This window comes from Thermanaerothrix sp., assembly GCA_026417795.1.
In the GTDB taxonomy this organism is placed as follows: Bacteria; Synergistota; Synergistia; order Synergistales; family Synergistaceae; genus Thermanaerovibrio.
The window spans coordinates 1-55,664 of the sequence record JAOACP010000012.1 but is presented as its reverse complement, the minus strand read 5'-3'; the positions used below and the strand labels follow the sequence as shown (position 1 = coordinate 55,664).

Sequence of the window (55,664 nt, the reverse complement as noted above, 5' to 3'; positions counted from 1 at the left end):
AGATGTGTATAAGCGACAGGGATGGAACCCTGCAGTGTCTGTTGGAGGCCCATGGGATACCTCACACCGGCCCTAGGTGGGGGGCTTGCTGGGCTTGCATGGACAAGGACGTGACAAGGGCGGTCCTTGAGTCCCGGGGGGTTTTGATACCGCCGGGAGTCGTGGTTGATGAGGGCGGATCCCCCATGGACCTTCTCGCCGGGGCCCTTGATAGGTGGGGCAAGATGGTGGTCAAACCTTGCCGGTGCGGAAGCACCGTGGGAATAGGCATTGTGGACGATCACCGTCAGATTGAAGGGGCTCTGGTGGAGGCCAGGCGCTACGACCCTAAGGTGGTGGCGGAGAGGTTCATAGCTGGCAGGGAGCTCACCGTGGCGGTCTTCGACGGCGAGGACGGGGCCATGCCGCTTCCGCCGGTGGAGATAAGGCCCCTTGGGGGCTTCTACGATTACGACAGCAAGTACACCCCCGGCATGACCGAGTACCTTTGTCCCGCACCACTGACGGAAGAGGAGCTTCGGGAAGTGTCCCAAGCGGCGGTGAAGGCCTACAACGCCATGGGCTGTTCGGTGTACTCCCGGGTGGATCTGCGGTTGGAGGAGGGTACCGGCAGGGCCTACGTGTTGGAGGTGAACACCGCGCCGGGCATGACCGCCACAAGCTTGGTGCCTAAGTCCGCCAAGGCCTTCGGATGGTCCTTTGAGGAGATGCTTCGCCGCATATGCGAGGCATCCATCGGGCCTTAAGATCCCTGCCGGGGATAAAACGAGCGGGCGGAAGGCCGTGGACGGCTCCGCCCGCTTTTGTTCTGTTTGGGGGCCGGCGCGGTGCTTTCCGCTACCAGTAATATCGGATTAGCACGTAAGCGGAGGAGATCAAAAGGGTCGATACGGATACCGGAATTCCGGCTTTGAGAAAGCCCTTGAACGTGATGTTGCATCCGCTTCTCTCCGCGATCCTGGCGGTCACTATGTTGGCGGAGGCCCCCACCAGGGTGCTGTTGCCTCCAAGGCACGATCCCAGCGCCAGGGACCACCAAAGGGGGGTTACGTTGGCCCCGGTCAAATGGGCTAGGTCCCTGACCATGGGTATCATGGCGGCGGCGTAGGGCACGTTGTCCACCACTCCTGATATGATGCCGGATCCCCAGACGATGACCATTGCCATGACCTTGGGGTTTTCCCCCACCTGGCTCACCATGAGCTTCGCCCCCTTTGATATTATGCCCAGGTGGTCCACCGTTCCCACCAGCATGAAGAGGGCGGAGAAGAAGACCAGTGTCACCCAGTCAACCTCGTGCATTATAACCTCCTCCACGTCCACCTTGCAGGTTATGAGGGCCGCCGCCGCCCCGGTAAGGGCGATGGTGGCAGCTTCCAGGTGCAAAAGGTGGTGAAGCAGGAAGGCCCCCATGACCAGCCCCAGGATCACCAGCACCCGGGGGGTTATGACCGGATCCAGGCGCTGGCGCTCCTGTTGGAAGCTCACGGAGCTCCTTGGGGGCTCCGAAAGGTCCTTGCGGTAGATGATTATCACCGTGATGATGGATGCCACAAGGGAGATGGCGCTTGGTAGCGCCATGTTGGCTATGAAGTCGTTGAAGCTGAGCTTTGCGGCGGAACCTATGAGGATGTTAGGTGGATCCCCTATGAGGGTGGCGGTGCCCCCTATGTTGGAGGAGAAGATCATGGAAAGGGCGAAGGGCATTGGGTTTAGGTCCAAAACGTCGCACACCGCCATCACGATCGGGCCGGTTATGAGGACCGTCGTAACGTTGTCCAGGAACGCGGACACCACCGCTGTGAGCACCGAGAGCAGTACTATGAGCCTCAAGGGGCTGCCGGAACTCATGGCGATGGCCTTCACCGCCGCCAGCTCTATGAGCCCCGTCTTCTTCACCACCCCCACCAGGATCATCATCCCCATGAGGAGTCCTATGGTGTTGAAGTCTATGAACGAAAAGGCCCGCTCCTGATCGACCAGGCGAAGCAGCAGGACCGCGCATATGCCGCCCATGGCGGCCGCAACCCTGTCAACCTTCTCCGATACTATGAGCGCGTAGGTGGCTGCAAACACCGCCAGCCCCATCCACTGTGGATTTGCCATCTCCATCCGAAAATTTCACCCCTTGGCAGATATTGTTTAAGACGACGGGATCACCGTTTTTAGGATGACCTGATGCTGTCCGCAAAGTCCACAAGGGCCGATGAGGCGGAGTGAGCGGCGGCGTTTTAGGATGAAGGTTAAGCAAAAAAGGACCCCTTGGGGGCCCTTCATCGGTCCTTCGCCGGGGCGCTTAAGGCCCCTTAGTCTATGGATATGGCCTCTATCTTGAGATGTCTGGTTCCCTTGGGCACCCGGACCAGCACGTCCTCGCCGGCGGACTTGCCTATTATGGCCTTCCCCACAGGACTCTGGGCGGATATCCTGTTGGCCTTTGGATCCGCCTCTTCGGAGCCGACCAAAACGTAGGTGAAGGTTTGGTTTGTATCAAGGTCCCTTAAAACCACCTTGGTGCCCAGGCTCACTATGCTGGCGTCTATGTCCGAGGCCTCCACCACCTTGGCCTTGCTGAGCTGGTACTCGAGCCACATGATGCGGCTCTCCAGCTTCTCCTGCTCTTCCTTGGCGGCGTGGTACTCCGCGTTTTCGCTCAAATCCCCGAAGGCCCTGGCCTCCTCCAGCTTGGAGGCTATCTCGGACCTGCCGTCCCCCCGAAGGGAGGCCAACTCCTGCTTTAGCTTCTCGTAACCCTCACGGGTCATTATCACCTGATCCTCGCCGGAACGCTGAATGGCCATCAACCATACCTCCGAAGACTCTTATGTGTTTTTTGCCTTGGAGGAAGGGGCCGCCCCTGCCCTCAAGGCGATTTAGGATCCATCAGACGCTGAAATATACCATAAGCAGGTTCCTTTTAAAAGCCCTCCGGCGGTAAATACCCCTTCCAGCGGTAAGCTTTTTGTGTTTAACGGCCCCATGAAGCCTAGATCCCAGGGCTTCCTCCCCAAGCCCCCGCCCTGTCCAGACGGCCTTGGGTATAGGGGCCTCAAGCTTCCGCCGACGGGTAACCCGGGTTTCTTTGGCTGCTGTCAGCTTACCCTTTTCTCCAAAAGCAAGCACCGCGCCATAAAATATACCCGCCTTGATCCCTTTTCACTCAAGAAAACGTCATCCCTTCTCATGGTGACATTTTCTCCGCCCCCTTATAGGGTGACAGTATCTCTGGCCGGTTACAAAGTTATGAGGCATGGTTGACAAGGAAGGCGGCATATTGTATAAAACCTCCCAATTTAAGGTCCTTTGGCGACCTTGGGTCTACAGATGAATAGTTAACGCCATGAAGGGAAGAGTACCGGCGTTTCACCGCCCCAGAGAGGGGGCCCCGAAGGCTGAGAGGGCTCCCGCGGTCCCGCCGGGAAGACCGTCCCGGAGCGGGCGCCGAAAAAACTCCATGGGTTCCGGTGTTGAACTTGTGAGTCTAAGGACCCATGGGGGCAAGGCGCACGGGTGCCCCCCGACAGAGGGCTTTGAGGGCCTGGGCCGACCCTTGATAACCGTTGAGGGGGCCTGGGAACTGGAGTGGAACCGCGGCGGCCCCGTCTCCTGACGACGGGGCCGCCTTGCTCATATACGGAGGGGGTGGCTTCTTTGGGCATTCTTGGTCGCTACGGAAGGTTTTTCCCCATTTCGTCAAGGACTCCGTGCCTTGACCTGGGGGAGGGGAACACGCCGCTGGTGAGGTTGGAGCGGTTGGAGGAGGCGCTGGAAGTTCAGCTGTGGGCAAAGGTGGAGGGGGCGAACCCCACGGGCTCCTTCAAGGATCGGGGCATGGTGCTGGCGGTGTCCAAGGCCATGGAGGAGGGGGCCCGGGGCGTCATCTGCGCCTCCACGGGGAACACCTCCGCATCCGCCGCCGCTTACGCCTCCGCGGGGGGGCTTTCCTGTTCTGTGCTGCTCCCCAGCGGCAAGGTCGCCAAGGGCAAGGTGGCCCAGGCGCTCATCTACGGCGCCAAGGTGGTGGCGGTCAGGGGAAGCTTCGACGATGCCCTGAAGCTGGTGCGGGAGATAGCCCCTGAGCTTGGGCTGAAGGTGGTCAACTCCGTGAACCCCATGAGGCTTAAGGGACAGATGTCCGGCGCCTTCGAGATATGCGATCAGCTGAAGGGAGCCCCCGACTGGCTGGCCATCCCGGTGGGGAACGCGGGCAACATAACCGCCTATTGGGCGGGGTTTGTTCGTTACCGGCGGGAGGGGCTCATCCCCAAGGTGCCGGTGATGGCGGGCTTCCAGGCGGAAGGGGCGTCCCCCATGGTGCGGGGGGAGTTCGTGGAAAACCCCAGCACCGTGGCCACCGCCATAAGGATAGGCAAGCCCGTCAACGCCCCAAAGGCCCGCTGGGCGGTCAAGATGAGCGGCGGTTTTTTCGAGTCGGTTTCGGATCAGGAGATACTGGAAGCCCAGATGAAGCTCGCCCGGTGCGGCATCTTCGCGGAGCCCGCATCCTGTGTGCCCCTGGCGGGGCTCTTCAAGCTCAAGTCCCTTGGAAGGCTTCCCAAGGGGATAAAGGTGGTCATGGTCCTCACCGGCAACGGCCTTAAAGACCTGGAGACGCCCCTTGGGATGGCGGCAGATCCCGTGGAGGTGGACGCCTCCTGGCATGCCATAAGGGAGGTGCTGGCATGAGGCGCCCCATGCTCTCCGTGAAGGCCCCCGCCACCAGCGCAAACCTGGGTTCCGGCTTCGACGCCATGGGTATGGCCCTTTCCCTGTACAACGTGTTCGACCTCATGGAGCTGCTCCCGGAAGGGGAGTTCAAGGTGGAGGTCATAGGAGAGGGGGTAGGGTCCATGGATCCCGCCTCTTTGGAGGAGAACGGGGTGGTGAAAAGCTACCTGGCGGCCTGTGACGCCATGGGAGTTAAAAGCCACGGCCTTTGGCTTAGGTGCCACAACGCCATACCCTTGAGCCGGGGACTTGGCAGCTCCGCCACGGCGGTGGTGGCGGGGGTGCTCCTGGCGGCGGAGGTGTCGGGGATGAAGGTGTCCCAGGAGGAACTGCTTCGGTTGATGGTCTTGCTGGAGGGGCACCCGGACAACGTGGTCCCCTGCCTTCTCGGCGGGGTGGTGGTAAGCTGCATGGGCGAGCAGGGGCTTAAGTTCCTGAAGCTGCCGCAGCCGCCTAAGGACCTCATGGCGGTGGTGGCGGTCCCTGATGTAATGGTCAACACCCACGAGGCCCGAAGCGCCCTGCCCAAGATGGTCAGCTTCGAGGACGCGGTGTTCAACCTGGGCAGGGCGGCGCTTCTGGCCGCCGCCTGGTCCATGGGAAGGTTCGACCTCTTGGCCTTTGGCATGGATGACCGGCTGCATCAACCCTACAGGTCCAAGCTGTTCCCCGGCGGAGAGGTGATAATGGAGCGGGTGAAGTCCGTGCCGGGCTGTCTTGGGGTGGCCATAAGCGGATCTGGGCCCAGCGTGATAGCCCTTGTGAAGGGCTCCCCCAGCCTGGTGGCCCAGGCCATGTGTGGCACCTTCATGGAGCATGGGGTGAGGTCCCGGTTCTTCGTCCTCCACTGTCCGGCCTCAGGCGCCGAGGTAAGACGCCTTGCGGGGGGGTGATTTAATTGGCTGAGAGGATGACGGATCTGCCCTTGACGGTTCTCAAGTTCGGTGGAAGCTCCGTGGCGGACCCCGAGAGGATGAGGGCGGTGGCCCGCCGTATAAAGTCCGTCAAGGATCAGGGGTTCCGGGTGGCGGTGGTGGTGTCCGCCATGGGAAGCACCACCGACAGGCTTCTGTCCTTGGCCCGGGACGTCTCCCTTAGGTGTGACGGCCGGGAGCTGGATCAGCTCTTGGCCACCGGCGAACAGCAGAGCGTGGCGCTGCTCGCCCTGGCCCTTCAGGGGGAGGGGGTGGGGGCTGTGTCCTTCACCGCCGCCCAGGCGGGGTTCAAGGCGGTGGGGTTCCCCACCGAGGGCCGCATATACCGGGTGGAGGCCTCAGCGGTGGAGGAGGCCCTGGACAGAGGCCTTGTGCCGGTGGTTACCGGCTTCCAGGCGGTGACCGACTCTGGGGACGTGATAACCCTTGGGAGGGGAGGGTCGGATCTCTCAGCCGTGGCCCTGGCCGCCGCCCTTAAGGCCCATAGCTGCCAGATATTGAAGGACGTGGCGGGCATCATGTCCGCGGATCCAAAGGTGGTGAAGGGGGCGGTGAAGCTCAAGGGCATAAGCTACGAGGAGTGCATGGAGATGTCCGCCCTGGGGGCCAAGATGCTTCAGGCCTGGAGCGTCGAGATGGCCATGAGGTACCAGGTGCCCCTTTATGTGGGCTCCAGCTTCACCGAAGAGGAGGGAACTTGGGTGATGACTAACCCGGTGAGCGAAGGTCTTGTCATAAAGGCGGTGGTCCACGACACCAAGGTGGCCAAGATAACCGTCATAGGGGTGCCGGACATGCCCGGCGTGGCGCTTAGGCTCTTCCGGAGCCTGGCGGAAAGGGGCATCGGCGCGGAGATGATAATCCAGAACACCATGAGGGGAGGCCTTAACGACATAACCTTCCTGGTGAAGAAGACCTGTCTGGACGAGGCCATAGACATAACCAGGGACTTCTGCCAGGAGGTGGAGGCCCAGGGGGTGGGGTTTGACTCCGAGATAGCCCGGGTGTCCGTGGTTGGGGCGGGGATAGCGAACCACCCGGAGCTGCCGGTCCGCATGTTCCAGGCCCTGGCGGAGGAGGGCATAAACATAGACATGATATCCTCCAACTCCCTGTCGCTCACCTGCGTGGTGCCCGCCAATCGGTGTGATGAGGCCGTAAGGGCCCTTCACGAGGTCTTTATAGAGGAGGCGTCTTTCTGATGAAGGTAGCGGTTCTGGGGACCACCGGGCTGGTGGGTGGCCGCATGCTTGAGTGCCTTGAGAGAAGTTCCCTCCCGGTGGATCAGGTGGTGCCCTTGGGCTCCGAGAGGTCCAAGGGCAGGACCGTCACGTTCCGGGGGGAGGAGCTGGAGGTGCTGCCGGTGGAGGAGCGCCACTTCGACGGCGTGTCCCTTGCCCTCTTCTCCGCCGGATCCGGCCCTTCCAGGACCTGGGCCCCGGTGGCGGTTTCCAAGGGGGCGGTGGTGGTGGACAACAGCTCCGCCTGGAGGATGGATCCTGACGTGCCGCTGGTGGTTCCGGAGATAAACGCCGAAGACCTGGCCTGGCATAGGGGCATAGTGGCCAACCCAAACTGCGCCACCATAGGGGCCCTCATGGCCCTTTACCCCCTCCACAGGCGTTACGGCCTTGTGTACTTCTCCGCGGTTACCTACCAGTCCGTTTCGGGAACGGGCTGGAAGGCGGTGGAGGAGCTCAAAGGGGCATCGAAGGCCTTTCTCTCCGGCGAGACCTGGAGGAACTCCGTTTATCCACGGGACATCGCCTTCAACCTGCTGCCCCACATAGGGGACTTCGATGACCAGGGCATATCCGATGAGGAGTGGAAGATGGTTCGGGAGTCCCGGAAGATACTGGGTATGCCGAACCTTAAGGTGAGCTCCGCCACCGTTAGGGTTCCCACCTTCAACTGCCACGGGGAGGCCATATCCGCCTCCTTTAAGGAGAGGCCCGATGCCAACGAGGCCCGTAGGATCCTCGCGGATTTTAAGGGGGTGGTGGTGATGGACGACCCCAAGGGGGCCCTTTATCCCACCCCTCACGACGGGGCGGGCCGTGGAGAGGTGCTGGTGGGGCGCATAAGGCCTGACACGGGCCTTGAGAACGGCCTTGCCATGTGGTTGGTGTCGGACAACCTACTTAAGGGGGCGGCGCTTAACGCGGTGCAGATAGGGGAGGCCCTGTTCCGCGGCGGTCGATGATCCCTGCCCACCCTCCGGGCGGCGATGATGGTAGAATATGGGGCGTTCCTTTGGGGACGCCCTTTTCATTTTTTAGATCCTCCGTGGGGGGTATGGGTTAATGAGACGTTTTTTTGCTTTTGCCGCCGGGCTGGCGCTCTTGTCGGTTGCCGCCGCCTCCAGCGCCCAGGGCGGGGTTGCCAGGCTTACCGCCCAGCGGCTGGTATATGACGGCGCCACCGAGCGTTTCAGGGCCGAGGGCAACGTCAAGGTGCAACGGGATCAGCTGGAGGCCCTGGGCGACGTTGGGGAGGGCAGCGTGTCCGGGGAGACCTTCTCCCTTAGCGGGAACGTGGAGGCCTTCTTTAGGAAGGAAGGGGTTAAGGTGTTCTCCAAGACCCTGGACGTTAAGTCCCAGGGGGGCGACGTCTACGAGGCCGTGGCCAGGGGAGGGGTTAGGGCGGTTAGGGGAGGCGATAACCTCACCTGTTCCGTGGCCCGATGGACCTCCGACGGCCTTAGGTACACCCTGGAGGGGGCCGTAAGGGGGACCTTCATGGGGAAGATGATCGACGCGGACCGGGTGGAGCGGAACCGCTTCGAGTTCAGCGGTCTAAACGTTCGAAGGTACCGGGATCTCAAGGAGGGATTTGAACTTAGAGCCCCTTCGGTGAAGGGACGTCTTAAGCGCTCCGGGGAGGTTGAATCCGCGGAGGCCTCAGGAGGCGTCACCTGCATAGCCAAGGACAAGAGCGGGTCCGACATAGTCATGACCGGCGATAGGGCCTCTTACGACGGCGTATCGGGGGTGCTGGAGGTCACCGGTTCCGCCAAGGCGGTGCAGCGGGGGGGAAGGACCTTGACTGCGGACAGGATAGTTTACAAGACCAACTTAAGGCGCCTTGAGGCCTATGGCTCCACCCAGGTGACGTTCCCCGTGAAGGGTCCCAAGGGCGGGGAGGAGGAAAAGAGGTGACCGCCGTTCAGTCCGGGTCCCTTGAGGTGGTGAATGTGGCCAAGAGCTACCGGGGCCGAAGGGTGGTGGACGGCGTTTCCTTCACGGTCCGCCGAGGCTGCGTTACCGGTCTTTTGGGCCCCAACGGCGCGGGAAAGAGCACCACGTTCTACATGACCGTGGGGCGCATAAGGCCCGACGAGGGGTCGGTGATACTTAACGGCGAGGACGTGACTGGCCTTCCAATGTACCTCAGGGCCCGGCGGGGGCTTGGCTACCTCCCCCAGGAGGCCTCCATATTCAGGAACCTTACGGTGAGGGAGAACCTGGAGCTTGTCTATCAGGAGCTTGGATGGCACGAGAGGGATTACGGGCCTCAGGTGGACAGGCTCATAGAGGAGTTCAACATAGGCGTCATAAGGGACACCAAGGGTTATGCGCTGAGCGGAGGGGAGAGGCGCAGGGTGGAGATAGCCCGGTGCGTGGCGCTAAAGCCGTCGTTTCTGCTTCTGGACGAGCCCTTCAGCGGCATAGACCCCATAGCGGTCTACGACATACAGCAGATGATAAGAAGCCTCAAGGAAAAGGGGTTTGGGATACTCCTTACGGACCACAACGTGAGGGAGACCTTGTCCATAACCGACGTGACCTACCTGATCCACCAGGGCCGGGTGGTGGTCCAGGGTGCCCCTGAGGAAGTGGCGGAGAGCGAAGAGGCCCGCAAGTTCTACCTGGGGGAGGAGTTTAGGTGGTAAGCCTTAATAGGGCCTCCGGTGGAGGCGGTTCCGCCATGTCCTCCATGGTGCGCAACGCCTTGAGGATGACCGTAGGGACCCTAGCGAGCCGGGTTTTGGGGCTGGTGCGGGAGATGATAACCGCCGCGGTTTTCGGGGCCACCAGGCAGCTGGACGCCTTTTACGTGGCCTACACGCTGGCAAACCTGGCAAGACAGCTTCTGGCGGAGGGGGCCCTCTCCGCCGCCTTCGTGCCGGTCTTCAGCCGGGTGCTGAAGGACCGGGGCCCTAAGGAGGCGGAGCGGCTTGCAAGGCAGGCCTCGGCGGTGCTCCTGTTGGGAACCCTTTTGGTGGTGTTGTTGGGGATGGCGGGGGCCGGATGGCTAGTGAGGATTATGGCCCCGGGCTTTTCCCCTGAGGACCGATTGATCGCCTCAAGGCTCACCGCCGCCCTGTTCCCGTTCCTCATGTTCATGTCCATGGGGGCCCTCGCCATGGGGGTGCTCAACAGCCTGGATCGGTTCTTCGTGCCAGCGGTGGCGCCGGCGTTGAGCAACCTGGTGTTCATCCTCTTGGTGTGGTCCTTTTACCCGAAGGTGACGGTGTGGCACGTGGTGGCGGCGGTGTTCATGGGCGGTTTTTCCCAGATGCTCCTCCAGTGGGTGTGGTGTTACCGCTGCGGGGTCCCCTTGAGCCCCTCAAGGCCCGACCGGGCGGATCCGGAGTTAAGGAGGATGATGAGGCTATTCCTTCCCTACGCGGCGGGGCTGTCGCTGAACCAGCTTAACCCGGTGATAAGCCGGTTTCTCGCGTCGTACCTGGAGGGAGGGGCCATATCGGCCCTCAACTACGCGGATCGGGTGCTCCAGCTGCCGTTGGGGTTGTTCGTGGTGGCCATAGCCCAGGCGGTACTACCCGCCCTGTCCCGCCTGGAACCTTGGGACAGGGAGGGATTCAGCGTCTTCCTCCGGGATTCCTTGAGGTTCAACCTCTTTGCGGTGCTGCCCGTTTCGCTGGGGCTTGTGATGTTTGCAAGGCCCGTTACGCACCTAATATTCTTCCGCGGCGCCTTCGGCCAGTGGGCCCTCTCGGCCACCTCCGGGGCCCTTCGGATGTACGGGGTGGGCCTTGCCTTCATGAGCTGCAACGCCATAGTCATGAGGGCCCTCTACGCCAGGGGCATGGCCAAGGGGGCCATGTGGGTGACCGCCGTTACTGTGCTGTGCAACCTGTTGTTCGGGTATCTTCTCATGGCCCGGTTCTCTTACTCCGGCCTTGCCCTTGGGACGTCCCTGGCGTTTTTAGTCGCCTCTTTAACCGGCGTGGCCATGGTGTCCAGGGATCTTGGAATTTCCCTTGGGCTTTTTGAGGTCCGGTGGGCCGTAAGGCAGGGTATTCCCTTGGCGGCCATGGGCGCGGCCCTGGCGGGATACTCCAGCGTATGGGGTTATCCTTACCACGGCGCCTTGGTGGGGCGGCTTTGTTGGTTTACCCTTTGCGGCCTTTTGGCCCTTGGGGTTTACCTGGGTGTGGCGGCGGCGATGGGTATGGAGGAGCTTAAGTGGCTTAAGGTTAGGGGAAGGAGGGTGAGGGGCGGTGTTTAAGTCCTTGAAAGCCTGCTTTTCATCGGTCATCCGGGGTGTGGCGGCGGCGGTGATATTGGCCCTTTTGCCGGGTGTTTCTTTGGGTATGGACGAGAAGCTGGCAAAGGTCATAGAGGGACAGAGCGCCAAGTGCTATGTTGAGGGCCAGGTCCTGGGGGATTTGGTGATCGGCGCCCGCTGCACCGTTGAGTTCGTGTTGGTGGATCAGAGGCTTGCGGATGCGTTGAGGTCCGCCCAGTTCCCGCCACAGTGGCTTGTGGAGCAGGCCCATAAGCTGGACTCGGTGCCCAAGGGGCACAGCCTCGTGGCGGTGGCGGTGAGGGCCCATAAGCCCTTTGACCTGGAGGTGGACAAGCTTGTGGTGGGGGAGAGGTTGAGCGAGGGCCTGCTTATGACCCCAAAGGACCGGATGCTGTTCCAGCTCTCTTCTGGGGATGAGAGCTTTTTTGGGGTGATTTCCCCGGCTAGGATAAGCAGAGGCTCTGTGGTTAAGGTGGGTTACGGCGATGACCTGGTGGATATGAAGGTTGCCAAGTGACGTTGGATGGAGGTTGGAGGCTTTGGTCGCGGATTGCAATTGCAAAGGCGGCGAGGAGGTGTTGGGGTTGCACGTTTACCGTTGCGTGGAGTGCGGCAGGAGGATTGAGACCGAGGGGCACATAGCTTCCTGCCCTCACTGCCGGTGTAAGGTGTTGATACATGAGAAGGGGGAGCGGCGCAAGTCCTGCTCCTGCGGCGGTTCCAAGTGCGGTACCTGCGGGAGTTGCACCTGCCGATGAGCGCTGTCCCAAGGGGCCTTGTGCTTGGCATAGAGAGCAGCTGTGACGACACGGGGGTTGCGGTCCTGGAGGCCCCTCGTCGTATAAAAGCTTCGCTGGTGATGAGCCAGGTGGAGGAGCATGCCCCCCACGGCGGCGTGGTGCCGGAGCTTGCCAGCCGAAGGCATCAGGAGGCTGTGGTTGGGCTGGTGAGGCGCTGCCTTGCTGATGCGGGGGTTTTTAATCCCATGAGGGAGCTGTCCCTGATAGCGGTCACCGCGGGCCCGGGGCTTATGGGATCCCTCTTGGTGGGCCTCATGGCCGCCAAGGGGCTGTCCCATGGTTGGGATGTACCCATAATAGGGGTGAACCACATGGAGGGTCACGTGTTCGCAAACGTGATAGCCCACCATGACCTGGAGCCTCCGTTTCTATGCCTTATAGTCTCCGGGGGGCACACGGAGATCCAACTGGTGCGCTCCTTTGGGGACTACCGTTTTCTTGGGGGCACCAGGGACGACGCTGTTGGGGAGGCCTACGACAAGGTGGCGAAGCTGTTGGGTTTGGGCTACCCCGGCGGCCCCGTGATAGACCGCCTTGCCTTGCAGGGGGATCCCGCGAGGTATCAGCTGCCGGTGCCATTGCGGGGGGCGGACCAGGTGGAGTTCAGCTTCAGCGGCCTTAAGACCGCGGTGTTGTGGCTTGTCCGAAAGGAAGGAGAGTCCCTGTCGGTGCCGGACCTTTGCGCTTCATTCCAGAGGGCGGCGGTGGACTCGCTGCTTGAGAAGCTGGAGCTGGCGGTGCGTCTTACGGGGGTGAGGACCGTGGCGGCCTCCGGCGGCGTGGCGGCGAACTCGGAGCTCAGGAGGCGTCTTATGGGCCTCACGAACAGGGGGATCCGGGTTTTCCTGCCCCCTAAGGATCTTTGTACCGACAACGGGGCCATGATAGCCGCCGCTGGGTGGTGGGCCTTTATGAGGGGCATCCGGGACGACCTTACCCTAAGGGCGGATCCTTCTTGGGAGATGGCCCGGTAAGTCAAAAAACATCAAAAAAAGCGGTTTTGACCGGATAGAGCGGGTTTATTCGCCTCTATCCGGTTTTATTTGGCGATAACGGTTCTTGAGGAAAACGGGGACTTTGAATAGACTTTCAGCCGTGAGGTTAGCACTCGGCTCCTAGGAGTGCTAACACGGAATCCGGGTAACAAACTCCAAGGAGGAGGGATTTAGATGCAGCTTAGGCCTCTAGGCGACCGTCTCGTGGTGAAGGCGGTGGAGAAGGAGGAGATGACCAAGGGTGGCATAGTGCTTCCCGACACCGTCAAGGAGAAGCCCGTGGAGGGCGAGGTTGTGGCGGTGGGCACCGGCAGGGTGCTTGACAACGGTCAGCGGCTTCCCATGGAGGTTAAGGTGGGCAACCGGGTGATCTACAGCAAGTACTCCGGAACCGAGGTCAAGTTCGACGGCCAGGAGTACCTCATCCTCAGCGAGCGGGACGTGCTCGCCATAGTGGAGAAGTAAACCAGGCAACATAGCACACCCTACTACAAGGAGGGCAAAACACGATGCCGAAGATCCTGCTTTTCAAGGAAGAGGCCAGAAGGGCCCTTGAGCGCGGTGTTAACAAGGTGGCGGACACGGTTGGCGTGACCCTGGGCCCCAAGGGGCGCAACGTGGTGTTGGAGAAGAAGTTCGGCTCCCCCACCATAACCAACGACGGCGTCACCATAGCCAAGGAGATCGAGTTGGAGGATCCCTTTGAGAACATGGGGGCCCAGCTCCTCAAGGAGGTGGCCTCCAAGACCAACGACGTGGCCGGTGATGGTACCACCACCGCTACGGTGCTGGCCCGGGCCATGATCCGGGAGGGCCTCAAGAACGTGGCCGCCGGCGCCAACGGCATGTTGCTCCGCCGGGGCATCGAGAAGGCCGTCGACGTGGTGGTTGAGGAGCTCAAGAAGCAGGCCATCCCCGTGAAGGAGCACGCCAAGATCGCCCAGGTGGCCTCCATCTCCGCCAACGACAAGAGGATCGGCGAGCTCATCGCCGAGGCCATGGACAAGGTGACCGAGGACGGGGTCATCACCGTGGAGGACAGCCAGACCGTGGGCACCACCCTCGAGATGGTGGAGGGTCTGCAGTTCGACAAGGGTTACGTGAGCCCCTACATGATCACCAACCCCGAGAGGATGGAGGCGGTCCTCGAGGACGCCTACATCATGGTCCACGACGGCAAGATCAGCAACGTGAAGGACCTGCTCCCGGTGCTTGAGAAGGTGGTCCAGACCGGCAAGCCCCTGCTCATAATCGCCGAGGACGTGGAGGGCGAGGCCCTGGCCACCCTGGTGGTCAACAAGCTGCGTGGCATCCTGCAGGTGGTGGCCGTTAAGGCTCCGGGCTTCGGCGAGCGGCGCAAGGCCATGCTTCAGGACATCGCGGTGGTCACCGGCGCCAAGGTGATCAGCGAGGAAGTGGGCATAAAGCTGGAGAACGCCGACATCTCCATGCTCGGTAGGGCCAAGAAGGTCCGGGTGGCCAAGGAGGAGACCACCATCGTGGAGGGCGCCGGGGATCCCAAGGCCATAAAGGACAGGGCCGCCCAGATCCGCAAGGAGCTCGAGGACTCCACCTCCGAGTACGACAAGGAGAAGCTCCAGGAGCGGCTTGCCAAGCTGGTGGGCGGCGTGGCGGTCATCCAGGTGGGCGCTGCCACCGAGACCGAGCAGAAGGAGCTCAAGCACCGCATCGAGGACGCCCTCAACGCCACCAGGGCGGCGGTGGAGGAGGGCATCGTTCCTGGAGGCGGCGTGGCCCTCGTGTCCTGCGCCAACGCCTTGGACGAGTTCATATCCAAGCTGGAGGGTGACGAGAAGACCGGCGCTTCCATCGTTCGTAAGGCCCTCACGGAGCCTCTGCACCTCATCTCCACCAACGCTGGCCTGCAGGGCGACGTGGTGGTGGAGAAGGTCCGGGGCCTCAAGAAGGGCCAGGGCCTGGACGCCTCCACCGGCGAGTACGTGGACATGATCGAGTCCGGCATCATCGACCCGGTTAAGGTCACCAGGAGCGCCGTCCAGAACGCCGGCTCCATCGCTGCCATGCTGCTCACCACCGAGGTGCTGGTGGCGGACAAGCCGGAGAAGAAGGACATGCCCAAGATGCCCGGCGGCATGGAGGACTACGACTAGGTCGACCCATTAGATCTGCAGGGGGGGCTTTCGCCCCTCCTTTTTTTATGCCTTGGCCTGATCCCAAAGGTGTGGCATACTCTTCGGTGTTTACTTTACCGACCACGAGGAGTTTTTAGTTAAGCCCCAAAGGAAGGACGTGTTTTCGATGGAAGTCAAGGACATGGTGGTGGTGCTGGACTGCGGATCCCAGTATACCCAGTTGATAGCCCGCCGGGTCAGGGAGCTTGAGGTTTACAGCGAGATACTCCCTTGGGACGCGGAGCCAGAGGAGATCCTGTCCAGATCCCCCAAGGGGATCATAGTCTCCGGGGGTCCTAGGAGCTGCGTGGAAGAGGGAGCCCCAAAGCTTCCCGAAAGGCTCCTCAAGTCGGGCATCCCCATTTTGGGCATATGCTACGGCATGCAGATGCTGGCCCATCAGATGGGAGGGCAGGTGGTCAAGGCCCCAAGCGCGGAGTACGGCCGCTGCAAGGTCCGGGTGGAGTGCCAGGGCACGCTGCTCGGCGGCTTCCCACAGGAGTTCACCGTTTGGATGAGCCACTGGGACCAGGTGGAGCAGGTGCCGCCGGGCGCCAAGGTCTTAGCCAGGAGCGAGTCCGGCGCCGTGGCGGCCTTTGAGCTGGAGGGGGGCAGGATTTCCGCCCTTCAGTTCCATCCGGAGGTGGCCCACACGGAGAACGGCACCCTGGCGCTTTCCAACTTCCTGTTCCAGGTATGCCGCTGCGAGAGGAGCTGGGTGCTCACCGATTGGGTGGAACAGATGGTCCAGAGCATCCGACGGCAGGTTGGGGAGGACCGGGTTATCTGCGGCCTTTCCGGCGGGGTGGACTCCACGGTGGCGGCGGTGCTGACCTCCAGGGCCATAGGGGATAGGCTCCGCTGCATATTCGTGGACAACGGGCTTCTTCGAAAGGACGAGGCCCGGCAGGTGATGGACACCTACGCCAAACTGGATCTTAACGTGAAGATGGTGGACGCGTCGGACCGCTTCCTTGGGGCCCTCAAGGGGGTGGAGGAGCCGGAGGCCAAGAGGAAGGTAATAGGAGAGGTGTTCGTTAGGGTCTTCGAGGAGGAGTCCGCCCTGGTGGAGGGGGCCAAGTGGCTTCTTCAGGGAACTCTGTATCCCGACGTGATCGAGAGCGGGCACCAGGGCAAGGGGGCGGCGGTGATAAAGTCCCACCACAACGTGGGGGGGCTTCCGGACTTCATGAAGCTCAAGGTGCTGGAGCCCCTGAGGGACCTCTTCAAGGACGAGGTGAGGAGGATAGGAGCCATACTTGGGGTCCCCGACGGGTTCCTCAAGCGGCATCCCTTCCCGGGACCCGGCCTTGCGGTTAGGTGCCTTGGGGAGGTAGCCAAGGAGCGGCTTGACGTGCTTAGGGAGGCGGATCACATACTGCAGGAGGAGATCTCCAACTTCCGCCTGTACGACTCCCTTTGGCAGTGTTTCTGCGTGCTGCTGCCGGTCAGGTCCGTGGGGGTGATGGGGGATGTGAGAACCTACGCGGAGACCGCGGTTATAAGGGCGGTGGAGTCCCAGGACGGCATGACCGCCGACTGGGCGAGGCTTCCCTACGAGCTCCTGGACCGGGTGAGCCGCCGCATATGCAACGAGGTGCGTGGTATAAACCGGGTGGTCCTTGACATAACCGGCAAGCCGCCGGCCACCATCGAGTGGGAGTAGGCCCGGTCGTGATCTATAGGGGGCCCCTTACAGGGCCCTCTTCCCCTCCCATCCCAGGTACCGCCGTATCCTAAGGTCCGACCGCTTAAGGTCCATTAGGTGCAGGGATTCGTTGAGGCTACCGTCGGGGTTTACCTTGATCATGACCACCGGCCGCAGCAGGTCTTCCCCCCCCGACGAGACCACCACCCCTATGGACTTGTCCGACAGCTCCACCACCGATCCCGGGGGGTACATGCCGAAGGAGGTGAGCAGGAGCCTGCTCACCTTGGGGTCGAAATGGGTGCCCCCGTCCAGGATGATGGTGTTCACCGCCTCCCTGAATGGGACCGCTTGTTTGTAGCTCCGCTCGGATGTCATGGCGTCGAAGGCGTCCGCCACCGCCACGATGCGGGACAGGAAGTTTATGTCCTCCCCGCGCTTGCCGTCCGGGTAGCCCGCGCCGGACCAGCGTTCGTGGTGGCTCCTTATTATCGCCAGGATGTGGGGGTTGTCTATGCCAAGCTCCCTGGCCAGCTGTTCCCCCAGGAGGGGATGGGTTTTCATGAGGTTGAACTCCTCTTCCGTCAAGGGGCCTGGCTTGTTGAGGATCTCAAGGGGTATCCGGGCCTTCCCAAGGTCGTGCAAAAGCCCCCCAAGCACCGCGATCTCCGCGAACTCCGAAGCCATCCGGTGGGCAAGGAAGCCCGATATGGCGGCGGTGTTGAAGGAGTGCACGAAGGTGTACTCGTCCCAATGGCGCACCTTGGCCACGGAGAACAATATCTTGGGCTTCGTAAGTATCTGCTCCAACAGCTCCTTCGCCACCTCTGAGATGGGGCCCATAAGCTCCGGGGTTATCCGCTGGGTTCTTATGGACTCGAACAGGCTCTTAACCTCCGTTATGGACCTGTTGGCCACCTCCGGGTCTATTATCACGTTGGAGCTCATCACCTGGTCTATGAAGGAGTCCAGGGCGTCCTGCTCCACGTGGTCCTCCCGGCGGACGTGGATGTAGCAGATGCCCTCGTCCAGAAGCCGCCTCATCAGCACCAGCATGGAGTCCCCCAGCATGGCAAGCCTAGTTCCCTTGGGGATGATGACGGAACCCCTCACGGACATGACGTCCTCGGCCACGATGCCGCCGAAGCTTATGAGGTCCTGCACCGGCACTTTGAAGATATCCCCGCTCAGATCCGCCACCTCCCCCGTTTTCAATTAACAGCATGTGGTTAATTATATCATTTTGACGGAAACATTGTGGATTTTTGGATATCAACCCGGTTGATGTATCATTCTTGAAGGTGACCCAAGCTGCGGAGGTGTTTTGATGTTGCCCATAGTGTGTGTCTGCGGACTCAAGGACAGCGGCAAGACCACCCTTTGCGTCAAGATATTGGATATGTTGACCCAGAGGGGGTGTCACGTGGGTTTTATAAAGAGGACCAGCGAAGAGGTCCTCTCGCCGGCTTCCACCGATACCGGCAAGGCCCTTGGGGCGGTGGGATCCGCAGTGCTTTTAGGTCCCGACGGAGCCAGGTTTGACATGGTGGGTCAATGGGAGGTTGGGGAGCTTGCCATGCGCCTTTTCCCCACCAAGGACCTGGTTTTGGTGGAGGGGGGCAAGTCCCTGCGGTTCCCGAAGGTTTGGGTGGGCAAGGACGCTCCTAAGGGTGTGGATGGAGTCTTCTTCACCTACTGGGGTGGAGAGGAGGAGCTCGAGGAGCTGTGTGAGAAGCTCCTTGACATGGCAAGAAGGGGGCATAAAAGGAGCCGGGTCTTCACCCCCGCCGGGGAGGTTCCCATGAAGGACTTCGTGGCGGACTTCGTCCGTGGAGGGCTTCTGGGCATGGTCAGAGAGCTCAAGGGGGTTCGTTTTAAGAGGGGATGGGTCAGGGCCTATGTATGGGACGAAGGGGAGGGAGAGGATTCCTAATAGATTTTTCGGAATTTGTCAATTCCGGGGCTCCCTTGTCTTGGGGGTTAAGGATGGATATAATCAACGTCGGCTTTGGTACCCCCCTCATGAGGGGGGTAGTGTTTCTATTTCACTTTTTTGTTCGAGGAGGTCTGGGTCATGGGTTACTCGTGGTTAGGAGTGGTGGGCGGAACCGGCGTTCTGGCCATCCTGTTCGCGTTGGTGGCCACGGGGCGCATCAACGCCTTCAAGGTGGAAAACGAGAACGTGGTTCGCCTCTCCGGCATCATCCAGAGGGGCGCTATGGCGTTTCTCTACAGGGAGTACAAGGCGCTCATCCCCTTTGTGGCGGTGGTTGGAGCCCTTTTGGCTTACAAGATAGGGGTGCCCAGCGCGGTGTGCTTCGTGATAGGCGCCGTATGCAGCGCCTCCACGGGCTACGCGGGCATGAAGGTGGCCACCAAGTCCAACGGTAAGACCGCCTTCGCCGCCACCATGGGCATGAACTCCGCCCTGAAGCTGGCCTTCCAGGGCGGCAGCGTCATGGGCATGACCGTGGTGGGTGTGGGCGTGATCGGCATCGTGGCCATGTACGTGCTCTTTGGCGACCCCAACGTGATAGCCAGCTTCGGATTCGGCGCCAGCTCCATAGCCCTGTTCGCCAGGGTGGGGGGCGGCATTTACACCAAGGCCGCCGACGTGGGCGCCGACCTGGTGGGCAAGGTGGAGGCGGGCATACCGGAGGACGACCCCAGGAACCCGGCGGTCATCGCGGACAACGTGGGTGACAACGTGGGCGACATCGCCGGCATGGGCGCCGACCTCTTCGAGTCCTACGTCAACTCCATCATAGCCGCCATGTCCGTGGGGGCCATGGTCTTCGGCACCGCCGGGGTGGCTTATCCGCTGTTCCTCGCCGCGGTTGGCATAGTGGCCTCCATACTCGGCACCTTCTTCGTGAGGGTCAAGGAGGGTGGAGATCCGCAGCTTGCCCTTCGGATGGGGCTTATCTCCACCGGGGTGTTCATGATCCTAGGCACCTTCTTCGTCACCCGTTGGATCTTCCAGGATCTTACCCTCTTCTGGGCGGTGGTGGCCGGCGTGGCCGCCGGCGTGGCCATCGGCTACGTGACCGAGATATACACCTCCGCCAGCTACAAGCCCGTCCAGGAGATAGCTGACGCCTCCAACACGGGCTACGCCACCAACGTGCTGGCGGGCATCGGAGTGGGCATGAAGTCCACCGGATGGCCGGTGGTCTTCATCTGCGCCGCCACCCTGGCGGGCGTCAAGTTCGGCGGACTCTATGGGATCGCCTGTTCCGCGGTGGGCATGCTGGCCATAACCGGCATGGCCCTGTCGGTGGACGCCTACGGCCCCATCGCCGACAACGCGGGTGGAATCGCCGAGATGAGCGGGCTCCCCAAGGAAGTAAGGAACATCACCGACAAGCTGGACGCCGTGGGCAACACCACCGCCGCCATAGGCAAGGGGCTTGCCATCGGTTCCGCCGCCCTTACCGCCCTGGCGCTCTTCGTGACCTATGGCCAGGCGGTCAAGCTCTCCGCCATAGACCTTAAGGACCCCAAGGTGATGGTGGGGCTCTTCATCGGCGGTCTTCTGCCCTTCATCTTCAGCGCCCTCTCCATCCAGGCGGTGGGCCGGGCGGCTCAGAGGATGATAGACGAGGTGCGCCGCCAGTTCCGGGAGATCCCGGGCATAATGGAGGGCACCGCGGAGCCCCAGTACGAGAGGTGCGTGGACATATCCACCGCCGCAGCCCTTCGGGAGATGGTGGTGCCCGGCCTCATGGCGGTGGCGGTGCCGGTGCTGGTGGGTTACTTCCTGGGAGTTCAGGCCCTTGGCGGGCTCCTTGGCGGATCCATAGTCACCGGCGTCATGATGGCCATCTTCATGTCCAACGCCGGCGGCGCTTGGGACAACGCCAAGAAGTACATCGAAGAGGGGCACCATGGCGGCAAGGGCACCCCTGCCCACGCCGCGGCGGTGGTGGGGGACACCGTCGGAGACCCCTTCAAGGATACCGCCGGTCCGAGCCTCAACATACTAATCAAGCTCATGTCCGTGGTGGCCCTGGTCTTGGCTCCCCTCTTCCTCTAAGCTTGAACCGTTGAGCGAGAAATGCGCGGCCCCCTGGGATTCTCCCAGGGGGCTTTTGGGCCCTTTGGGACGTTTCAGCGTAAAAAGATCCGCAGGGGCGGTGGGAAACCCCCTGCGGATCCTTGGTTTGCCGGGGGTGTGGCTTTGAACGACCACGTGCGCCTCATAAAGGAAAGACTGGATATCGTGGACGTGGTGTCCGCCTATTTGCCCCTGCGCAAGAGGGGTAAACACTACGTGGCCCTGTGTCCCTTCCACTCCGAGAAGACACCCTCGTTTACGGTATCCCAGGAACGCCAAACATATCACTGCTTCGGATGCGGCAAGGGGGGAGACATATTCTCCTTCGTCATGGCCATGGAGAACCTGTCCTTCCCGGAGGCGCTGGAGAAGCTGGCCCAGATGGCGGGGGTGCAGGTAGATAAGAGGGTTTCCTCCCGCCTTCCTATCCTGGAGGAGGCGCTGCGGTTCTTCCGTGACAGGCTTAACTCTAAGGAGGGTGCCGCGGCCCAGGGATACCTCAGCCGAAGGGGTCTGGACCCACGGGCCTTTGAGCTCTTTGAGCTGGGCTGGGCCCCCATGTCCTGGGGGGCCCTAAGGGATCATCTGGCCTCCAGGGGGTTCAGCGTGAAAGACGCTCTTGACGCGGGGCTTTTGGTGGAGGGACAGCGGGGGCCCTATGACAGGTTCCGGGGAAGGGTTATATTCCCCTTGAGGAACGAGACCGGACGGCTTGTGGGGTTTGGAGGCCGTTTGGTGGACGGTGAAGGGGCCAAGTACGTCAACAGCCCCGAGGGCCCCCTGTTCGAGAAGAGGAAGTTCCTGTATCTTTTGAACATGGCCAAACAGGCCATAAGGGAGCGGGGAAGGGTGATACTGGTGGAGGGCTACATGGACGCCATCCGCTGCCATCTCAAGGGGTTCAACGAGACGGTGGCGTGCCTTGGCACGTCCCTCACGGAGGAGCAGTGCGCCATGATAGCCCGGCACTCGGACCGCTGCGCCGTGTGTTTCGACTCGGACCTGGCGGGTCAGGAGGCGGCGGTACGGGGGATGTACATGCTGCATCGAATGGGCGTTGAGGTGGCGGTGGTGCGGATCCCTTCCGGGAAGGATCCAGACGAGTTGCTGTCCGCCCCCGATGGGGTATCGAAGTTCAAGGCAGCCCTGGAATCCGCGTTGCCCCTGCCGGTCTTTCACGCCGCCTCCAGGGTGGGGTCCGGCGCCTTGGGGATGGATCTTAAGGGGCAGCGGGAGCTCTTGGAGGGTCTTGCGAGCCTTTCGCCCCTGTATCTTAAGGAACACATACCGAAGGTGGCGGAGGTGCTTGGGGTGTTGCCCCACCAGTTGGAAAGGGAGTTGGATCGAGTTGGCCGGGGCAGGGGTGGGTCCCTAGGACCTGCCGCTGTAGGAGAGCCGCCCGGCAGGGCGTCGGGCAATGGGTCTTCTGCGGGTGTTCCGGGGGACTCTCCCCAGGAGGACAAGGATGACCTTTGGGAGTGGGGGCTGTGCGCCGCCCTTTGGTACCGCCGGGAGCTTCGTGGGGTTCTGCCTCCGGAGCGGGTGATACCCCTGCTCAGGAGGGATGAGGCCAGGACCTTGGCCTTTGCGCTCCTTTGCGGGGAGGACCCGGGGGAGATGGAGTCCCGGTGGGCCGTGATGGGGGACAGGGTTTATCCCGCCATAATAGCCAAGGGGGGGGCGTTTTTAGACCAGCTGATGGTGGACGACCCGGTGGGGGAGATCCTGGCGGGGCTAGAGAGGAATCACCAGATGAGACGTTACAGATATCTTAAGGAACGCATGGCCAGGGGAGAGTCCTTGGAAAACCATGAGATGGAGGAGTTCTTCAACCTGGCAAGGAAGATAAAGGGAAGGGGGTAGGGGCGTCCGACATGGTGGAAAAGCTTGAAGGCAACGGGGACGTCAGAGACGATGGTGAGGTCATGGTGACCGAGGACTCCGCAGCCTCGGAGAACATGATGGACTACATAGAGAACGTGAGGGACCTTCTTCACGACGCCAGGGAGAAGGGGTCCGTCACCTACGATGACATAGAGAAGCACCTGCCCAAGGAGCTCCTGTCAGCAGACGTGCTGGACAACCTTTACTTTACCCTTATGGAGCTTGGGATAGACGTGGTGGACGAGAGCAAGTCCAGGGCGCAGGAGGGGTTGGCGGAGGACGTGCTGCCCCAGATGACCCTGGCCTCCGACGACCTGGGGGACCTTGAGGATCTGCCCCTGTCCGACCCCGTCAGGATGTACCTTAGGGAGATAGGCAGGATACCCCTATTGTCCCCGGAGGAGGAGGTTGAGCTTGCCAAGGGTGTCGAGGCGGGGGACGAGGCGGCCAAGAGCAAGCTTGTGGAGGCCAACCTTCGCCTGGTGGTGAGCATAGCCAAGAAGTACATAGGCCGGGGCATGCTCTTTCTGGACCTGATCCAGGAGGGCAACATGGGGCTTATACGGGCGGTGGAGAAGTTCGACTACCGGAAGGGCTATAAGTTCAGCACCTACGCCACCTGGTGGATAAGGCAGGCCATAACCAGGGCCATAGCGGACCAGGCCCGCACCATAAGGATACCGGTGCACATGGTGGAGACCATAAACAAGCTCATAAGGGTATCCCGTTCATTGGTGATGCGGCTTGGCCGGGAGCCATCGGTGGAGGAGATAGCCGCGGAGATGGGGGTTACCGCCGACCGGGTGGAGGAGATCCAGAAGATAGCTCAGGAGCCCGTGTCCTTGGAGACCCCCATAGGGGAGGAGGAGGACAGCCAGCTGGGGGACTTCCTGGAGGACAAGGACCTTCCAAGCCCCGATGAGGCGGCGGCGAACCAGATACTGCGGGAGCAACTGGAGGAGATGCTTGAGGATCTCACGGACAGGGAGAGGGAGGTCTTAAGGCTTCGGTTCGGCCTTGAGGACGGCCATTCCCATACCCTTGAGGAGGTGGGGAAGCGCTTCGGGGTTACCAGGGAGAGGATAAGGCAGATAGAGGCCAAGGCGTTGAGGAAGCTGAGGCACCCCAGCAGGAGCAAGCGGCTGAGGGACTTTCTGGACTAACCAAGTCTCAGGGGTGCCCCGCTAAAGTCAGAGGTCGAGAAGGAGGGATCCCCATGACCCGGACAGCGTTGAAGATCCTTGAGGACTTTGATGGGGAGGACCGGGTGCTTTCCCTTTACATGTCCTTCCAGGGGATGAGCGCCAAGCAGGCCTCCATAGAGCTCAAGAATCGGTCCCGCGGCGTGGACCGGGAGTTCCAGCAGGGACTTTCGAGGGCTCTGGATGAGTTCAGCGACAGGTTTGGGACCTTTAAGGACCCGAGGGCCCCTAGGGGGGTGGCCCTCTTCACCGCCCGGGATGGGGCTTTCGCGGCTTTGGAGCTGCCCAACCCCGTCAATGGGGAGTACGTCATGGATGCCCCGGCCATCCTGCCCGCCGTGAAGGCCTTCTCGCCCTTCCGGGATGCCTGGATGGTGCTCCTCCGCAGGGGGGATGCCAGGATATTCCGCTTTGGACATCGCCTTTCCGAGGCCGATAGGATTTCGGAGGAGATAGTAAGGCCCGTGAGGGACGCGGGGTTCAGGGGAGGTGAGGAGCGTCGGATAGAGCGCAGGTCCGAGACGTCGCTGGGGCGGTTCCTCAAGGACCTCAAGTGGCGGATAAAGGAGCTGGACATGGAGTTTCCCAGCCGGGAGGTTTGGCTTTCCGCCTCAGAGGAGCTTCTGCCCGAGGCTTTGGCTGCACTTCAGGAGACGGGACTTCCGGTGCGTCCCATAAAGCTCAGGGGGGACGACGACCTTCACCGCCTGGAAGAAGACCTCCGGGAGGCCATGGAGAGACGGTTCTTCCAGGAGTCCGAGGAACTGGTGGAGAGGATATTGGAGGGGCCCATCCGTTCCGCCCTGGGGCTTAGGCAGGTCATAGACGCCGTGAACCGCCGGGAGCTCATGAAGCTGGTGATAGAGGACCTGGAGGACCTAAGGGGTGTGAGGTGCGGCTCCTGCGGGGCCTTGGGGATTGACGAGCCCCAATGCCCCCTCTGCGGCGGGGCCATGGGGGAGGAGGAGAACCTGCAGGAGGCCATAGCCCGACGGGCCATCCGGGGAGGCGTCAACGTGGTGGTGCTTGGAAGGCCGTCGGCCATCCGGGAACACCAGGGGATAGGTGGACTGCTCAGAAACCCCCGTTGAGGAGTTGGGGAAGTTTGTAAAGTTGTAAAGCCTCCGCGGATTTGATATACTCCATCGAAGATTGTTAGTGGAGGTACAAGCCTTGCGGGTCGATAAGTTCCTGAAGCTGTCCAGGATAGTTAAGAGAAGGACCGTGGCCCAGGAGATGGCGGAGGCCGGCGCGGTTCGGGTTGCCGGCAGGGTTGCCAAGCCCTCCACGGAGGTTAAGGATGGAGACCTGTTGGAGGTGGATTTCCCCTCCCGTTTCCTCAAGGTCAGGGTGTTGACCGCCGATGAGGCCCAGCTTAAGAGGAAGGCGGCGCCCTTTGAGGTCTTGGAGGACAGGAAGGTTGCCAGGGAGGAGCCCTGGTGACCTTCCTTTTAGCTGTCCGTAAAAAACAAATACTTGTACTTGGAGGTGCTTTTAGTTGAAGAAGATAATCAACACCGACAAGGCTCCCGGTGCCATAGGTCCCTACAGCCAGGGCATCTGCGCCGGCCAGTTTTTCTTCTTCTCCGGTCAGATCCCTTTGGATCCCGTAACCGGCGAGATGGTGGGTTCCGATGCGGCCTCTCAGGCGGAGAGGGTGCTTGAGAACGTGAAGGCCCTTTTGGAGTCCCAGGGGCTGAGCTTCAAGGACGTGGTGAAGAGCACCGTTTTCATCACCGACATGGCCAACTTCGCGGCGGTCAACGAGGTCTACTCCCGTTACTTCACCGAGGACCATCCTGCCAGGTCTTGCGTGGCGGTGGCTGCGCTGCCCAAGGGTGCGCTGGTGGAGATCGAGGTGATAGCCTACAAGGGCTGATCGGTCCATGAGGGTTGCGGAGCCTACGGTAGAAAGGCTTGTCCAATATTACCGCCTCCTGGGGCAGCTCAGGGAGGAGGGGCGGTTGGTGGTGTCTTCCCAGCAGATGGGTGAGATGCTGGGGATAAAGGCCAGCCAGGTTAGAAAGGACCTGTCCTACTTCGGCGAGATAGGCAAGCGGGGGGTGGGTTACCACGTGGATCGTCTCTACGACCACGTGAGCGGCATCCTTTCGTCCCCCGGGGTTTGGCGTATAGGCCTTGTGGGGGTGGGGCACCTGGGCTACGCCCTTCTGGGGCATTCCGCCTTCCGGAGCGAGAAGTTCAGGATAGAGGCCCTTTTTGACGTTGACCCCTCCAAGGTGGGGCAGGTGATAAACGGGGTTGAGTGCTATCACCTGAATGAGATGCCTCAGGTGGCCCGGGATAAGGACATCAAGGTCCTCATCCTCACGGTGCCCGGCTCCTCCGCCCAGGCCTGCGTCGACATGGCGGTGAACAGCGGCGTCATAAGGGGGATACTCTCCTTTGCCCCCACCGCCCTGGTGGCCCCGGACCACATCCTGGTCTACCGGGTGGACATATCGGTGGAGTTGGAGAAGCTGCTGTTCTTCCTTAAGGGCGGCGGTGTTTGAGGCCGAACCCGGTCGTGGTAAAATCTTTCGCGTGCGCTCCAGCGCGGGGCGCACGCAAAATTTTTTGACTTTGGGAGGGGTATCCTTTGGGTAACCAGCAGCAGGGTCTTTTGGGTATGTTGATGCCTTTGGCGCTATTTGTGGTGATATTTTATTTCCTCATCATCCGTCCCCAGAAGAAGAAGCAGAAGGCCCACGAGGAGATGCTGGCCTCCATAAGCCGGGGCGATAAGGTTGTAACCGCCGGCGGTTTCTTCGGAACCGTGAGGGACATCCTGGACGACAGCTTCATAATAGAGGTGGCCGACGGGGTTAAGATGAGGATCCTCAAGGGATCCATATCCTACAAGAGGACCCCCGAAGGGGAGAAGCCCAAGAAGCAGGACGCCGCTTCCCAGGCGGAGCAGAAGGACAAGGACTGATCCCCGGCCTTTTAAAAGCAAGGGGCCGAGAGCTTTAAGGAGGACGAGGGAAGATGATGAAGAGGGACTTCTGGCGGTTGGGCCTGGTGGTGCTGGTGGCCGTGGCTGCCGCGCTGGTGGCCTTTCCGCTGGATGGAAGGATACGGCTGGGGTTGGACCTGAAGGGCGGGTCTCAGATACTGCTGAGGGCAAAGGGAACCCCAGATAACCCCCTTACGGAGGACGGGGTCCAGCGGCTTCTGGCTGTGCTTAGGAACCGTATAGACCAGTACGGGGTGGTGGAACCTCAGATACAGCGGCAGGGCAGCGACAGGATACTGGTGCTCCTGCCCGGCGTGGAGGATCCGGAGGCGGCGTTGGACCTGATAGGCAAGACCGCCCTCTTGGAGTTCCGGCCGGTGCTTGGGGCGTCGGAGGAGCTTCCCCCTGGGCCGGAGCGTAAGAACTACGAGAGCGACGAGGCCTACAACGCCGCCAAGGCCAGATGGGAGGCCATAAAGGCCCAGGCGGATAAGGCGGCGGAGGAGCTCAAGAAGTCCGCTCCCGAGGGCAGCCTGGTGGCCAGGGGCGAGGACGGCAGGGTGTACCTGTTGGGAAGGCCCTATCTAACCGGCAAGGAGCTCAAGGACTCCCGAACCAACTTCGACCAGTTTGGAAGGCCCGTGGTGTCGCTGAAGTTCAACGACCGGGGCACCAAGCTCTTCGACGAGGCCACCGCCCAGAACGTTGGCAAGCAGATAGCCATAGTGCTGGACGGCGTGGTGGTTTCCGCCCCGGTGGTCCAGGAGCGGATCCGCGGCGGGGAGGCCCAGATATCTGGCCGATTCACCGAGGCGGAGGCCAAGAGGCTGGCCATAATGCTAAGGGCAGGAGCCCTTCCGGTTGGGGTTGAGGTCATGGAGAACCGCTCTGTGGGTCCCACCCTGGGGGCCGACTCCATAAGACAGGGTATAAGGGCGGGGCTCATAGGGGCCGGTTTGGTGGCGGCCTTCATGCTGGTCTACTACGGTCTTTTGGGCTTAGCCGCCGATGTGGCCCTTGGGGTTGCCATAACGATGCTGCTTGCCGCCATGGTGCTTCTCAAGTCCACCCTGACCCTTCCCGGAATCGGAGGCATCATCCTGACCATAGGCATGGCGGTGGACGGCAACATCCTCATATACGAGAGGATAAAGGAGGAGCAGAGGTCCGGTAAGACCCTGATGGCCTCCTTGGACGCGGGGTTCCGGAAGGCCCTTACGGTCATCCTGGACTCCAACATAACCACCCTGATAGCAGCGGCGGTGCTGTTCTACTTCGGCACCGGACCCATACGGGGATTTGCTGTGACCCTCAGCATCGGCGTTGTGTCGTCGGTGTTCTGCAACGTGGTGGTCACAAGGGCCATCCTGCAGTTCATGATGGGCCGGCGAAGGGCCGCCGCGTAAGGGAACGGAGGTTTCTTCCATGACTATCAAGACCCACGATTTAAAGATACCCTTCATGGGGCTAAGGCGCGTGGCCCTTGGCGTGAGCCTCATCGCGGTCCTGCTGAGCCTCTTCCTGGTGGCCATCAAGGGGCTTAACCTTGGGGTGGACTACACCGGCGGCGTGCTGATGCAGGTTGAGACCCCGAAACCCGCGGAAGTCGGGGAGATAAGGTCCGCGGTTTCCTCCAAGGTGAGCGGGGAGCCCATAATCCAGGCCTTCGGCCCTAAGGACTTCCTCATCCGACTTAAGAGCGTCTCCGATTCGGAGAGGAGGGCGGCACTGGAGGTTATGAGGGATAGGTTCGGAGAAGTGAAGGTTCTCAAGCTTGAGACTGTGGGCCCCGTGGTGGGCTCCGAGCTCAAAGGACAGGCCATTATAGCCCTGGCCCTGGCGCTTGGGGGCATTCTGCTTTACATGGCCTTCCGCTTCAAGTTCCGCTTCGGCGTGGCGGCGGTGCTGTCGCTGGTGCACGATGTGGCCATAATGCTCGGAGTGTACAGCCTGACGGGCCGTGAGGTGTCGGTTTCCTTCATAGCCGCGGTGCTGACCGTGGTTGGTTACTCCCTTAACGACTCCATAGTGGTCCTCGACCGGGTGAGGGAGAACTGGAAGGACGTCTCCCGCAGGGGAGTACTCCAGGTCATAGATGACTCCATAAACCAGACCCTGTCTCGCACCATAAACACGTCGCTTACCACCCTTTTGCCGGTGCTAGCCATGTTCTTCCTGGGAGGAGACGTGATCTCCAACTTCGCCTTTGCCTTCCTGGTGGGCATCGGAGTGGGTACCTACAGCTCCATCTACATAGCCGGCGCCATACTGGCGGAGTGGTATCTCAAGTCCCCCGCCAAGGACTAAGCGTGGCGGTTTAAAGCGTTCATTGGGGGTCCGGAAAACCGTTTGGGGTCCGGACCCCTTGCGTTTTATCCTTGAATGTTTCCTTACCCCCGAAGTTGGTTTATCATAGGATCCCAAAGGATTATGGGATTACCATGTTTCATGGGGAGGGGTTTTATGAAGAGCTACACCTTGGCCATAGCGATTTCAATGCTCCTTTCGGCGGTATATGCATTCCAGAACGCTTCGTCCGTCACGGTCAGGTTCCTGTTCTTGGAGAGATCGCTCCCCCAGGGCATATGGGAGGTCCTTCTGTTCTCCGCCGGGGTGGTGCTCATGTGGGTGTTCTCCCTTGTGGCGATGCTGGAGATGAGGGGAAAGCTGAAGGGCAGGATAAAGGACCTGGAGGATAAGGTCCGGGGGCTTGAGGAGGAGAAGAGGTCTCTTCTGGAGGCCCTGGGAAGGTCCGGCGGGGCCAACAGGCCCTCCGCCCAGGCATTGGACGAGGCCCCTTACGGCCAAAGAGACGGGGAAGAAGGGAAGACAGAGATAGAATAATGGTTCTGTGTGGAATGGATAAGATAAAGCTGGTTCCCCGAAGCGGAGATCGGGCCCCATCGGGGAACCTTGGTCCTTTGTTGGGCTCCATAGCTGCCATGCGTGGCGTAGATGAGGAGGGGTTTCTTCGATGGCTGTGCTCCGACCTGGAGGACCAGCTTAAGGGGATTCCCCTTAACGAGCAGGAGCGCAGGGCCTTTGACCTGATATCCAAGGTCAGGCCCGGCGACAGGGTCATCATATACGGCGATTACGACGTGGACGGACTGTCCGCCACCACCTTGGCGTTGGAGATGATGTTGGAGCGGGGAGCTGCGGTACGCTACTTCATACCCCATCGATGTCATGAGGGGTACGGCTTCCACCTGTCCACCGCAAGGCGCATAGCGATGAAGGGCTGTGACCTTTTGTTGGTGGTGGACTGCGGGACCAAGGATGTGGAAGCCCTTGACGCAATAGCTTCCGCAGGCATACCTACGGTGGTATTTGACCACCATCTTCCCGGCGAAGCGTTGCCCCAAGGCGTGCTGGTGAATCCCCACTGTTTTGATGAGCCGTCTCAGCTTTCCGCCCTCTGTGCCACCGGGGTGCTCTGGGCTTGGATATGGAGGACCTCCATCCTGGATCGGTCCTGGGTCATGGGAAGGCTTGATCTGGCGTGTCTTGCCACGGTGGCGGACTGCATGGACCTGTCGGTGCCCCTAAACCGCTGCATCGTCCGAGAGGGGCTTGAGGTTATAAGAAGGTCCGCCCGCAGGGGGATAGGGGTTCTTTTGTCCAAGCTTGGGGTGGACAGGGAAGGTATTGACGAGGAAGTCCTCTCCATGAAGGTCATACCCTGCCTTAACGCACCGGGCCGGCTGGGGCTGGCGGAGGACGCGGTGCGGCTCCTTTACCCCGGCCGCGACCCGGTGGAGGGCCTTGCGGATCGGGTGGTGTCGATGAACGAGGAGAGGCGTCGCCTCTCTTCCATGATAATGAAGGACACCCAGGAGGATGCCAACAGGCACGTTTACCACGGACCTAACTGGCCGGTGGGGGTGCTCAGCAGCGTGGCAAGCCGCCTGTGCTGTGAGAGGGGCCGGCCCGTGGCGCTGGTTGCCCCAACGGACGGAGGCCTTAGGGGCACCTTGAGGATACCCAACGGATCCGGGGACGCGGTGGGGCTGCTTTCCCGCATATCGAACCACCTTAGCGCCTTTGGCGGACACAGGTACGCCGCGGGTTTTTCCGTGGAGGTGGAGAACTGGGACTTTGTGAGGGATAAGCTGGAGGGGTTGTTGAGGGAGATCCCCTCCGAGGATCGGCGGATAGAGGCCCTCGACTGGCCCCTTGCCATGGTGGGGCAGGAGATGGAGGAGGACATCGCCAGGCTCAAGCCCTTTGGGATGGGCAACCCCTCCCCCCTGCTGTTCCACCGGGGGGGGTTTTCGGTGGAGCCCATGGGCAAGACCGGCCGGGTTAGCCGCCTCGTCGCCTCAGGCCGAGAGCTGGTGGCCTTCGCGCCTCCCGCGGAACTAGAGGGGCTGGACGTCGTGGGGTTTGTGTATCGTCCCAAGCTTGAGTACTGGAGGGGCAGGAGGCGCCTCAAGCTGTACCTTGAGCGGGCCGTCCTCGAGGGCCCGGGGGGGGGAGTCCGTTGAAACCGTCCCATCAATATGGCAGTTCATCCCAGCCCATGGCCCAGGAGAGGGGCATAAGGGCCCTCATGGAGGGGTTCATAGGCAGGATGCCGGAGGACCACCGAGTGGGCTCCGTCAGGATCCCCCTGCAGGAGCTTTGGAGCAAGGCGTCGAAGTACATGGATCGCCAGGACCTGATGAAGCTGGGGGAGGCGCTGGTCTTCGCCGCCAACGCCCACAGGGATCAGAAAAGGCACAGCGGTGAGCCATATGTGGTGCACTCAATAAGTGTGGCGGCCATCCTTGCGGACATGGAGCTTGACGTGGACACGTTGTGCGCCGCCCTTCTCCATGACGTGCTGGAGGACACGGACATAGGCAAGGATGAGATGCAGAGCCGCTTCGGCGAGGACGTGGTGACCATGGTGGACGGGGTCACCAAGCTGGGGAAGCTTGCCTTCAAGTCCATGGAGGACTACCAGGCGGAGAACCTGCGGAAGATGTTCCTGGTGATGGCAAAGGACATAAGGGTGGTCCTCATAAAGCTGGCGGACCGGCTCCACAACATGAGGACCCTTCAGGCCCACCGGAGGGACAAGCAGATAACCATAGCCAAGGAGACCCTGGAGATATACGCCCCCTTGGCCCATCGGCTTGGGATATACAACGTCAAGCGGGAACTGGAGGACCTGTGTTTTAAGATCCTGGAGCCCGAGGTCTACTACGAGATCCGCCGCCGGGTGCGGAAGAAGCTGCCCGAGCGGGAGGCCATAATAAAGCAGGCTTTGGACGTGCTTCAGCAGAAGCTGAAGGAGGAGGGCATCGAGGCCTCCTTGAGCGGAAGGCCCAAGCACTTTTACAGTATATACGAGAAGATGCGTCGTAAGAACCTGTCCCTGGAGCAGCTCTACGACCTTTTGGCCTTGAGGGTTGTGGTGGGCACCGTTGCGGAGTGCTACCAGGTGTTGGGCCTTGTGCACACCATATGGAAGCCAATACCGGGCCAGTTCGATGACTACATAGCGAACCCCAAGAGCAACATGTACCAGTCCCTTCACACCACCGTCTTGGGCCCCAGCGGGGAGCCCTTGGAGGTGCAGATAAGGACCTGGGAGATGCATTGGCTTGCGGAGTACGGCATAGCCGCCCACTGGCACTACAAAGAGGGCAAGCGGCGGGTGGACCAGATAGACCAGAAGCTTTCCTGGATAAGGCAGGTCTTGGAGTCTCAACAGGAGGGGTCCCCGTCGGAGTTTTTGGATAACCTTAAGACCGACGTGCTCACCTCAGAGGTGTTGGTTTTCACCCCGAAGGGGGACGTGGTGTCCCTCCCCAACGGCTCCACCCCCATAGACTTCGCGTACGCCATCCACACGGAGGTGGGGCACAAATGCGTTGGCGCCATGGTCAACGGCCGCATCGTGCCCATGGACTACAAGCTGTCCAACGGGGACATAGTGAGGGTGCTCACCTCCCCGCAGGGGAAGCCCTCCAGGGATTGGCTTAAGATAGCCAGGAGCAACCGTACCAGGAACAAGATAAAGTCCTACTTCCGCCAGCAGGACCGGGCGGAGAGGGAGGAGCGGCTTGAGAGGGGAAAGGACCTGCTGCAGAAGGAGCTGCTCCGGCGGGCTCCCTCTTCGTCGGTTACCCTGGACATGATAATGCCCCAGCTCAACCAGCTGGCCCACGACATTGGATACTCATCAGGGGAGGACCTGATCCTGGCGGTGGGCTCCGGCAACCAGACCCCGTCGGGGGTGCTTTCCAGGGTGTCCCTTGATAAGTTCGAGCGGGAGAAGCCCGAGGAGAGGGAGAACCTTCAGGAGGTCACCATAGTTCCCGCCCAGCCCCTTCGGAAGGAAGTGGACGCGGAGATAGTGGTGGAGGGGGCCGAGGGGGTGCTTGTGTCCCTGGCCCAGTGCTGCAGGCCCGTGCCGGGGGATCCCATAACCGGAAGCGTGACCAAGAGCCGGGGCATAACGGTGCACCGGTCCGACTGCCCGAACGTGAAGTCCAAGGACCAGGAGAAGCTGGTGGCCGTGTATTGGGGTAAGCCAAAGACCAAATACGTGGCCCGGATCCTGGCGGAGGGCTTTGACAGGCCCGGCCTGTTCTCGGACGTCACGTCCGCCATATCGGTTATGGACGGCTCCCTTGTGGGTGTAAAGGCCAACGTGATAGGCAACGCCAAGGCGAGGATGATACTGGAGGTCATGGTGAACGACCTTGAGCACCTGTACAGGATAATGGGCAAGGTGGGGTTGGTTAACGGCATCTCGGGAGTTCAGCGGGGGTGATCTGTTGAGGGTTGTTCTTCAGAGGGTGTCCATGGCCAGGGTAAGGGTGGATGGCCAGGTGGTGGGGGAGATAGGGCCTGGGGTATGCCTGCTGGTGGGTTTTTCCCCCAGGGACTCCCAGGAGGACGTTGATTGGATGGCGGATAAGGTGGTGAACCTCAGGATATTCGAGGATTCCAGCGGGAAGCTCAACCTGCCGCTGTCCGAATCGGATCACGGGATCCTGGTGGTGTCCCAGTTCACCCTCTATGGGGATTGCGTGAAGGGCCGAAGGCCCTCCTTCTCCGAGGTGGCTCCTCCGAACCTGGCGGTGGAGCTTTACGACCGCTTCGTCGGCGCCCTAAGGAGCCGGCATCCATTGGTTCGAACCGGGGTTTTTCAGGCCCACATGGCGGTGGAGCTTGTGAACGACGGGCCCGTTACGTTGATAATAGATTCCGATAGGAGGGGTTCTTCCCGATGAGCTTTACGGTTAGGCGGTTCCCCTTGGGGGAGCTGTGGACCAACTTCTACCTGGTTTTCGATGCCGAAGGCCTTGCGGTGGGGATAGATCCCGGAGGGGACTGTCCGGAGGTGTTGGATTTCATGGAGGAGACCGGGCTTCGGCTTCATTGGATAATGCTGACCCACGGCCATTGGGACCACATGGAGGGGTTGGGCTGTCTTAGGAAGGCCGCCGTCGAAGGCCTTGCGGTGCATAGGTTGGACGGCAGGGCTCTCACGGATCCCGCCGTAAACCTGTCGCAATACTTGGGCTCCCAGGGGGCCTTCGACCCTGCGGAGCGGCTCCTGGAGGATGGGGACGAGCTCTCAGTAGGTTACATGAGCATAAGGGTTCTTCACACCCCAGGGCACACCCCCGGCAGCTGCTGCTTCCTGGTTGAGTCTGGAAACTCCAGGGCCCTGTTCTCCGGGGACACCCTGTTCGCCAGGAGCATAGGCAGGACCGACCTGCCCGGGGGGGATGACGGGGCCTTGCGGGAATCGCTGGCGCGTCTTGCCCGACTGGAGGACTCGCTCAAGGTCTACCCAGGGCACGGCCCGGAGACCACCATAGGGGAGGAGCGCGCTAAGAACCCCTTCTGGCCTCGATAGGGCCGTTGTGCTTCCACCACCTATGAGGTATTCTCATCATCGGGGGAATCCAAGGAGGTTTCCCCGGTTCTTTTGTGCCCTTTGATGGGGACTTGGATATGATCTTTGGAGGGGTTTTTGTGTTTAGATTTCTTGGTTTCTTGAGCGATGACCTTGGAATAGATCTTGGTACCGCCAACATGGTGGTGTACGCCTCCAAGAGGGGGATCGTGTTCAACCAACCCTCCGTGTTGGCCACCAGGAGGACCGGCCGGAAGGGGCAGAAGGAGGTGCTGGCGGTGGGGTCCGAGGCCAAGTGCATGATCGGCAAGACCCCCGCCGGCGTGGACACCATAAGGCCTCTCCAGCACGGCGTAATAGCGGATTTTGAGATGACGGAGCTCCTGATAAGGCACGCCATGGATAAGGCCTTAGGGGGCCGTCGGCTTTTCTCCCACCCAAGGGCCATAGTATCGGTTCCAGCCTGCGTTACCGAGGTGGAGAAGAAGGCGGTGGTGGACGCCACCTTAAGGGCCGGGGCCCGGGAGGCCATGGTGGTTGAGGAGCCGTTGGTGGCGGCCCTGGGAGCTGGGCTTCCAATAAACGAGCCTAGGGGCAACATGATAGTGGACATCGGCGGCGGCACCAGCGAGGTGGCGGTGTTGTCCTTAGGTGGAATAGTGGTGAAGGATTCGATCCGCATGGCGGGGGACGAGATGGACAACGCCATAGTGGAGATGATGAAGCAGAACTACGCCCTCTCCATAGGCCAGACCACCGCGGAGGAGATAAAGTTTGCCTTGGGGTCTGCGGTGCCCCTGGAGCAGGAGCTGGAGATGGAGGTCAAGGGCAGGGACCTGATGGACGGCCTTCCAAAGGTCATAAGGGTCACCTCCACGGAGGTGAGGGAGGCCCTGTCGCCTATCATAGAGGGTATAGAGGAGATCCTGAGGAACGTTTTGGAGAGGACCCCTCCGGAGCTGGTGAAGGACATAGTGGACCAAGGGTTGGTGCTTACCGGCGGAGGGGCGAACCTAAGGGGGCTCAACATACGCCTCGCGGACTCCTTGAACGTCCCGGTGCACCTGGCGGAGCAGCCGCTTTTTTCCGTGGCCCTTGGCCTTGGAAGGATGCTTAAGGACCGGGATTTTTCCAGGAAGGTCTTATCCGCGGAGGTAAGCTCCTTATAGGGGCCGTGGTCTTAGATGAGACGCTTTGAGCCCCTCTGGCTGCACGGACTTAGCGCCACGCTGGCGGGGCTGTTGCTGCTCCTTTGGAGCCTCAACTTCCCGGTGGCCAAGGTGTTTGGGGGTCCCTTTGCGAACCTGTTGAGCTGGCCCGAGAGCCCTGCCCTTCAGGGGCGGCTGGTGCTGCAGGCCTTTACGGGGTGGCTGATAGAGAGGAAGGACCTGAAGGACCGCCTTAGGGAGCTGGAGGCGGAGAACCTGGCCATGAGAAGGATGCTCAGCGTCCCCCATGGTGGGCGTCCTGCGGCCCTGCCGGGCCTTTTGCCAGCCCTGGTGACGCTCCGCTACCCGGAGGCCTGGTGGTCTGAGATCAGGATAGACAAGGGCAGCTCCCATGGGGTTGTGCCGGGTTTGCCGGTGCTGTCGGACGGGTATCTGGTAGGGGTGGTGTCCTCCGTGGAGAGCCACAGTTCCTGGGTTAGGCTTTTGACCTCCCAAGAGTCCATGGTGGCGGTGGTGGTGGACCAGACCAGGGACCTTGGGGTTTTGGGCGGCGACGGCATGGGCAGGATGTACCTGCAGTACCTTCCACCGGACCGGGAGATAACCAGGGACATGACCATATCCACCGCCCTCATGGGGGACAGGATGCCGCCGGGCATACCGGTGGGCAAGGTGCTCTCCAAGGACCGGGAGTCCGGGGGATTTGTGGTATATAACGTTGCCCTCATGGCCCATATGACCCAGCTATATTGGGTGGACGTGATGATAGACGGTGGTTCCCGATGACGGTGGTTCTTCTGTGGCTGCTTCAGGACATGCTTCAGGTGCTCTTCATGGGATTTTTCCTGGTGCCGGACCTGTTCTTCATAGGGCTTCTGAAGCTGTCCATAGGCCGGAGGGAAGTGCCCTTCCAGTGGCCCATTTGGGCCGCCCTGTTGGGAGGGGTTCTTTGGGATCTGAGGTGGACCAGCGTGGTGGGGCTTACCGGGGCCATGCAGGCCTTGGTGCTCACCATCGCAAGGGCGTTGTGGGACAGGACCCCTTCGCCGGGCAGGACCCCGCTTCTTTGGGTGGTCCTTGCCTGCTCCTCCCAGCTCGCCCTTGGGGTGGTAAGGCTTATGCTTTGGGGTGATTCAAGCCTTGCGGCGTTCAGGATGCTGTTGATTCAGCAGCTGACCGCCATGCCCTTGGTGCTGGTTTACGCCTTGGCGGTGCTCTTCCGGGGGAGGGCCTATGACTAAGGGTTTTGAGCGGTTCTACATGGACCGGCGCCTGCAGCACCTTAGGGCCCTGATGGTGGCGTTGCTCCTGATGCTCATAGGAGGGCTTGCGTACTTTCAGATCCTTAAGGGGGACCAGTACGTGGAGCTGGCCTCCAGGAACCGTCTCCGGGTGGTGAGGCTCTCCCCCCCAAGGGGGGTCATAAGGGATGCTAACGGGGTGCCCCTTGCGGTCAACGTGAGGACCTTCGACGTTAAGGCTTATCCCATGGACCTTCAGAAGGACGGCAACCTGGAAAGGGTGGCCGCGCTTTTCCAGAGGAAGGGCATACCCATGGATCCCGCGTCCCTGGCGGAGTCGGTGGAGAAACAGTACGTGGCCCCTTACAGGGCGGTGAGCGTGGCTAGCAACCTAACCCTGGCCCAGGTGGCGGACCTTATGGGGGAGGAGGAGTTTCGTGGGTTGCTCTTCCCATTTCCGGTGTGGAGGAGGGTTTACCCCGCCGGCGACCTGGTGGCCCACGTGGTTGGTTACGTGGGAGAGGTGACCAGGGAGGAGCTTGAGGAGCTTGAGGACCCCAGATACCAGGGGGGGGACGTGATCGGGAAGAACGGCATAGAGGCCTGGTATGAGCAGGAGCTCCGGGGCGAAGTGGGTGAGGACGCGGTGGAGGTGGACGCCAGGGGCCGAAGGCTGAAGGACGTGTCCCACGTGGAGCCGGTTCGAGGAAAGGACGTCAAGCTTACGCTGGACCTAGGGGCTCAGCGGCTCGCGGCGGACCTCATGAAGGGGCAGAGGGGCGCTCTCATCGCCATGGACGTGAGGGACGGCAGCGTGAAGGTGCTTTTTTCGTCCCCCACCTTTGATCCCAATCCCCTTACCTGGGGCATATCCTCCAAGGAATGGAGGGTCCTCATTACCGACAGGGACAGGCCCATGATGAACCGGGCGGTGAGCGGGACTTACCCCCCCGCCTCCACCTTCAAGGTGGTGACCGCCATAGCCGCGTTGGAGGAGGGGGTGGTAAGCCGCTCTACCACCGTGTACTGTCCAGGCCACTTCACGTTGGGCAACAGGACCTTCAACTGTTGGAAGAAGAGCGGACACGGCACCGAGGACCTCACCAGGGCGCTTCGCGACTCGTGCGACGTGTATTTCTACCAGGTGGGGGTGTGGCTTGGCATAGACCGGCTTTTGAAGTGGGCGTCCCTCCTTGGGGTGGGTTCCAAGACCGGCATAGACATAACCGGGGAAGCGGAGGGCAACATAGCGGGGCCTAAGTGGAAGAGGGCCCGGTTTAAGGAGCCCTGGTACAAGGGGGATACGGTAAACTACTCCATAGGCCAGGGATTCCTGTTGATGACCCCCCTTCAGGTCTTAAGGATATACGCCGCCATAGCCAACGGGGGCTATCTGGTGACCCCGCACCTCAATTCCGAAGCCCCCCACGTGGAGAAGGACCTTAGGATACCGCGTTTTGGGTTGGAGGCCATGCGAAGGGGGCTTGAAGAGGTGGTCAACAGCGGTACCGGAAGGCGCGCCGCCGCCTTTGGGGTGTCAGTGGCGGGAAAGACCGGCACCGCCCAGAACCCCCATGGGGACGATCACGCCTGGTTTGTGGGCTACGCTCCAAGGGAGAACCCCAGGTACGTGGCCATAGCCATAGTGGAGGCCGGGGGGCACGGTTCCTCCGCCGCGGCTCCGCTGGTGGGGCAGGTTTTAGCTTACCTGGTCAAGAACGAAAATCCTTTAAGGGGGGCGTCTCGGTGATCCAACTTAAGGGCATGAGCGGGGGGTTGCGCTGCATAATCCCCGAGGGGCTTCCGGACAAGGACATACCATCGGCCCTGGATGAGCTGGTGTCCCATGGGGAACAGATGCTCAAAGGGGCGGAGGTGGTGGTGGACTTCGAGGGCCGGAGGGTGGACGGGGATCTCTTGTGTCTTATCATGAAGCGGCTCATATGGCCCATGGGGATGAGGGTGGCGGCATGGAGGTCCCTTCACGGGGAAAGCCTGGACCTTCTGAAGGGCGCCGGGCTTCCGGTGGAGGAGCCCCGTTTCAGCCTCCAGAATAGGCAGCCCCAGTTTGGACAGCTTCCCGCCATGAGGCTTAGACGGTCCCTACGCTCGGGCCAGCGGGTGGAGCACCGGGGAGACGTGATAGTGGAGGGCAACGTTAACGACGGGGCCGAGGTTTTGGCGGAGGGAAGCGTGATGGTGTTGGGCCGCCTCCAGGGGCTGGTGCACGCCGGGGTGGGAGGAGACGAGGAAGCCGCGGTTTACGCCAGGGTCTTCGAGGCCCCTCAGGTGCGGGTGTGCTTCAAGGTGGGATCCATTGACAGGGATAATCCCTGGTGGGGCAAGCCAGCGGTGGTGTTCCTGGAGGACGGGGCGGTGGTGGTGTCCGACTGGCCGCAGGTTTAGCCGGGGCCGTTCCCTCCTTGGCGGGGAATGGGTCCCCTTAAGGCTTTATAGATTTGTTGGGGGGGAATGAGAATTGGGTAAGGTGGTAGTGGTTACCTCGGGCAAGGGTGGGGTTGGCAAGACCACCACCACCGCCAACCTGGCGGTGGCGTTGGCCAAGATGGGCCGTCGAGTGGTGGCCATCGACGGGGACATAGGGTTGAGGAACCTGGACCTGGTGATGGGGCTTGAGAACCGGATAGTCTACACCCTGGTGGATGTGGTGGAAGGGGCTTGCAGGCTCAACCAAGCGATGGTGAAGGACAAGCGGGTGGACAACCTGTACATGATACCCGCGGCCCAGACCAGGACGAAGGACGCGGTTAGCGCCGAACAGATGGAGGGCTTATGTTCCGAGCTTCGGCAGGACTTTGATTACGTCCTGGTGGACAGCCCCGCGGGGATAGAGGCGGGTTTCAGGAACGCCGCCCATGGGGCAGATGAGGCCCTGGTGGTGACCACCCCGGAGGTATCGGCGGTGCGGGATGCGGACAGGATAATAGGACTCCTGGAGTCCATGGGCAAGTCCCCCATAAGGTTGGTAATAAACCGCATAAGGCCCCACATGGTGAAGAAAAAGGACATGTTGAGCGTGGAAGACGTCCTGGAGGTCTTGGCGGTGGACCTCATCGGGGTGGTGCCCGACGATGAGTCGGTGGTAACCTCCAGCAACCGGGGAGAGCCCCTTACACTGGGGGAGAGTTCCCCCGCCGCCATGGCCTTCAGGGATCTTGCCATGCGGCTGGAGGGGCAGCAGGTTCCGTTCCCCCCCCTGGAGGATCATCATGGGGAAGGGATAATAGCCAAGTTCAAGAGGATATTCAAGGGTTGAGGGGGCGGTGGGCCATGGGATTGCTTGACAGGCTCTTCAGGGGAAGCTCTAATTCCGGCGTCACCGCCAAGGAGCGCCTGCAGCTGGTTCTCATCCACGACAGGAGCGACATATCCCAGGAGATGATGGAGAACCTAAGGCGGGATCTGATATCGGTGATAAGCAAGTACATGGAGATCGACGAGAACAAGATAGAGCTTGAGCTGGAGAAGGAGGAGCGGTCGGTGGCGCTGGTGGCCAGCATACCGGTGGTAAACGTGAGGCGCTGCGGGAGGACCGGAAACGCCAGATGCTGAAGGGTCCCAGTTGGGATGAGATGCGCAAGGGGATGGACCTGCCCCTTTGGTTTATCATGCTGGCCCTCTTCGGGCTAGGCATAATGGCCCTGTTCAGCGCTTCCCTGGGGGTAAGGAAGGCCAATTACGGGTTCCCGTTGAAGCAGGCCCTATGGGGGCTTCTTGGAATGGGGGCGTACTTCGGGGTGATGGCCTTGGGTTACCGGAAGGCCGTTGAGGAGTCCCACAGGGTGTATGGAGCCACGCTGTTCCTGCTTCTCTTGGTGTTGGTGATGGGGCACACCGCCAAGGGGGCCCAAAGCTGGTTCTCCTTGGGTCCAGTAAGGCTTCAGCCCTCGGAGTTCGGGAAGATAGGGCTGGCGCTGTTCATGTCAAGGCACCTTTGCAGGTTTCCCCCGGAGGACCTTAAGTCCCTGGGGTTGGCCCTGGGCGCTTCGGGCATATCGCTGGTGTTGCTCCTGTTGCAGCCTGACCTTGGCAGTTCCCTTGTCTACTGCGTCATGATAGGGGCAGGGTTCTGGGTGGCGGGGATCAAACCCAAGTACATGGCCTCCATGACGGCGTTGGGGCTGTCCATGCTTCCCCTGGCGTGGGGCTTCCTCAAGCCCTATCAAAAGATGCGGCTCATGGTCTTCATAGATCCCAAGGTGGACCCCCTTGGGGCGGGTTACAACGTGATCCAGTCCAGGATCGCCGTGGGGTCCGGGGGGTTGTGGGGAAAGGGCTTCCTGGAGGGTACCCAGGGGAGGCTGCACTTCCTGCCCGAGGCCCACACGGACTTCATCTTTAGCGTGTTCTCCGAGGAGTTCGGTTTTTTGGGGGGGCTTTTGGTGGTCCTCCTCTTCGCTGCCCTGATATGGAGGATTTTCTTCGTGGCCGCGGCGGCCAAGGACCTTAGGGGCAAGGTGCTGTGCTCCATGGTGGCCGCCTGGATCTTCTTTCAGGCCTTCGAGAGCATGGCCATGAGCATGGGGCTTGCGCCGGTGACGGGACTTCCCCTTCCCTTCTTCAGCTACGGCGGAAGCTCCCTTTTGGCGGAGTTCTTAGCCCTGGGGCTCGTGCAGAGCGTGGCGGTCCAGACCAGTTTGGAGCGTTTTGACTGAGCTATTCCCTATCCCCTTGGGGCTTGCCCCTTCGCGCCGCGGCCCTTCCGATCCGCTAAGGCCCCCTCAAGGACGCCCTTGGGCGATGGCGGGTTTCTTGGAGGTTGAAAAGTCAAAAATGAAAAATGAAAAACCGTCCCCTTGAGGGACTTTGGAGGAATTGATACATGGGTTTTATCGATACGGAGGATCGCCGGTGGCCCCTTTGGGCGTCGGTGAAGCGCCCCGCCAGGTACGTTGGCGGGGAGTACGGTCTTATTCCCCCTAAGGAGGGGGACGGGATAGTGCGCATATGTCTGGCCTTTCCGGACGTGTACGAGGTGGGTATGAGCTACCTTGGGTTCCAGATCTTCTACGGCCTTCTCAAGGAGCTGCCCAAATCCGACGTCGAGAGGGTTTACTGCCCTTGGGTGGACATGGAGAAGGCCATGCGGGACCGGGGCGAGCCCTTGGGTTCCCTTGACACTGGCCGGCCGCTGAAGGACTTCCACGCCGTGGCCTTCACCCTCCAGTACGAGCTTTCGTACACCAACATACTCACCATGTTGGACCTTGGCGGGATACCACTTAGGAGCTCCGACAGATCCGACCAAGACCCGCTGGTCCTGGCGGGAGGCCCCGGGGCCTTTGTGGCGGAGCCCCTGGCGGATCACGTGGACGCCTTTTTCGTTGGGGACGGGGAGGTCCTGTGGCCCAAGGCAGTGGATGCCTTAAGCGCCGCCATGGGGATGCCGAGGGAAGAGCGCCTTAGGGCCCTTGCCTCCATAGATGGGGTTTACGTGCCATCCCTTTGGAATGGTGAGGCGGTAAGGCGGCAGGTGCTGTTGGATCTGGACGGGGGTTTTTATCCCAGGAGGATGATAGTACCATCCTGCGGGATCGTTCACGATCGGGTGGCGGTGCAGGTCTTTCGGGGCTGCACCAGGGGCTGTCGGTTCTGTCAGGCGGGGATGATAGACCGCCCGGTGAGGGAGCGCAGCGGGGACTCCATCGTTGAGCAGGTCAGGGAGCTATTGGACTTCACCGGTTGGGAGGAGGTGGGGTTTCTCTCCCTTGCCACCTGTGACTGGAGCCATCTTTGCGAGGTGATGGAGAAGCTTAAACCCTTGCTCAACCAGCGGGGGGTCAAGCTGAGCCTGCCGAGCCTTAGGATGGACGCCTTCTCCGTGGCCCTTGCGGCGTCGCTTGATACCATGAGGAAAGGCGGCCTTACCTTCGCCCCCGAGGCGGGGACCCAGCGGCTTAGGGACGTCATAAACAAGGGTGTCAGCGACGAGGACATAGACGCCGCCGTGAGGGCCGCTTTCGATCACCGCTGGGACCGAATCAAGCTTTACTTCATGATGGGGCTTCCCACGGAGACGGAGGAGGATCTCAAGGGCATATGGGAGATCTGCCGGCGTGTCCTCAAGATTGGGAGGTCCATGGGGAAGAGGCCGGAGGTCACGGTTTCCCTTTCCGGCTTCGTGCCCAAGGCCCACACCCCGTTTCAGTGGGAGGGGCAGATATCCATGGAGGAGCTGAGGGAAAGGGGAAGGTTCGTGAAGGGCCTCATGTCCAAGGAGCGGTCGCTGAAGCTGTCCTACCACGAGCCCGGCCAAACCTTCCTGGAGGGGGTGTTCTCCAGGGGGGACAGGGCCCTTGGGGGCGTCCTTGAGGAGGCTTGGCGCAGGGGGGCCAGGTTCGACGGTTGGACCGAGATGTTCAACCTGGATCTTTGGCTTGAGGCATTCCATGCCGTTGGGGTGGACCCCCATGAATATACCGCCCCAAGGAGGCTGGAGGGGCCGCTTCCTTGGGATCACATAGACTCCGGCGTCAGCAGGGGTTTCCTGCTTTCCGAGCGGGAGCGGGCCCTAAGCGCCCTGGTGACCCCGGACTGCAGGCAGGGGAGCTGCAACCGCTGCGGTATCCCCCCTGCATCCTGTCCCGTGCTCTTAAGAAGCGGAGGTGCGGCGCGTGGGAACTGAATTTGCCAGGGTGCGCTTTGGCTACTCCAAGCGGAGGGGGGCCTGCTTCATACCACATCAGGAGCTTCCTACCCTGTTCGGCCGGGGGATGAGGAGGGCGGGATTGACGCTGGAGCTCACCCAGGGATTTTCCCCCCATCCCAGGATAACCCTGGCGCCGCCGCTGCCCGTTGGGGTGATAGGCCTTTTTGAGCTGGGGGAGGTTTGGGTTAAGAGAGGGACCTTGGAGGGGTTTAAGCGCCTTAATCGAGCTCTGCCGGAGGGATTTGCGCTGGAGGCGGTGGAGGAGGTGGAGGAATCCGCCCCTTCCCTCTCCAAACTCTGCAACGCCGGGGAGTACCTCCTTAAGCTGAAGGACGGCGGCGTGCCGCCGGAGGGGCTGGCGGAAGTCCTGGGCGGTTGGGATCATTGGCCTTCCGTCGGGATAGATCCGTCTCCAGCCGGCTCGGACGGGCACCTAAAGTTCATAATGTTAAACCCAGACCAGGTGGGGCCGTCGATGATGGTCAAGTTCCTGATATCCTCCGGGCTGGCTTCTTCCTGGTCGGACATCGAGTTGGTGAGGGTGAGGCTGGGGCGCTTCGACCGAGCTGAGGGCTTTGTGGACCTCCTGCCCCGTCCCGCGGAGGGGGTGTCGGTTTGAGGCGAGGCAAGGCCATCGTGGCCAACACGTTGGAGAGCGAGGAGTCCAGGGTGGCGGTGTTGGATCCCTCCGGCCATCTCTTGGATATATACCTCGAGAGGATGTGGGAGAGGCAGCGGGCTGGGGAGATATACAAGGCCCGGGTGGATAACGTTCTTCCCGGCATGAACGCCGCCTTCCTCAACCTTGGGGACGGGAGGAACGGCTTCCTGTACCTGGCGGATTTGGGGCGCAAGCCAAGCCCCGGTGAGGAGCTGGTGGTGCAGGTGGCCAAGACCGCCCGCAAGGGCAAGGGGGCTAGGGTGACCCCCAGGATATCCCTTCCTGGGCGCTACGTGGTGCTGGTGCCGGAGGGGAGGGACGTGGGGGTCTCCAAAAGGGTGTCCGATGAGGAGGAGAGGAAGAGGCTCAAGGAGCTGGGCAGGCAGGTGCTGCCCGAGGGTTTTGGCATGATAGTGCGGACCGTGGCGGAGGGGTGCGGCCTTGAGGAGATGCGCTGCGACGTGGAGGACCTCATGGGCCTTTGGGATGAGATAAGCTCCGCCGCCCGGCGCACCCCGGCCCCATGCCTTCTGTACCGGGACGGAGGGCTTCTTGAGCGGGTGCTTAGGGACGAGCTGGACCGGGACGTTGCGGAGGTGGTCCTTGACAACCCGGAGGACCTGGATACGGTGGCCTCCCTGTGTCTTAAGTTCTTCGGTCCCTCCGGGGGGCCTGAGGTGACGTTGTACAGGGGGCGCGGATCGGTCTTTGAGGTCTACGGCGTTGAGAAGGAGCTTGAGCTGGCCCTTGACAAGAAGGTTTGGCTAAGCTCCGGGGCCTACCTGGTGATAGACCAGGCGGAGGCTCTGACCGTCATAGACGTGAACACCGGGAAATACACCGGAGCCAAGGACCTAAGGCACACGGTTTTGAAGACCAACCTGGAAGCGGCGGAGGAGGTGGCCCGCCAGCTCAGGATCAGGGCCATAGGCGGGATAGTGGTGGTGGACTTCATAGACATGGAGTCCGAGGAGGACCGGAGGGTTCTCCTGGAGAGGCTCAAGGAGCTCTTCAAGGGCGACCGGCACAGGGCCAGGGTCTTTGGGATAACCCCCCTGGGGCTTGTGGAGCTGACCCGCAAGAGGAGCAGGAGCGATCTTCGAAGCATCCTCACCAGGGGATGCCCCATGTGCGGTGGTTCTGGCTTTGTGGAGAGGGAGGAGGCGTCGGCCATGAAGCTGAAGAGGGCCATCCGCAAGGCGATGGGGTCCTCCTCCCCGGAGGCCCTCCTGGTGGCCATGAACCCCCACGGGGCCAGGCACTGTGCGGAGTACCTGCCCTCTTGGGAGGAGGAGTTCCGGTGCCGCATATTTCTGAAGGAGGATCCTTCTCTTCAGTGGGGGAAGTTCAAGCTGGAGTACCAGGGGCAGCTGCGTCAGGCGGAGCATCGCATGGCCCCGTCCTCGGGGGTGGCTTGGGTTGTACATAGGACGGATAGAGCTTAAGGGTTTCAAGAGCTTTGGCGGCGTCCACCAGCTCCCCCTGGAGATGGGGATGGTGGCCATAGTGGGGCCCAACGGGAGCGGAAAGAGCAACATACTGGACGCCATAAAGTGGACCTTAGGGGAGGGGGCCCCGTCGAAGCTCCGGATAAACAAGCAGAGCGACCTGTTGTTTCAGGGGTCCATGTCCATGCCCCCCGCCAAGGAGGCGGAGGTGTCGATCCTCTTCAGGCAGGAGGCGGCCTCCACGGTTTTCACCCGTAGGGTCCAGCAGGACGGTACCACTTCGGTGTGGGTGGACGGCCAAAAGAAGACCCTTTTGGAACTGGAGGACGCCAAGCGGCGGATCAACATGGAGGGGGACCGCTTCGCCTTCATAGGCCAAGGAGAGGTGTCCGAGGTGATCCAGCAGCGCCCCATGGCCCGGCGGATGCTGTTGGAATCGTTGTTGGGCATAGACTTTTATCGCCGCCGAAGGAACGAGTCTTCCGACAGGCTTAAGGGCGTTTCTGAGGACCTGGGCCGGCTCATGGCCTTTTACGGGGAGCTTTTAAACCGCCGGCGGGAGATATCCCGAGAGGTGGAGGCAGCCCAGGAGGTGGAGCAGCTCAAGGCCCAGCTGGAGGAACTCCAGCGTTGCTATTACTGGTGGAGGAGATCCGGCCTTGAGGCGGAGATCCGGGAGTTATCCGACTCACTTCGGTGCATTCAGGCGGAAAGGTCCCTCAGGGCCCGGTGGCTTAAGGTTTGGCGGTCCGCCCTGGACAGGCTGGAGGCCGCCGGCGCTTCCATAAGGGACGGGCAGGCGAAGTCCCAGGAGGCGGCGGACCGGGCCATGCGGGAGATGGAGGAACTTCGGCGCCGCGGCTCCTCCCTTGGGGCGGTGCTTATGGAGCTTAGACGCTCCGGGGAGGAGTCCGCGTGGGAGCTCAAGTCCCTTGAGGAGTCCAAGGCCCGCATGGAAGAGGAGCTTAGGGAGGCGGTTTCCCAGAGGGAGGAGTCCTTGAAGGAAGTGCTTTACCTCAAGGACCAGGAGGCCTCATTAAGCGGCGCCGCCGAGGCCCTTGGTGAGCGTCTTAGGCTTGGCCGTGAGGCCGCCGAAGCGGCGGTTAGGAGGACCCAGGAGGCCAAGGCGGCCTTGGGGGCATGCCTTGCGTCCCTTAAGGCCCTTGGAGCCGAGCGCTTGAAGGGTCTTGAGGAACTTCGGGCCTTGGAGGAATCCGTTTTGGAGCTGAGGTGGTCCGTTGAGACGGCGGAAGGGGCCCTCAAGGACGCGGAGGCCCGGGCGGAGGAGTCGCTGGGGCGCCACCGGAAGGTCCTGGGTGAGTGTCAGGCCATGGCGGAGAAGATCCAGACCGCAAGGCGTGAGATATTAAAGCTCCGGTCCTCCCTGGAGGAGATGGAGGAGACCTTGGAGCTTGAGGTGTTGCCGAGGCCTGTTCAGCAGGTGGTGTCCGCCGCCCGCCTTGGCAAGCTGGACGCGGAGCCTAGGGTTTTGGCCGACGTGTTCCGTTGCCCGAAGGAGATATCCCAGGCCCTTGATGCGTTTCTGGGGGGCCGTCAGTTTTGGATCTTGGTCAAGGACATGGAGGAGTCGGGACGCTGCATAGACTTTCTCAAATCCCGGTCCCTCGGCAGGGCGACCTTCCTCCCCTTGGAGAGGTGCGCGCCAAGAAGGCCCGACAGGAGCCTGTCCAGAAGTGACGGCGTGGTCGGGTTCGCCATGGATCTCATAGAGGTGGAGGACAGGTACAGACCCGCCATGGAGCACATCCTGGGGGATTTGCTGGTGGTGGAGAGCTACCAGGTGGGTAAGGAGATCTTAAGGACCCTATTTCGGGGGCCCGTGGTAACCCTTGAGGGGGACGTCTTCCAGCCCACCGGGGCGGTTTCGGGGGGACGCAGCAAGTCCCAGCGGAGCGCCGTGGAGATGCGTCAGGTGATAGAGGCCGGAAGGGCAAGGCTTAGGGAGCTTGAGGAGCGCTTAGGCGGTATGGAGGAGGCCTTGTCGGAGCTCGAGGTTCGGGAGGCGGAGCTATCGGCCCTGGAGAAGGAGTGTCTTCATGGTGTATCTTTGAAGCGTAGGGAGCTGGAGGAGGCCCGTGCGGCCCTGAGATCCCAGGAGGCCCGCCGGGACCGCCAGGAGGGGGTTTTAAGGGACCTTGACGGGAGCCTTAAGGAGGCGGGAAAAAGGGTCCTGGAGCTTAGGGACAGGTCCAATCTGCCTAAGGGCATTGAGGATCTCTCGAGGGTCGAGGAGGAGCTCAAGACCGTCCTGGAGTCCCACCGTCAGATCTCAGCCAGGCTTGCCCTGGCGGAGGAACGGTACGCGGGATCTTCCGCGTTGTCGGACCGGGTGAAGGCCGAGGTGGACCGCTTGTCTTCCCGGCTGGAGCATTTGAGGTGTTCACTGAAGGACCGGGAGGGGCGGATCGCTTCCGCCACGGGGGAGCTAAAGCAGATAGGGGCCCGATGGCTGGAGGTTAAGGAACAGCTGGTTAGGGCTCAGGGGGAGCTCGAATCCGCCGGCGGCGCCATGGAGGCCCTTGGCGTGAAGTGCCTTTGGTGCAGGGAAAGGATGGCCCGGGCCATGGAAGCCCTGGGGAAGGGGGACATGGCGCTGGAGGAGCTTAGACGCCGTGAGATATCCTGTTCCAAGGAACTGGAGGATCTTGTGGTGGCTTGGGAGGAGGTCTACTCTTATCCCGGTGTGTACCAAGGCCCCCCGGGCGATGGGTTAAGGGGTAAGATTCGGGAACTGGAGAGGGCCATAAGGGACAAGGGGCCCGTGGACATGGGGGTTCTTTCCGAGTCCCGCTCCCTGGATGAGCGTTTGGAGTTCCTTAAAGGGCAGATAGACGACTCCAGAAGGGCCATGGCGGAGCTTGAGAAGGTGATAGCGGAGGCGGACCAGAGGGCCCAGACGGTTTTCATGAGGTCCCTGAAGGACATAGACGACCGGTTCGACTCCCTGTTCAAGCGGCTTTTCGGAGGAGGGGAGGCCCACCTGGAGCTGACCGATTCCGGGGGGCTTTGGGACTCCGGCGTGGAGATAACCGCAAGGCCGCCGGGGAAGAGGCCCCAGGGCATAGCCCAGCTGTCCGGGGGGGAGCAGTCCTTGACGGCGGTGGCGCTTTTGTTCTCCTCGCTGGAGGTGGCTGGATGCCCCATAGCGGTGCTGGACGAGGTGGACGCGGCCTTGGACGAGGTCAACCTGAGGCGCTTTGCGGACCTTGCGGCGGAGAGCTCCGGGGAGAGACAGATACTGGTGATGACCCACAGGCGTATAACCATGGAGAGGGCGGGGCTTCTCTACGGGGTTACGCTGAAGGAGCCGGGCCTTTCCCAGGTTGTGGGCGTGAAGCTGGAGGAATGGGATTGAGGAGCACCCTTGACGACCTTCTTTGGGGCAGCCTGAGAGCGGAGCAGCCCGCGGAGGGATTTGGCCCCAGGGTTACGGTGGATACGGTTTTGCTGGGGGCCTACGTGAGGATCCGCAAAGGCATTAGGGTCCTGGAGCTTGGCTGCGCCCACGGGATTTTATCGCTCATGCTGGTGAAGCGCGGGCTTGAGACCGGCAGGCGTGTCCAGGTGGTGGGAGTTGACATCCAGGGGGAGCTGGTGGAGATGGCGCTGAGGAACCGGGATCGCCACGGCCTTGAGGAGCATGCTCGCTTCTACCGGATGGACATGAGGGACATAACCGGCGCATGGGAGGAGGCCCCTTTCGACGTGGTGGTTGCCAACCCCCCTTACGAGGACCCCAATAGGAGCAGGCCCAGTTCCAGGGACCCGGTGGCCCTTGCGGTCCATGGGCTTGCGTGCGGCCTTGAGGATGTCTTCCGGGCCGCCTCGAGGGTGCTGAAGCCCAAGGGGAGGTTCTTCATGGTGATGAGGGCCCACAGGATGGCGGAGGCCCTCTGCGGGATGAGGGACTTCAAGTTGGAGCCAAAGCGCCTTACCGCGGTGCACCCAAAGCCCCAAAGGGACGCTTCGGTGTTCCTGGTGGAGGCGGTTAAGTGCGCTAAGCCCGGGATGGTTGTGGAGAGCCCCCTTTTCATCTATGGATCCCACGGGGAGTACACCGAAAGGCTTCTTAAGGCCTACGGCGTGGAGGGACTCTGATGCCCCTGGTGTTGGTCCCAACCCCCATAGGCAACCTCAAGGACATGACCTTAAGGGCCCTTGAGGTCCTTCAGGGCTGCCACGTGGTGGCCTGCGAGGACACCAGGAGGACCTTGAAGCTGCTGAACCACTATGGGATAAAGAAGCCCCTGATCAGCCTTCACGAGCACAACGAGGTCATGAGGCTTGGGAAGATGAAGGAGATGCTTTCGGAGGGTCTTCTGGTGGCCTTGGTCTCCGACGCGGGGATGCCAGGTATAAGCGACCCCGGTGAGATGGTGGTCAAGATGGCCATAGAGGAGGGTTTCCCCGTGGACGTCCTGCCGGGTCCTTCGGCGGTCCTTACCGCGTTGGTGATGTCCGGTTTGGGGGCCAGGCGGTTTACATTTGAGGGATTCCTGGAGGGCCGCAGGTCCTCCAAGGAGGCAAGGCTCAGGGTTTTGAGGGACCGGGAGGAGACGCTGGTTTTCTACGTGTCCCCCCACAGGCTTGAGGATGACCTGTCCTTGATGATGAAGGTCCTGGGGGACAGGCCCGCCGCCCTGGTGCGGGAGATCAGCAAGCTCCACCAGGAGGTGCTCCGGGAGCCCCTCTCGGGGCTTTTGGAGATCTGCGGGCGGGAGCCCTTAAGGGGCGAGATGGTGCTTGTGGTGTCTGGTGCCGATTCCAGTTCGGGGGGCTTAGGCGGACTGGGGGCTGCGGGATCGGAGGGCTGGGAGGAGGCGGCGAAGGCTCTTTTGGAGGCCGGCCTTGGGGTTAAGGAAGCGGCGGAGAGGATCAACCGGGAGATGGGTGTGCCCAAGAACCGGGTGAAGGAATTTTTGTTGGGGCTTTTGCGAGGTTCCCGTTGAGGGATTAGAATACATCGAATAACCAAGGTCTAGGGAGGTATGTCCCGTGAGCGAGAGAAACACCTTTTACATCACCACCCCGATATACTACGTGAACGACGTGCCCCACATAGGGCACGCCTACACCACCATAGCGGCGGACGTGCTTGCCAGGCATCACCGTATGTTGGGGCATAGGACCTTCTTCCTCACCGGCACCGACGAGCACGGGCAGAAGATCCAGCAGGCCGCGGCGTCCAAGGGGCTCACCGCCCAGCAGCTGGCGGACCAGACGGTGGAGAACTTCCGCCGCCTCTGGGGGGTCCTTGACATAACCAACGACGACTTCATCCGCACCACCGAGGAGAGGCACGAGAGGGTGGTTCAGCACATATTCTCCAAGCTCCTGGAGAAGGGGGACATATACCTGGGCTCCTATGAGGGTTGGTACTGCGTTCCCTGTGAGACCTACGTGCCCGAGGCCCAGATGGGGGAGGGCAACACCTGTCCCGACTGCGGAAGGCCCCTCCAGAAGATGACCGAGGAGAGCTACTTTTTCCGCATGTCCAAGTATGAGAAACCCCTCTTGGAGTACTACGAGTCCCATCCGGAGGCCATACTCCCCAAGAGCCGCTACAACGAGATAGTTAGCTTCATAAAGGGAGGCCTCAAGGATCAGTCCATATCGAGGACCACCCTGACCTGGGGAGTTCCCGTGCCGGGGGATTCGAGGCACGTGGTTTACGTTTGGTTTGACGCGCTCATAAACTACCTGTCCGCCCTTGGTTACCCCGATGAGAACGGCCTTTGGAAGACCTTCTGGCCCGCCTGCCATCACCTGGTTGGGAAGGACATAATACGTTTCCACTCGGTGGTCTGGCCTGCGCTTCTCATGGCCCTGGACCTTGAGCCGCCCCGCATGGTCTTCGCCCATGGGTGGTGGACCGTGGACGGGGACAAGATGTCCAAGTCCAAGGGCAACGTGGTGGATCCCTTTGAGATGGCGGATATATACGGCGTGGACCCCTTCCGCTACTTCCTCCTCCGGGAGGTGCCCTTCGGCTTGGACGGGGACTTCTCCGAGCGGGCCATGGTGCAGCGCATAAACTCCGACCTTGCCAACGACCTTGGCAACCTCCTGAACCGCACCCTTCAGATGATGAAGAAGTACCGGGACGGGGTGGTGCCCTCCAGGGTGTCCCCCACGGAGCTGGAGCTGTCCATTCGACAGATGGGGGAGGAGGTTACCGCCCAGGTGGATCAGTTCCTCGAAAGGTTTGCCTTTGACGAGGCCCTTAAGGCCATATGGTCCTTCGTGGGCCGGGCCAACAAGTATATAGATGAGACCATGCCCTGGAAGCTGGGTAGCGAAGGCAAGAGGGAGGAGCTTGACCGGGTGCTTCGCACCCTCTTCGAGGCTCTCAAGCTGGCTTCGCAGCTGGTGTATCCCTTCATGCCCAACAGCGCGTCGCGGATATGGTCTCAGCTGGGCCTCTCGGGCAGTGTGTGCGACCACAGGCGTCCCTGGTCCTTCGACGAGATGGAACCCGTGGCGGTTCAAAAGGGGGACGTCCTGTTCCCCAGGATTGACCTTGCTAAGTGGGACGACACCAGGGGACGGGAGCTTGCCGAGCGGATCGCGGCGGCCCAAGGTGGGCAGGGGGCCGAAGAGGACCAGATGGACTACAGCGACCATGAGGATGAGATCACCATAGATGTCTTTAAGAAGGTGGAGCTCCGGGTGGCCCAAGTCCTGGCGGTGGAGCCGGTTCCCAAGGCGGATAAACTGTACAAGCTTGACCTTGACCTTGGGTACGAGAAGAGGACCATCGTGTCCGGCATAAGGGAGTTCTACCGGCCCGAGGAGCTGGTGGGCAAGAGGATAATAGTGATCTGTAACCTCAAGCCCTCGGTGATAAGGGGGGTAAAGAGCAACGGGATGCTCCTGGCGGCGGAGAGCCCCAGCACCAAGAACTTCACCCTTGGGCTTTTGACGGTGGATCGGGATGTGCCCCTGGGCAGCCGGATCCACTAGGCCCGTGGTGGTTTGATCCTAAACGGGGCCGGTCCCCTCTATGAGGGGGCGGCCCTGTTCTAATTTAGCTGTCGGCCCACGTGGGGCCTTTGGATGGCCCCACGTGGTGTTTAAAGGATTTAAAATTAAACGGTTATATGGAGGTGTTCCTTCCCGGTGATGTTCTTCGATAGCCACTGTCATTGGAACGACGGTTCCATTGATGACCAGGAGGTGCTCCGTCAGGCGGAGCGTTGCGTTGAGGCCTCAGTGGGGGCGGTTTTGGTGGCCGGTTTTGACGTGAAATCCTCCGCCAGGGGCGCGGGGCTGGTCCGCAAGGGAGTTGGAGGTGTGACGGTGTTGGCCTCCGCGGGGCTTCATCCCCATGACGCGTCCCAGTGGAGCCGCGCTGTCATGGAGGACCTTACGGGGTTGCTTAAGATGCCCCAGGTCAGAGCCCTGGGGGAGATCGGCCTGGACTTCTGGTACTACAACTCTCCCAGAGACAGACAGCTGGAGTGTTTCGAGGCCCAGCTCCAGCTGGCGGAGGAGCTCAAAATGCCGGTGATCCTGCACATAAGGGATGGGAAGGAGATGGAGGACCGGGCTTTCCCCTTGGCCTTTGACGTTTTGAAGGGTTTTGCGGGGGCAGGAGACCTGAAGGGGGTCCTCCACTGCTTCTCCGGCGGCATAGCGGAGGCCCGAAGGGGGTTGGACATGGGGTTCATGATATCCTTCGCTGGGCCTTTGACCTATCCCAAGTCGGAGGAGAGCCGCCGGGTATGCGCTTACGTGCCCCGGGACATGCTCCTTTTGGAGACCGACTCGCCGTATCTTGCCCCAAGGTCCAGGAGGGGCAGGAGGAACGAGCCGTCCTACGTGGTGGAGGTTTATCATGAGGCCGCCAAGGTCCGTGGAGTTGACCCCAAGGCCCTGGGGCTGCAGGTTTGGGCCAACGGGGAGAGGCTTTTCGGTGCCATCCCCAAGGGATCTTCGGTTGTCCCGGGGGAGGTGGGGTAGGTGAGTTTTAAGGTCGTAGCCCAGTGCCCTGAAACGGGAGCCAGGGCAGGAGAGCTGGTTACATCCAACGGGGTGATCCGGACCCCGGTGTTCATGCCGGTGGGCACCCAGGCCACCGTCAAGGCCATGGCCCCTTTTGAGCTCAAGGCCATAGGCGCCCAGATAATACTTGGGAACACCTACCACCTGTTCTTGCGGCCCGGTGAGGATCTGGTGGAGAAGGCGGGGGGGCTGCACCGGTTCATGAACTGGGACAGGCCCATACTGACCGACAGCGGCGGCTTTCAGGTTTTTTCCCTGGCGGAGCTTAGGACCTTGAACGACGATGGAGTGGTTTTCAGATCCCACTTGGACGGCAAGAGGCACCTCATGACCCCGGAACGGGCGGTGATGATCCAGGAAAGGCTTGGAAGCGACATCGCCATGTGTTTTGACGAGTGCGTTAAGTATCCCTCCAGCTACGAATATTCCATGGAGGCCATGGGGAGGACCATAAAGTGGGCCAGGCGCTGTAGGGATGCCCACAGGAAGGAGGACCAGCTCCTGTTCGGCATAGTTCAGGGCAGCGTTTTCGAGGATCAGCGAATCATGTGCGCAGAGGCCCTGATGGAGATGGACTTCCCGGGGTACTCCATAGGGGGTTTGTCGGTCGGGGAGAGCCACCAGGAGATGTACAGGATATTGGACTGCCTCAAGGGGGTGCTTCCCAAGGAGAAGCCCAGGTATTTAATGGGGGTGGGGCATCCATCCAACCTGATGGAGGGCATAGCCCGGGGTGTGGACATGTTCGACTGCGTGCTTCCCACGAGAAACGGCCGCAACGGGACGGTCTTCACGTCCCGGGGGAAGCTCAACGTGAAGAACCTTTCGCTGGCGGAGGACTTCACCCCTTTGGATCCGGAGTGCTCGTGCTACGCCTGCAGGAACTTCTCAAGGGCCTACATAAGGCACCTTTACAAGGCCGGTGAGATCTTGGCCATGAGGCTTTGCACCTGGCACAACCTTCACTTCCTGGTGTCACTTGTGGAGGGGGCCCGGAGGGCCATAATCGACGGCACCTTCCCGGAGTACAAGGATAGGTTCTTGAGGGTCTTTGAGGGGGATGGGGCCGATGGATGAGCCGATGTTTAAGACCAGGGTGATGGAGGCCTCTGAGGAGGCGGTTAGGCTCGGGGCGGACCTGATCCTCTCGGGGGAGCTGGTGGCGTTTCCCACCGAGACGGTTTACGGCCTTGGGGGAGACGCTACCAACCCAAGGTCCGCCGCAAAGATATACGCCGCCAAGGGGCGCCCGCTGGATAATCCCCTGATAGTACACGTGGGCTCCCTGGAGGAGGCCCGGGGGGTTGGGGTGATGACGGACCTGGCGGAGAGGCTTTGCGGGGAGTTTTGGCCCGGGCCCCTAACGGTGGTGGTGCCCGCCAGGGAGGTGATACCCCCGGAGGTCAGGGGCGGACTCGACACCGTGGCGGTGCGCTGTCCCTCTCATCCGGTGGCGTTGGCCTTGATCTCTGCAAGCGGAGTTCCCATAGCGGCTCCTAGCGCCAACAGGAGCGGGCGCCCCAGCCCCACCGACGCGTTTTCGGTTTTGGAGGATCTTGGGGGTCTCATCCCCCTGATACTGGACGGGGGGCCCTGTGGGGTGGGGCTGGAGTCCACCGTGGTGGACGCCACTTCGGACGTGCCGGTGGTATTGCGCCACGGGGGGGTGACGGCTCAGGATCTCAGGGAGGCGGTTGGTGGGGTGCTCGCCATAGGCTGTCTCTTATACACATCT

51 protein-coding genes are annotated in these 55,664 nt (G+C 61.4%); 48 read left to right on the top strand and 3 right to left on the bottom strand.

Annotation, left to right across the window (positions count from 1 at the left end; all coding sequences use genetic code 11):
• On the top strand, positions 1 to 746 hold a 746-nt coding region (locus N2315_04075), incomplete at its 5' end, for an ATP-grasp domain-containing protein (protein MCX7828371.1).
• A gap of 91 nt (positions 747 to 837) precedes the next feature.
• Here the strand turns inward: N2315_04075 and N2315_04070 are convergent.
• Entirely contained in the window at positions 838 to 2,112 is a 1,275-nt protein-coding gene (locus N2315_04070; protein MCX7828370.1) for an ArsB/NhaD family transporter, read from the bottom strand.
• A gap of 194 nt (positions 2,113 to 2,306) precedes the next feature.
• Entirely contained in the window at positions 2,307 to 2,801 is a 495-nt protein-coding gene (gene greA / locus N2315_04065) for a transcription elongation factor GreA (GenBank protein ID MCX7828369.1), read from the bottom strand.
• 841 nt (positions 2,802 to 3,642) lie between these two features.
• On the opposite strand from greA, the gene thrC reads away from it, so the two are divergent.
• The 13 genes from thrC to guaA all read left to right on the top strand — a co-directional run bounded on the left by thrC (position 3,643) and on the right by guaA (position 16,773).
• Positions 3,643 to 4,686 carry a threonine synthase gene (thrC, locus tag N2315_04060; GenBank protein ID MCX7828368.1) on the top strand — a complete coding sequence of 348 codons (1,044 nt, stop codon included), beginning with the start codon at positions 3,643 to 3,645 and terminating at the stop codon, positions 4,684 to 4,686.
• Positions 4,683 to 5,621 carry a homoserine kinase gene (thrB, locus tag N2315_04055; protein ID MCX7828367.1) on the top strand — a complete coding sequence of 313 codons (939 nt, stop codon included), beginning with the start codon at positions 4,683 to 4,685 and terminating at the stop codon, positions 5,619 to 5,621. The genes thrC and thrB overlap by 4 nt, the downstream gene beginning before the upstream one ends.
• A 5-nt stretch (positions 5,622 to 5,626) precedes the next feature.
• Positions 5,627 to 6,865 carry an aspartate kinase gene (locus tag N2315_04050; protein MCX7828366.1) on the top strand — a complete coding sequence of 413 codons (1,239 nt, stop codon included), beginning with the start codon at positions 5,627 to 5,629 and terminating at the stop codon, positions 6,863 to 6,865.
• Positions 6,865 to 7,866 (top strand): aspartate-semialdehyde dehydrogenase, encoded by a 1,002-nt coding sequence (locus N2315_04045; protein ID MCX7828365.1) that lies wholly within the window; start codon positions 6,865 to 6,867, stop codon positions 7,864 to 7,866. Before N2315_04050 ends, N2315_04045 begins: the two co-directional genes overlap by 1 nt.
• A gap of 100 nt (positions 7,867 to 7,966) precedes the next feature.
• The gene (locus tag N2315_04040) at positions 7,967 to 8,821 is read left to right on the top strand and encodes a hypothetical protein (protein ID MCX7828364.1); all 855 of its coding nucleotides are present in this window, start codon (positions 7,967 to 7,969) and stop codon (positions 8,819 to 8,821) included.
• The gene (gene lptB / locus N2315_04035; protein ID MCX7828363.1) at positions 8,818 to 9,555 is read left to right on the top strand and encodes an LPS export ABC transporter ATP-binding protein; all 738 of its coding nucleotides are present in this window, start codon (positions 8,818 to 8,820) and stop codon (positions 9,553 to 9,555) included. The genes N2315_04040 and lptB overlap by 4 nt, the downstream gene beginning before the upstream one ends.
• The gene (murJ, locus tag N2315_04030) at positions 9,549 to 11,138 is read left to right on the top strand and encodes a murein biosynthesis integral membrane protein MurJ (GenBank protein ID MCX7828362.1); all 1,590 of its coding nucleotides are present in this window, start codon (positions 9,549 to 9,551) and stop codon (positions 11,136 to 11,138) included. The genes lptB and murJ overlap by 7 nt, the downstream gene beginning before the upstream one ends.
• Positions 11,131 to 11,676, top strand: a complete 546-nt coding sequence (locus N2315_04025) for a hypothetical protein (GenBank protein ID MCX7828361.1) — start codon at positions 11,131 to 11,133, stop codon at positions 11,674 to 11,676. Before murJ ends, N2315_04025 begins: the two co-directional genes overlap by 8 nt.
• 67 nt (positions 11,677 to 11,743) lie before the next feature.
• The gene (locus tag N2315_04020; protein MCX7828360.1) at positions 11,744 to 11,917 is read left to right on the top strand and encodes a hypothetical protein; all 174 of its coding nucleotides are present in this window, start codon (positions 11,744 to 11,746) and stop codon (positions 11,915 to 11,917) included.
• Complete coding sequence (gene tsaD / locus N2315_04015; GenBank protein ID MCX7828359.1) at positions 11,914 to 12,933, top strand: tRNA (adenosine(37)-N6)-threonylcarbamoyltransferase complex transferase subunit TsaD; 1,020 nt, start codon at positions 11,914 to 11,916, stop codon at positions 12,931 to 12,933. The genes N2315_04020 and tsaD overlap by 4 nt, the downstream gene beginning before the upstream one ends.
• Before the next feature lie 195 nt (positions 12,934 to 13,128).
• Positions 13,129 to 13,419: a co-chaperone GroES gene (gene groES, locus N2315_04010; protein ID MCX7828358.1), complete on the top strand. Its 291-nt coding sequence runs from the start codon at positions 13,129 to 13,131 to the stop codon at positions 13,417 to 13,419.
• A gap of 44 nt (positions 13,420 to 13,463) precedes the next feature.
• Entirely contained in the window at positions 13,464 to 15,086 is a 1,623-nt protein-coding gene (gene groL, locus N2315_04005) for a chaperonin GroEL (GenBank protein ID MCX7828357.1), read from the top strand.
• A gap of 148 nt (positions 15,087 to 15,234) precedes the next feature.
• Positions 15,235 to 16,773, top strand: coding sequence for a glutamine-hydrolyzing GMP synthase (guaA, locus tag N2315_04000; GenBank protein MCX7828356.1), 1,539 nt, complete (start codon positions 15,235 to 15,237; stop codon positions 16,771 to 16,773).
• A gap of 27 nt (positions 16,774 to 16,800) precedes the next feature.
• Here guaA and N2315_03995 read toward each other — a convergent pair whose 3' ends face one another.
• Positions 16,801 to 17,970 carry an HD-GYP domain-containing protein gene (locus N2315_03995; GenBank protein ID MCX7828355.1) on the bottom strand — a complete coding sequence of 390 codons (1,170 nt, stop codon included), beginning with the start codon at positions 17,968 to 17,970 and terminating at the stop codon, positions 16,801 to 16,803.
• A gap of 112 nt (positions 17,971 to 18,082) precedes the next feature.
• Between N2315_03995 and N2315_03990 the strand changes: the two genes are divergently transcribed.
• From N2315_03990 to N2315_03825, 34 genes are all read left to right on the top strand, one after another.
• Positions 18,083 to 18,688 (top strand): molybdopterin-guanine dinucleotide biosynthesis protein MobB, encoded by a 606-nt coding sequence (locus N2315_03990; GenBank protein ID MCX7828354.1) that lies wholly within the window; start codon positions 18,083 to 18,085, stop codon positions 18,686 to 18,688.
• A gap of 141 nt (positions 18,689 to 18,829) precedes the next feature.
• Positions 18,830 to 20,791, top strand: a complete 1,962-nt coding sequence (locus N2315_03985; protein MCX7828353.1) for a sodium-translocating pyrophosphatase — start codon at positions 18,830 to 18,832, stop codon at positions 20,789 to 20,791.
• Positions 20,792 to 20,935: 144 nt separating this feature from the next.
• Positions 20,936 to 22,675 carry a DNA primase gene (gene dnaG / locus N2315_03980; GenBank protein MCX7828352.1) on the top strand — a complete coding sequence of 580 codons (1,740 nt, stop codon included), beginning with the start codon at positions 20,936 to 20,938 and terminating at the stop codon, positions 22,673 to 22,675.
• A 95-nt stretch (positions 22,676 to 22,770) separates the two neighbouring features.
• A complete protein-coding gene (gene rpoD / locus N2315_03975; GenBank protein ID MCX7828351.1) occupies positions 22,771 to 23,859 on the top strand; it encodes an RNA polymerase sigma factor RpoD in 1,089 nt (362 codons plus the stop codon).
• A 53-nt stretch (positions 23,860 to 23,912) separates the two neighbouring features.
• Complete coding sequence (locus N2315_03970; protein MCX7828350.1) at positions 23,913 to 24,989, top strand: hypothetical protein; 1,077 nt, start codon at positions 23,913 to 23,915, stop codon at positions 24,987 to 24,989.
• An 82-nt stretch (positions 24,990 to 25,071) separates the two neighbouring features.
• Positions 25,072 to 25,341, top strand: a complete 270-nt coding sequence (locus N2315_03965) for a S4 domain-containing protein (GenBank protein MCX7828349.1) — start codon at positions 25,072 to 25,074, stop codon at positions 25,339 to 25,341.
• Between the two features lie 55 nt (positions 25,342 to 25,396).
• On the top strand, positions 25,397 to 25,777 hold the full coding sequence (locus N2315_03960) for a RidA family protein (GenBank protein ID MCX7828348.1): 381 nt from the start codon (positions 25,397 to 25,399) through the stop codon (positions 25,775 to 25,777).
• Positions 25,778 to 25,784: 7 nt separating this feature from the next.
• On the top strand, positions 25,785 to 26,411 hold the full coding sequence (locus N2315_03955) for a redox-sensing transcriptional repressor Rex (protein MCX7828347.1): 627 nt from the start codon (positions 25,785 to 25,787) through the stop codon (positions 26,409 to 26,411).
• A gap of 122 nt (positions 26,412 to 26,533) precedes the next feature.
• Complete coding sequence (gene yajC, locus N2315_03950; protein MCX7828346.1) at positions 26,534 to 26,833, top strand: preprotein translocase subunit YajC; 300 nt, start codon at positions 26,534 to 26,536, stop codon at positions 26,831 to 26,833.
• A 53-nt stretch (positions 26,834 to 26,886) separates the two neighbouring features.
• Positions 26,887 to 28,260: a protein translocase subunit SecD gene (gene secD, locus N2315_03945; protein MCX7828345.1), complete on the top strand. Its 1,374-nt coding sequence runs from the start codon at positions 26,887 to 26,889 to the stop codon at positions 28,258 to 28,260.
• 19 nt (positions 28,261 to 28,279) lie between these two features.
• On the top strand, positions 28,280 to 29,161 hold the full coding sequence (gene secF, locus N2315_03940) for a protein translocase subunit SecF (protein ID MCX7828344.1): 882 nt from the start codon (positions 28,280 to 28,282) through the stop codon (positions 29,159 to 29,161).
• Between the two features lie 156 nt (positions 29,162 to 29,317).
• Positions 29,318 to 29,698: a LapA family protein gene (locus N2315_03935; GenBank protein MCX7828343.1), complete on the top strand. Its 381-nt coding sequence runs from the start codon at positions 29,318 to 29,320 to the stop codon at positions 29,696 to 29,698.
• A 14-nt stretch (positions 29,699 to 29,712) separates the two neighbouring features.
• On the top strand, positions 29,713 to 31,341 hold the full coding sequence (locus N2315_03930; protein ID MCX7828342.1) for a DHH family phosphoesterase: 1,629 nt from the start codon (positions 29,713 to 29,715) through the stop codon (positions 31,339 to 31,341).
• Positions 31,338 to 33,620 (top strand): bifunctional (p)ppGpp synthetase/guanosine-3',5'-bis(diphosphate) 3'-pyrophosphohydrolase, encoded by a 2,283-nt coding sequence (locus N2315_03925; protein ID MCX7828341.1) that lies wholly within the window; start codon positions 31,338 to 31,340, stop codon positions 33,618 to 33,620. The genes N2315_03930 and N2315_03925 overlap by 4 nt, the downstream gene beginning before the upstream one ends.
• Positions 33,621 to 33,624: 4 nt before the next feature.
• Positions 33,625 to 34,083 carry a D-aminoacyl-tRNA deacylase gene (dtd, locus tag N2315_03920; protein ID MCX7828340.1) on the top strand — a complete coding sequence of 153 codons (459 nt, stop codon included), beginning with the start codon at positions 33,625 to 33,627 and terminating at the stop codon, positions 34,081 to 34,083.
• Complete coding sequence (locus N2315_03915; protein ID MCX7828339.1) at positions 34,080 to 34,715, top strand: MBL fold metallo-hydrolase; 636 nt, start codon at positions 34,080 to 34,082, stop codon at positions 34,713 to 34,715. Before dtd ends, N2315_03915 begins: the two co-directional genes overlap by 4 nt.
• A 140-nt stretch (positions 34,716 to 34,855) precedes the next feature.
• A complete protein-coding gene (locus tag N2315_03910) occupies positions 34,856 to 35,884 on the top strand; it encodes a rod shape-determining protein (GenBank protein ID MCX7828338.1) in 1,029 nt (342 codons plus the stop codon).
• 15 nt (positions 35,885 to 35,899) lie between these two features.
• Positions 35,900 to 36,670 (top strand): rod shape-determining protein MreC, encoded by a 771-nt coding sequence (locus N2315_03905; protein ID MCX7828337.1) that lies wholly within the window; start codon positions 35,900 to 35,902, stop codon positions 36,668 to 36,670.
• Complete coding sequence (locus N2315_03900) at positions 36,667 to 37,125, top strand: hypothetical protein (protein MCX7828336.1); 459 nt, start codon at positions 36,667 to 36,669, stop codon at positions 37,123 to 37,125. The genes N2315_03905 and N2315_03900 overlap by 4 nt, the downstream gene beginning before the upstream one ends.
• Positions 37,118 to 38,875 (top strand): penicillin-binding protein 2, encoded by a 1,758-nt coding sequence (gene mrdA / locus N2315_03895; protein MCX7828335.1) that lies wholly within the window; start codon positions 37,118 to 37,120, stop codon positions 38,873 to 38,875. The genes N2315_03900 and mrdA overlap by 8 nt, the downstream gene beginning before the upstream one ends.
• Positions 38,872 to 39,531: a hypothetical protein gene (locus tag N2315_03890; protein ID MCX7828334.1), complete on the top strand. Its 660-nt coding sequence runs from the start codon at positions 38,872 to 38,874 to the stop codon at positions 39,529 to 39,531. Before mrdA ends, N2315_03890 begins: the two co-directional genes overlap by 4 nt.
• 82 nt (positions 39,532 to 39,613) lie before the next feature.
• Positions 39,614 to 40,402 carry a septum site-determining protein MinD gene (gene minD, locus N2315_03885; GenBank protein ID MCX7828333.1) on the top strand — a complete coding sequence of 263 codons (789 nt, stop codon included), beginning with the start codon at positions 39,614 to 39,616 and terminating at the stop codon, positions 40,400 to 40,402.
• A gap of 14 nt (positions 40,403 to 40,416) precedes the next feature.
• Complete coding sequence (minE, locus tag N2315_03880) at positions 40,417 to 40,698, top strand: cell division topological specificity factor MinE (GenBank protein ID MCX7828332.1); 282 nt, start codon at positions 40,417 to 40,419, stop codon at positions 40,696 to 40,698.
• Positions 40,692 to 41,801: a rod shape-determining protein RodA gene (gene rodA / locus N2315_03875; protein ID MCX7828331.1), complete on the top strand. Its 1,110-nt coding sequence runs from the start codon at positions 40,692 to 40,694 to the stop codon at positions 41,799 to 41,801. The genes minE and rodA overlap by 7 nt, the downstream gene beginning before the upstream one ends.
• Positions 41,802 to 41,968: 167 nt before the next feature.
• Entirely contained in the window at positions 41,969 to 43,771 is a 1,803-nt protein-coding gene (locus N2315_03870; GenBank protein ID MCX7828330.1) for a radical SAM protein, read from the top strand.
• Positions 43,761 to 44,414 carry a TIGR03936 family radical SAM-associated protein gene (locus N2315_03865; GenBank protein ID MCX7828329.1) on the top strand — a complete coding sequence of 218 codons (654 nt, stop codon included), beginning with the start codon at positions 43,761 to 43,763 and terminating at the stop codon, positions 44,412 to 44,414. Before N2315_03870 ends, N2315_03865 begins: the two co-directional genes overlap by 11 nt.
• On the top strand, positions 44,411 to 45,901 hold the full coding sequence (locus N2315_03860) for an Rne/Rng family ribonuclease (protein ID MCX7828328.1): 1,491 nt from the start codon (positions 44,411 to 44,413) through the stop codon (positions 45,899 to 45,901). The genes N2315_03865 and N2315_03860 overlap by 4 nt, the downstream gene beginning before the upstream one ends.
• A complete protein-coding gene (gene smc, locus N2315_03855) occupies positions 45,876 to 49,280 on the top strand; it encodes a chromosome segregation protein SMC (GenBank protein ID MCX7828327.1) in 3,405 nt (1,134 codons plus the stop codon). The genes N2315_03860 and smc overlap by 26 nt, the downstream gene beginning before the upstream one ends.
• Positions 49,277 to 50,023: a methyltransferase domain-containing protein gene (locus N2315_03850; GenBank protein ID MCX7828326.1), complete on the top strand. Its 747-nt coding sequence runs from the start codon at positions 49,277 to 49,279 to the stop codon at positions 50,021 to 50,023. Before smc ends, N2315_03850 begins: the two co-directional genes overlap by 4 nt.
• Positions 50,023 to 50,874 carry a 16S rRNA (cytidine(1402)-2'-O)-methyltransferase gene (gene rsmI, locus N2315_03845; protein MCX7828325.1) on the top strand — a complete coding sequence of 284 codons (852 nt, stop codon included), beginning with the start codon at positions 50,023 to 50,025 and terminating at the stop codon, positions 50,872 to 50,874. Before N2315_03850 ends, rsmI begins: the two co-directional genes overlap by 1 nt.
• A 46-nt stretch (positions 50,875 to 50,920) precedes the next feature.
• On the top strand, positions 50,921 to 52,888 hold the full coding sequence (metG, locus tag N2315_03840; GenBank protein MCX7828324.1) for a methionine--tRNA ligase: 1,968 nt from the start codon (positions 50,921 to 50,923) through the stop codon (positions 52,886 to 52,888).
• Positions 52,889 to 53,047: 159 nt separating this feature from the next.
• Positions 53,048 to 53,887, top strand: coding sequence for a TatD family hydrolase (locus N2315_03835; GenBank protein ID MCX7828323.1), 840 nt, complete (start codon positions 53,048 to 53,050; stop codon positions 53,885 to 53,887).
• The gene (gene tgt / locus N2315_03830) at positions 53,888 to 55,006 is read left to right on the top strand and encodes a tRNA guanosine(34) transglycosylase Tgt (protein MCX7828322.1); all 1,119 of its coding nucleotides are present in this window, start codon (positions 53,888 to 53,890) and stop codon (positions 55,004 to 55,006) included. It abuts the gene before it with no gap.
• Positions 54,999 to 55,664: L-threonylcarbamoyladenylate synthase (locus tag N2315_03825; GenBank protein MCX7828321.1), on the top strand; the 666-nt coding region annotated here is incomplete at its 3' end. The genes tgt and N2315_03825, both read left to right, overlap by 8 nt.

Bases quoted from the DNA above. Each gene is read 5' to 3' on its own strand.
- yajC (MCX7828346.1), top strand. From the start codon at position 26,534: ATGCCTTTGGCGCTATTTGTGGTGATATTTTATTTCCTCATCATCCGT.
- N2315_03955 (MCX7828347.1), top strand. From the start codon at position 25,785: ATGAGGGTTGCGGAGCCTACGGTAGAAAGGCTTGTCCAATATTACCGC.
- thrB (MCX7828367.1), top strand. From the start codon at position 4,683: ATGAGGCGCCCCATGCTCTCCGTGAAGGCCCCCGCCACCAGCGCAAAC.
- rpoD (MCX7828351.1), top strand. From the start codon at position 22,771: ATGATGGACTACATAGAGAACGTGAGGGACCTTCTTCACGACGCCAGG.
- N2315_03985 (MCX7828353.1), top strand. From the start codon at position 18,830: ATGGGTTACTCGTGGTTAGGAGTGGTGGGCGGAACCGGCGTTCTGGCC.
- minE (MCX7828332.1), top strand. From the start codon at position 40,417: ATGGGATTGCTTGACAGGCTCTTCAGGGGAAGCTCTAATTCCGGCGTC.
- N2315_03930 (MCX7828342.1), top strand. From the start codon at position 29,713: ATGGATAAGATAAAGCTGGTTCCCCGAAGCGGAGATCGGGCCCCATCG.
- N2315_03935 (MCX7828343.1), top strand. From the start codon at position 29,318: ATGAAGAGCTACACCTTGGCCATAGCGATTTCAATGCTCCTTTCGGCG.
- rodA (MCX7828331.1), top strand. From the start codon at position 40,692: ATGCTGAAGGGTCCCAGTTGGGATGAGATGCGCAAGGGGATGGACCTG.
- groL (MCX7828357.1), top strand. From the start codon at position 13,464: ATGCCGAAGATCCTGCTTTTCAAGGAAGAGGCCAGAAGGGCCCTTGAG.
- mrdA (MCX7828335.1), top strand. From the start codon at position 37,118: ATGACTAAGGGTTTTGAGCGGTTCTACATGGACCGGCGCCTGCAGCAC.
- secF (MCX7828344.1), top strand. From the start codon at position 28,280: ATGACTATCAAGACCCACGATTTAAAGATACCCTTCATGGGGCTAAGG.
- N2315_04045 (MCX7828365.1), top strand. From the start codon at position 6,865: ATGAAGGTAGCGGTTCTGGGGACCACCGGGCTGGTGGGTGGCCGCATG.
- tsaD (MCX7828359.1), top strand. From the start codon at position 11,914: ATGAGCGCTGTCCCAAGGGGCCTTGTGCTTGGCATAGAGAGCAGCTGT.
- N2315_03870 (MCX7828330.1), top strand. From the start codon at position 41,969: ATGGGTTTTATCGATACGGAGGATCGCCGGTGGCCCCTTTGGGCGTCG.
- guaA (MCX7828356.1), top strand. From the start codon at position 15,235: ATGGAAGTCAAGGACATGGTGGTGGTGCTGGACTGCGGATCCCAGTAT.
- N2315_03835 (MCX7828323.1), top strand. From the start codon at position 53,048: ATGTTCTTCGATAGCCACTGTCATTGGAACGACGGTTCCATTGATGAC.
- N2315_03970 (MCX7828350.1), top strand. From the start codon at position 23,913: ATGACCCGGACAGCGTTGAAGATCCTTGAGGACTTTGATGGGGAGGAC.
- N2315_04040 (MCX7828364.1), top strand. From the start codon at position 7,967: ATGAGACGTTTTTTTGCTTTTGCCGCCGGGCTGGCGCTCTTGTCGGTT.
- N2315_04070 (MCX7828370.1), bottom strand. From the start codon at position 2,112: ATGGAGATGGCAAATCCACAGTGGATGGGGCTGGCGGTGTTTGCAGCC.
- secD (MCX7828345.1), top strand. From the start codon at position 26,887: ATGATGAAGAGGGACTTCTGGCGGTTGGGCCTGGTGGTGCTGGTGGCC.
- greA (MCX7828369.1), bottom strand. From the start codon at position 2,801: ATGGCCATTCAGCGTTCCGGCGAGGATCAGGTGATAATGACCCGTGAG.
- N2315_03900 (MCX7828336.1), top strand. From the start codon at position 36,667: ATGACGGTGGTTCTTCTGTGGCTGCTTCAGGACATGCTTCAGGTGCTC.
- N2315_03905 (MCX7828337.1), top strand. From the start codon at position 35,900: ATGAGACGCTTTGAGCCCCTCTGGCTGCACGGACTTAGCGCCACGCTG.
- rsmI (MCX7828325.1), top strand. From the start codon at position 50,023: ATGCCCCTGGTGTTGGTCCCAACCCCCATAGGCAACCTCAAGGACATG.
- N2315_03915 (MCX7828339.1), top strand. From the start codon at position 34,080: ATGAGCTTTACGGTTAGGCGGTTCCCCTTGGGGGAGCTGTGGACCAAC.
- groES (MCX7828358.1), top strand. From the start codon at position 13,129: ATGCAGCTTAGGCCTCTAGGCGACCGTCTCGTGGTGAAGGCGGTGGAG.
- N2315_03990 (MCX7828354.1), top strand. From the start codon at position 18,083: ATGTTGCCCATAGTGTGTGTCTGCGGACTCAAGGACAGCGGCAAGACC.